Below are 57,671 nucleotides of genomic sequence, written 5' to 3' on the forward strand. Positions count from 1 at the left end.
CGATCCCGCAACGTGGGTGGGTTGCCGCCCAACGTGGGTCGGATTGCCGCCATATCCGGCCGTTGGCGGTTACCGGAACGTGCGGTTGCCGGAACGTGCCTCGGTAGCTGCCGCTGCCGTGGTCGTGGCGCAACCTGGGTTGGCTTGCTGCTGCTGCTGCTACAGGCGGACCCCGCCTCCTAGCGATGCCCCCCATACGGTCGCCCCGCGTTGCCCCGCGAGGCCGAACGGCGCGTCGAGGTTGACGGCAACCTGGGACCGAACGAACACGGCGTCGAACTCCGCGTTCACAAAGAAAAACGCCGCCCATTGCGAGAAGTCTCGCCCAGCGACCGTCTCTGATTGTGCGAACATCTGCACCCGCAGCCCGGGCGTCAGCGGACCCACCCTGACGCCTGCATGTGCGGCGGCCACGACCGCCAGCCGCGACGGATTCGAATTCACGGAAACGAGCATCGCGGGATTCAAATCGGCGCCGACGAACACGGACCCCGGCAGCTCCGTCCTGCTGCGAAGCAACAGCGCGATCGGGATCGCGTTCGGCGCCCACATCCAGTAATCCGCGAAGCCGCGCGCGGCCGTCGCGACGGTGTAATTGTACTCGACCTCCGTGTTCTCCGGGATCGTGCCCGGGAACGTCGTCACCGGCGGAGCAACCCCGAGCCCGCCGTGAATCGAGCGCTTTCCCTCCTCGAGCAGCGTCGCCTGTACCGTCACAAATGGATTTCCGAAGCGAAAGGACGAGCGCCGCGCCTCGCCTTCCACCTGGAACGTAGTCCAGGCCGAGGTCACGTCCGTGGTTGCGATCAGCCAACGGTTCAGGCGAACGCCCGCTGCTACCTGCGGCGCGACATGGACCGTCGCCATCTCCCTGTTCTGCGGCGAAGCTGTAAAAATGCCGTACAGCGCAACGTAACCGCGGTCTGCAGGTCGCATCGGCATGTCGCCCGTCGCCTGGGCCCAGCTCTGGGCCGGAGCGAGGGCTCCACTTACGGCAACCACGGTGACAGCGAGCGCGCGCCCTCTCCGGCTCACCTCGTCCTCCGGAACTTCTGCACGCCGCGGCCCCTCAGGCTCGTGACATAGACGCTGCCGTCCTGCCCCACCGCGATACCGTGCCCCCAGTCGATCTCCCCGGGGCCGTCTCCCGACGTGCCCCACCGGTCCACGATCTCTCCACCCAGGTTGAGCCGCAGCACATGCCCTCGAGGCCGCTCCGGATCCTGGTCGCCGCCGTCAACCACGTAGATATGCCGGTCAGGCCCGAAGGCGATCGCCCACGGCCGCCCCAGCGCGGCGCTCTTCCATTGCGCAAGGTAACGGCCGTCCGCGCTGAAGATCTGAACGCGCGCGTTCTCCCGGTCCGCGACGTAGACCCTCCCCTCGTCGTCCGTGACGATGCCGTGGGGCGTATCGAACTGTCCGCGCCCGAACCCCTTCTCACCCCACTCCGACAGGAACTCGCCGCTCTCGGAGAAGCGCGCGATGCGCGCATGGTTGTAGCCATCCGCCACGTAGACATCCCCGTTCAGGCCGAACGCCACGTTCGTGGGCCGGTCGAGCTGCTCCGGGCTCGTCGCGCACCCGAGCCCCACGAGCGGCACGAGGATCCACGCGCCCGCGCGCATCATGGCGTCTCGCCGAGGCTCATGACCAGCTCCCCCTGCGCGGTCAGCTTGAAGACACGGTTCTGCTCGGAGTCCGTCACCCACACGAAGTTGTCCCGATCGACCTCGATCCCGTGTGGATACATGAACAGCCCCTCCCCCCACGCGTCGAGCAGGTCCCCTGTCTCGGGCTCGAAGACCAGGATGGTCGGCTCCGGGATCAGCGCGTCGTTCCCTGACGTGCGCCCGGCCGCATGGCTGACCAGCACCCGCCCGCGCGCGTCGACCGCGACGTCGAGCGTCGGGCCGAACACCATGCCGTCGGGGGCGCGCGGCCACCCGTCCACCACCTCGTAGGGGCCCATGGGGGCGTCGTCCGCCGTAGGCCGCCGCGACGTGCACGCTCCCGCGAGCGCGACCGCCGCGAGCGCCAGGCCCACCGCCCGGCGACGTGCTGCGCGGTGGGCCTCGGGCCCCGCCGGATCATCGCGAAGCAAGCTCATACCGGAAGAAGATAACAGTGTTATCCTGCGTGGGTCAACAGAGGAGCGCTGGACGTGGCAGGGTTGTGGGCATGGGTGTGAGGGACGCCGATGAGCCGGTCGAGCGCGTGTTCCAGGCGCTCTGGGAGGGCCGGCTGACGCGGGACGACATGACCGCGCGCAAGATCGCGTCGTTTCTGGGCCAGACGACGATGGTGCTGTACCACCACTTCGGCTCGCTCGACGGATTCCTCATCCGCGTCGATGGCGCCGGATGGCGGCGGCTCGCGGAGCTCCTGGAGGCGCGGGCGCGCGCTGGCGCCGACGCGCGGGCGCTCGCTGTCGGCTACGTCGAGTTCGCGCTGCGCCATCCGGACCTGTACTGGCTCATGGCCGAGCGCCGCTTCGACAGGGCTGGCCTGCGGGAGCAGGGGCGCCTGCGGCTCGCGCGCCCTCTGTGGAGCAGCTTCGTGGAGTTGTTGCGCCGTCACGGCAGCTCGCGGCCGGCGGAGGACACGCACGTCCTCTTCGCGGGCCTCCACGGCATCGCGATGCTCACCCTGAGCGGACGCGCCAACCTGGGCGGAGGCGCCAACCTCGGACGCTCCAACCTGGGCGAAGACCCCAACCTGGGTGAGGAGCCCGAGCCCGCGGGCGAAGACCCCAACCTGGGTGAGGAGCCCGCAGGTGGGGCCCCCGTCGAGGACCGCAACCTGGGTGAAGCCCCCGCCGGCGCCAACCTGGGTGAGGCCCCTGCGCGGGAGAGCCCCGCCGCCGCCAACCCGGGTGAGGCCCTCGCCGCCGAGGCGGCTGCCTTCACGGCCGCGCGCCGCCTCGCCGATCTCGTGCTCCCCGCCCGTCCCCGTGAGCCGCTTCCTCCACGGCGCCGCACCTGAGGCGGCGCCTCCTCCGGCCCATCCGCGCCCGACGCACACGGCGCCCGGTCCGCTGCCCGGAAGAACGGGAAATCCCGTCGAGGCGGAGCCTCCACGCCGGGCGCATCTCCCGCCGAAGCGCGCCGTGCGCCGGAATCGCCCGCAAAACGACCGCAGCACATCGCGCCTATCCGCTGGACGGGCCGCATGGATGTGGGGGAAATCGGCACGTCCTGCGAGCTCGCGGCATCTATCTCTGTTCGGAGGTGCTTATGCGCGCGCGACGCAGGGTCGCTTGGTTGCTCAGCGGGGGGCTGCTCACCGCCGGCGCGGGGTGTGCCGGCGACGAACCGGAGGTGCTCGGCGCCGCTCGCCTTGCGGTCGCCGCGGGCGCGGACCGCGCCGTGCACGCGCCCGACGCGCTCGGACCCCAGCACGACGCGGCCATCGCCGCCAACGCCGACGCCAGCATCCTCGTCGCGGCGTACACCGATCCGCGCGGCGCGCTCGCCAGCCCGATCAGCCTGTCCGGCGTCGCGCGCTCCGCCGACGGAGGACGGACCTTCTCCGAGGTGCTCGGCCCGAACGGCGAGGCCGCGCTGCCCTCGGCCGCCGGCGGCCAGGTGCTCGGCGCGCCCCGCGTCGTCCACGATCCGCGACGCGACGTGTTCGTCAGCTCCTCCACCTACGTTCGCCCCGCCGACGGCCTCCAGGGCCTCTGCCTCCACGCCTCCAGCGCCGGCAGCGCCGCCGGGACCTCCTGGTCCGCGCCCGTCGAGGTGGCGCCCGCGTTCGTCGCGGGGGAGAGCGCGGAGCAGGCCTCCATCGACGTCAACACGGCGACCGGGCGGCTCTCCGCAACCTGGGTCCAGCGCGGCGCGGGCGCTCCCCGCATCCTCTACAGCCACTCCGACGACCTCGGCCAGACCTGGTCGGCCGCCGCGGCGCTCGCGCAGGCGCCGGCCGGCGGCGATCTCGACGGCCCGAGCGCGCGCGTCCTCCCTGGGACGACCGACGGCGACGCGACCGTCTACGCCGTCTGGCGCGCCATCGAGCCAGGCACCTCCCTGCGCAACATCGGCTGCCGCCGGTCGACCGACGGCGGCGTCACCTGGGGACCGACCATCCTCCTCGACAATACCGGCTACCCCCCCGAAGACCTGACCCTCGGCGTGGACCACGCCAGGAGCTCCCCGTCGATCGACGTCGACCCCGCCACGCAGCAGGTCTACGTCGTCTACCAGCGGTCCGGCGACCAGGGCACGGGGGACATCGCGCTGCGCGCCTTCACGGGCCAGTGCGCCTCCGGCCCCCCCGTCCTCCTCAACAGCGATCCAGGGCGCGATCGGGCCCAGCTCTTCCCCTTCGTCGCCGTCGATCGGTCGACCGGCACCGCGCACGTCGTCTTCTACGACCAGGATGTCGCGACCTCCGGCGACCTGACCGAGGTTGTGCACACGGCGTCGATCGACCAAGGCGCCACGTGGAGCCCGCCCGCGCCGATCTCGGACCGCCCCTTCCACGCGGGCCACGGCAACGACGCCGCCCGGCCGAACCTGGGAGAGCGCATCGGCGGCGTCGCGCTCGGCGGCGAGCTCTACAGCGTCTTCAGCAGGGCGGGCGCCGCACCCAGGTTCGATGAGGGGCAGCCGGCGTCGGCCTCCCTGATCGCGCCGAACGTCTATCTCGACACCGTCGACGAGTTCGTGCGCGTCCCCCCGCTGCGCGCCGCCGGCACCCGGATCGCGGATCCGGCGTGCGGCGCCCTCGCGAACGAGCGCATCGACCCGGGGGAGCTCGTCGAGGTCGGCATCTACCTGGAGAACTACCTCGCCAACCCGGTCTCCGGCAGGACGACCGTCTCCGGGGTCACGGCCACCCTCACCACCGAGACGCCGTCCGTGACGGTCGTGCGGCCGAGCGCGACCTACCCCGAGATCGAGCCGCTCCGCGTCGCCGCGGGCGACGCGCCCTTCCTCCTCCGCACGGACCGGGACTTCACCCCCGGAGCCCCGATCGACCTGACGCTCACGGTGAGCTCCGATCAGGGCACGATCGCGCTGTCCATCCAGCTCGAGACCGGCGGCCCGGGGACCCCGGACGTCCTCCTGCGCGAGGATTTCGACGCCGCGAGCGCGCCCGCGCTGCCCTCCGGCTGGCAATCGGAGCGCGCCGGCGGGCCGGCCTCCACCTCAACCTGGGTCGTTGCGCAGACGCTGACGGCCAGCAACAACGCGGCCTTCCACGACGAGGAGCCAACCACGGCGCACGTCACCCTCGTGTCGCCCGCGGTGACGATCCCGGAGGGGTCCGGAAATTCCAGTGTCACGCTCGATTTCGACCTCACCTACGAGCTGGAGGACGACCCGCAGAAGCTCGTCCAGGCGTTCGACGGGCTGACCTTGCGCGTCGAGGACCTCACGGCCGGCGCCGCGCTGCGGGCGGTGCTCGCGGAGGCGTTCGCCGGGCAGATCGTGACGGGCGCGCTCCACCACTTTCCCAAGCACCTCCCGGCCCGGGACGACCCCGACTACTTCTCGGACCAGTCGGTCTGGTCCGGCAGCTCCGGCGGGAGCAAGCGGGTGTCGATCCGCTTCCCCGGCGAGGGGATGCGCGGGCGGACCGTCCGGCTCCGCTTCGACTACACGCAGGACGACAGCCAGATCTGCACGGACGTCGGGCGCGCCGGCCCGTGCGGCGTCGCGATCGACAACGTCGTGCTCGCGGCGGTGCCGGTCGCGTCCGGGGCCTGCGGGGCGGATTTGGCCGTCACGCTGGCGGACGCGCCGGATCCGGTGTCGCCCGGCGCGCAGCTCACCACGACGATCACCGTCGCCAACGAGGGGCCCGGCGACGCGACCGACGTTGAGGTCACGTCCGTCCTGCCGGCAGGGGCGCGCTTCGTCAGCGCCTCCGGGGCCGACTGGACGTGCAACCTGGGTGACGACGGCCTCGCGTGCCGGCGCGCGTCGCTCGCCGCCGGGGCGAGCGCGTCGATCGCGGTCACCGTGGTTGCGCCCGCGCTCACGCCGCCCGCGGTCGCCGCCGAGGTCGAGACAACGGCGACGGTCACCGCGCGCGAGCACGATTCCGACCCGGCGGACAACGAGGACAAGGAGGAGACCGTCGTCTCGAACCCGGTCCGGCTGACCGGGTTCATGACCGTCGTGACCGAGCGCGACGCCAGGGACAACGCGATATATTCCGTGCTCATCCACAACGCAGGTGGGCGGCAGCAACCCGACAACGCGGGGTTCGAGTTTGTCGACGTGCTCCCGCCGGAGCTCGCGCTGAACGGCGCGTTCGCGGAGAAGGGCGCGCTCTCGTCCGACCCCACCACCAACACCGTCGGCTGGAACGGGTCGGTCGAGCCGGGGGAGTGGGTGCTCATCACGATCGACGCGAGGATCAGGCCGCTCACCGAGGGGCTCGTCGTGCTGAACCAGGGCACCCTCTCCTTTGACGCTGACTCGGATGGCGTCAACGAGTCGAGCGTATCCACGGACGAGCCGCTGTTCGCCGGCTCCGCCGATCCGACGGTGTTCACCGTGTCGCCTGCGATCTGCGGAGACGGCGTGCTCGGACGAGGCGAGGAGTGCGATGACGGGAACGCGCTGAACGGCGATTGCTGCTCGGCGCTGTGCGCCGCCGAGCCGCCGACGGTGCTCTGCCGCGCCTCGGGCTCGCTCTGCGATCCGGGGGAGTACTGCGATGGCGCAGGGCGCTGCGTGGACGACGTGCGCCTGCCGGACGGCGCGCCCTGCGGTGACTTCGACATCTGTAACGGCATCGAGCGTTGCTTCGAGGGCTCTTGTCTGAGCGACGTCGCGCTCGACTGCGATGATGGGGATCCGACGACCACGGACGAATGTCATTATTTCTTCGGCTGCCTCAACACGCCGACCTCCTCACCGGTTGAAGGTGCCGGGGGCAGCGCTGGCAGCGGCTACGGAGGAGGGCCCGCGGAAGATCCGGTCGGCGGCGGCGCAGGGGATGGCGCCGCGGGAGGGATAGCGGAAGGCGCCGGAGGTGGCCGCGACACGAGCGGCGGCGGCGCCGGGGGTGGCCGCGGCACGAGCGGCGGCGACGCGGGAGGGTCGGCCCCGGGTGCGGGAGGGTCGGCCTCAGGCGCGGGAGGGTCGGCCTCAGGCGCGGGAGGGTCGGCCTCAGGCGCGGGAGGGTCGGCCTCAGGCGCGGGAGGATCGGCCCAGGGCGCCGACGGCAGCGGCGGCGCCGACGGCAGCGGCGGCGCCGACGGCAGCGGCGGCGCCGACGGCAGCGGCGGCGCCGGCGGAGGCGGAGGTGCGGCGGGTGGGGAAGGGGAGGCGGGCCACGCCGAGGGCGGCGCGCCCCCCGGGCCGTGCTGCTGCTTCAGCTTCCGCTGCACCTACGCCGCGACGGGCAGCCCGACCGGCCCCGCGCCGGGCGCTGCCCGCAGCCCCGCGCCGCTCGCCCTCCTCCTCGCGCTCGGCATCGCGCGTCGCGCCAGCCGCCGCCGCCGCTGACGGCGGCGTCCGCGCGCGGCGCGCGCGCCGTCTCCCGAGATCACTTGTAGAGGAAAACCCCCTTCAGGTCCTCGGTCTGCGAGATGGGCGTGCCGCCCTTCGTCGAGGTGGCCCGGAACTGATAGATCATCCCCGGGACCAGCGCCGGACCGTCGTACGCGACGGTGACGTTCTCGCTCCCGGACACCCGGGGCACCTCCAGGTTCTCCCAGATCTTCTCCCCGAGCGCGTCGAACAGGCTCACCTCGTACATGTCTTCGCTGGAGTCGTCCTCGAAGACGAACGTCGGTGTCCCGCTCACCTCGTCCATGCTGCTCGCGCCCGGCGAGACGACAGCGAGCGCGCCCGTCACCTTGAACGACTCCTGGACAGGCTGATCGCCGCCGGCGACAGTGATGCGCACGATCTCGGTCCCGCCGATCGACGTGTCCGGATCCCGCACGAGCGCGTCGTTCTCGAACGCGGCGAGGATCACGTACTCGCCGTCGGGCACCCCGGCGATCGAGAACTCCCCGGTGACGTTGCCTTGCCGGAGCCCCCTCGGGGTCTCGCCGCGCGCGGTCATCTCGTCGAACGTATCGGCCACGACGAGGATGACCGAGGTCGCGTCCCCGTCGGGCGCATTCACGATCTCGACCTTGCCGCTCACGACAGCCGTGGCCTCCCCGGTCGCGTGCAGGTCCACGCCCTTCGTCTCCTTGCCCGCGCTGACGGCCGCGCTCGCCGTGTCGAGCGCGAGCCCGGCGCCATAACCCCTCACCGTGACCTCGCCTGCGGCCACGTTGAAGATCGTGTAGCTGCCGTCGAGATCGGCCGCGCCCGTGGCGCCGCCCGCGACGAGCAGCGTCCCGCCCGGCTGGTCGGCGTGGACGACGCCGGAGACGGAGCCGAGCCCCTCGCTTTCCGCGAGCGGCAACAGCGCGATCTCGGTGGCCGCCGACGCGACGGAGAGCGGCGTGCCCGCCGCGGTCGAGAGATCGATCGGCAGCGCGACCCGCGGCGCCCTCGGGAAGGTCTCGTACGCGAGCGCGTCTGCGCGCAGCGTGACATCGGCCCTGACCGGAACGCCGTTCGCGTCCCGCCGGGCCGGCACGGCGAGCTCGTAGGTCCCGTCTTCCCTGGTGACCGCCACCCGGGAGATCACGGCGTCGTTCGCGTCGCGCGCCAGCACCCGCGCGCCCGCGATCGCCTCGTCGTCGAGCGAGTTGTAGACCCGGCCCTTCAGCGTCACCGGCGCGAAGCACGCGGGCTCGGCCCCCTCCACCTCCTCGCACACCTGAGGCGCGGTGCACCCTGTCTGCTCGGACACCGAGCAGCTCTGCGGCTGACCCTCGTCGTCTCCGCCACACCCCACCCCCACCAAGGCGCAAAGCACCCCAGCAGCCATCGAGCGCATCACCATGGACTGGTCTCCTTTCAAACTCTCTCTCGCCGCAGGTCAGCTCCTCGGCGCGCGGGCGATCGGCGCCGCGGCCCAGGCTCATCCCCGGCTCGTGCGGAGGCAATACACCACAAGCACACAGCGAGCACAGAGGAGCGTGAACACCGATCCTCGTGTCTTCTGCGTTCCTCGTGGCTCGCTCCCCGTCCTCGAATCCAGGGAGAAAACGAATCGATGTAGCGTCAGTTCACGACGGGCTGGCAGCAGCCGGTGATACAGTAGTGGTCCGCCGCACACGGATCCTGGCCGGCGAGCCCGCACGGCTGGACCCCCGGCGCGCACTGGCCTCCGGAGTCGCCGCCGGACCCGCTGCCGCCGGTCCCGGGCGCGCCGCCGGTCCCGGGAGCGCCGCCGCCCGTGCCGCCGCCGTCACCGCCGGCGCCGCTGCCGGTGCCTGTCTCGAAGCAGTCGGCGGGGAGCGTCTCCTTGCCGAGGCACAGCTCGCAGCGGCCGCAGTCGTTGAGGCAGGCGTCGACGGGGGTGCAGGGCTCGCAGCGGCTCGGATCGGAGATGCCGTCGCGCGAGCACGAGCCCTCGCCGGTGCCGTCGGCGTCCGACCCGAGCCAGACATAGAGGCCGCTGCCGGCGGGCAGCTCGCAGCAACCGAAGCAGTCGCAGCCGTTCGGCGTGAGCGGACCGCATGTGTCGTGGCAGATGTCGGACTGCCGCATGTTGAGCTCGCTGCAGCTCTTGCCCTGGGCCCCGGGCGTCGAGGCCGATGGGTTGTAGGCGCACATCGTCCCGTTGCTGGACTCGGGGTGATAACCGGGCGCGACCTCGTTCTGATCGCACTGGTGGTTCCAGTGACAGTCGTCGTTGCCCGATCCGGAGTCCTGGTCGAAGTAGCAGTCGACGGTGCACGCTGGCCCGGCCTGGCCGGGGATCCCGCCGTAGTAGCTGTCCTCTGTGTTGTCGCACGCGCCGAGGCAGTCCGGATCCTGCGAGTCGAGGAGCCCGTCGCCGTCGTTGTCGATGAGATCCCCGCACTGGTACGTCTTGCCCTGACACATGACGATTGTCGTCGGGGTCGGGATCACGCCGCCGCCCGACGTGCCGGTGCCGGCTCCAGCCCCCTCGCCGCCGCTGGCGCTGCCGCCGCCGCTGGCGCTGCCGCCGCCGCTGGCGCTGCCGCCGCCGCTGGCACTGCCGCTGTCCCCGGCGCCCGCGCCGCCGGACGGGGCCGCGCCATCAACGGCGCTGTCGCTGCAGCCGGAGCCGAGGGTGAATCCGAACAGGGAGATCAGGAGCGAGAAAGAGAGCGGCAGAACAGGGCGCATGGTGTCTCCGGATGGGGCGCCGGCGCTCTCGGCCCCAGCGTGGGCTGCGGAGCGGTGTTCCGGCGCGTTCAGCCAGAGCAGTTACATCGCCGCAACGCCACGGCTCACGAAAATGCACGACGGTGAGTCGGCAGAGCCCGCCCGGATCCGGCGTTGGCCGTGGGGCGACAGCCCACCCTGTGTTTCACGGGGCCACCGAGCGGGCTACCTCTCTGTCTTTCCCGCTCTCCTGCCGTCTCTGGTGCCCCCGCGTTTTCGTTCACCTTTGTCGGGACGCCGACCCGGAACGCCGGACGAGGCCCAGCGCCGCCGCGAGGAGCGCCACGAGGCCGACGAGCGCGCCGCTGCCGCCGCCGCGCTGGAACGCGCAGACCAGGCCGGACGAGACCTCCGGCTCCGTCGTCTCGGCGCCGCCCGCGCCGCTCCCGTCGCAGGCGTCGCCGGCCCCGTCGGCGTCGCCGTCGGCCTGATCCGCGTTGGCGACGCGCGGGCAGTTGTCGTCGCCGTCCGGCACGCCGTCGTCGTCGTCGTCCTCATCATCGACGTCGCACGCGTCCCCCCGATCGTCGTCGTCGCCGTCGGCCTGATCGGGGTTCGCGACAGCGGCGCAGTTGTCCTCCGCGTCCAGCACGCCGTCGCCGTCGTCGTCCTCGTCGCAGGCGTCCCCCTGCCCGTCGCCGTCGCCGTCGGCCTGATCGGGGTTGGGCTCCTCGTCGCAGTTGTCCGCCGCGTCGGTCAGCCCATCGCCGTCCGCGTCGTCGCAGGCATTGCCCACCTGGTCGTCATCGGAGTCCGTCTGATCGGGGTTCGGCACGTCCGGGCAGTTGTCCGCCTCGTCCGATATGCCGTCGCCGTCGCGGTCGACGTCGGCGCCGAGATCGCACGCGTCGCCGCGGCCGTCGTCGTCGCCGTCGGCCTGGTCCTGGTTCGACACGTGCTGGCAGTTGTCCTCCGCGTCCGGCACGCCGTCGTCGTCGTCGTCGTCGTCGCACGCGTCGCCGACCTCGTCGCCGTCCGTGTTCTCCTGGAACAGGTTGGGCACGAGCGCGCAGTTGTCTTCCCAGTCGACAAGGCCGTCGTCGTCGCTGTCCGGATCGCAGGCGGTCCCGATGCCGTCCCCGTCCGTGTCCTCCTGGTCCGGGTTCGGATCCGCCGGGCAGTTGTCCTCCGCGTTGAGCAGCCCGTCGCCGTCAGCGTCGATGTCCGGCTCGCAGAAGTCGCCGACGCCATCGCCGTCGCCGTCCTCCTGGTTCGGATTGCGCGTGGTGGGGCAGTTGTCGCAGGCGTCACCGTGCTTGTCGTCGTCCCTGTCCTGCTGGAGCGGGTTCGCCACGTCGGGGCAGTTGTCGACGTCGTTGGCGACCCCGTCGTTATCGTCGTCCGCTCCGGAGGTGTCGTCGTCGCAGGCATCTCCGATGTCGTCGCCATCGGCGTCCGCCTGATCCGGGTTGCTCAGGCTCTCGCAGTTGTCGCTGTCGTTGAGGACGCCGTCGCCGTCGAGGTCGTCGTCACAGGCGTCACCGAGCGCGTCGCCGTCGAGGTTCGCCTGATCCTGATTCTGCACCGAAGGGCAGTTGTCGTTCGGATCGGCGACCCCGTCGAGATCGCTGTCGTCCTCCGCCCACACAGCCGTCGGCACGAGCAGCGCCATCAGGCCTGCCGTGAGCCCCACCCTCCACCGCCGACCGCGCGACCCCACGCCCCATGTCCCCGTACGCTTCATCGCGCCTCCGTCCTTCATGGCGACAGCTTCGTCACGAACACGTCCGTGCCCTCGCCGCCCTCGAGCTGCTTCTCGCCGAACCGCACGTCCCCGGTGAACGCGCCGGTCACGAACACATGCCGCTCCCGGTCGACCGCCACGCCGGTCGCCCGGTCCGCCCCCGGCCCGCCGAAGCGGTGGCTCCACCGGTAGCCGCCCTCGGGATCGAGCTTGGCCACGAACACATCGTCGTCCCCCGCGCTCTCCACCGGCCCGCCCGCGAGCGCGGCCTCCCCGCGGAACCCGCCGACAACGAGCACGTCGCCCGTCCCGTCGACGAGGAGCTGGCCCAGCGACGCGCCCCGCTCGCCGATGACCCGGCTGTAGCGGTGCTCGCCCCGCGGACCGAGCTTGGCCACGAACACAGCCTCTCGCGCCTCGGCCGTCCGGGGGCCCCCGCCGAGATCGATCGTGCCGCCGAACTCGCCGCCCACGATCACGTCGCCCGCCCCGTCCACGGCCACGGCCCGCGCCCGCTGCAGCTCCGCGTCGCCGAAGCGCCGGCTCCAGCGGTGGTCGCCGAGCGCGTCGAGGCTCGCCACGAACACGTCGAGATCCCCGGCGCTCTCCAGCGGCTCGCCGCCGAGGTCGAGCGTCCCGCCGAAGTCGCCGACGACGACAGCGTTGCCGTCCTCGTCCACCGCCACGGCGCGCGCCTGCTGATCGAACCCGTCGCCGAACCGCCGGCTCCAGAGCGGCGCCCCGTCGGCGTCGAAGCTCGCCACGAACACGTCGCTGCCGCCGGCGCTCTCGAGCCGGTCCCCGCCGATCGTCAGCACGCCCGAGAAGCGGCCCGCCACGACGATGCGCCCCGTCGCTGTCGCCGCCACCCCCGTCGCCGCCTGGAAGCCCCGGCCGCCGAGCGGCTGCAGCCACAGCTCCCGCCCCTCGGCGTCGAGCCGCGCCACGTAGCCGTCCCGCCCGCCGGCGCTCGTCCGCGGCGCGCCGCCGAACTCCAGCGTCCCGGAGAACTCCCCCGCGACAAGCAGGCCCTCGTTCCCGTCCGTCGCGAGCGCGTTCACGATCTGCGGGTCGAACGCCCCGAAGCGCTTCAGATCGAGCCCCGCCCCGTCGTCGGCCGCGAGCCGCGCCCAGAAGACGTTCTCCACGCCGATCGGGGTCACGCTCCGGTCGTCGAGCGCCACGCCCTCCGCCGCGGTGAGCCTGCCGAGGAGCGCCGCGGCGCTGTCGTCGGCCACGGCCACGCTCGCCCCCGCCAGCTCCCCGTCGCCCCCGAGCGCGCGCGCCCACTGCACCTCGCCGCCCGACGGCGGCGCGCCGCCCCCCGCGCCGCCGGCGCCCTCAGGACCCGGCAAGCTGAGCTCCGGCGCGCAGCCGAGCGCCGCCCAGCCGAGCCCTACACCGGCCGCAGCCAGGCGATATTTTTTTGTCCACATCAGAAAACTCCCTGCCAGACCACGCCGCGCGCGGTGGGGGTGACGAGCGGGACGAGCGACGCAGCCCGCTCGGTGCCCGCGGCGCCCGCCCCGGGCCGCAGGAGGATGCCGCCCACCGCCGCGCCCACGCCGGCGAGCCCCACGGCGCCGAGGGTCAGCGACAGGCCGAGGCTCCGGTTCCAGCGCGCCCGGAGCGCCTCCATGCTCTCGAAGTCGTGGACGCGCCTGTCGCACACGGCGCCGGGGCAGTCCTTGTCCACCCGGTCGCGCGCGGCCGCGTGGTCGATCGCGAACGCCACGCTGCCCCCGAGCGCCGCGAGCCCCACGCCGCCCGCCGCCCACGCCCACAGCGGCACCGGCGCGCGGGGCTCCGCCGGCGCGCCCGCGGGCGGGGGCTGGCCGCCGCCGGGCGCCGGCTCCCGCGCGCCCCCCGGCACGAGGGCGATGCGGACCTCCACCGGCGCGCGCTCCGCCGCCTTCAGCGTCACCTCCTGCCGCTCGGTCCGGAAGCCGGGCGCCGTCACAACCACCTCGTGGCGACCCGGGTTGAGCTTGCGCGGGTAGGGGAGCGCCGCGCGCGGGATCGGCTGGCCGTCGACCCGCGCCTCGATCCGGTCGAGCGACGCGCCCTCGACGCGCAGCACGAGCGACGGGATGCGCGCCTCGAGCTGCTCGACGAGCGCCGCGGCCGCCGCCCGCGCCTGCGTGAACGCGGGGGGCTCCTCCTTGCCGAGGGGCAGGTGGACGACCTCGTACGCCGTCTCCCGGGCCTCGATCAGCCGGCCGAGCGCCTCGTCGGCGCGCGCCAGGTCGAGCCCCGTCGTGGGGACGCGCATGAGCGCGTGGGCCGCCTGGAAGTCCTGGCGGGCGCCGGCGACGTCCCCGGCGTCGCGCTTCTTGCGCCCCTCGATGAGGAGCGTCCGCGCTGTCTGACGATCGGCCGCCGTGGGCTCGGCCCGCGCCGGGAGCGCCCCGGCCACCGAGAGGACAGCCAGGGCTATGCCTGCGGCGCGTGAGGCGCGAGGGCGCAGCAAACTCATGTCATCACCAAGCTGCCGGGACCGCCCCGGACCACCCGGTCATGCTCGCACGCCGCTCGCGCGGGGGTCAATCAGGTGGCCGGGCGATTCTGGGGCACCGACACGGCCGATACAGGGACGGCGACGACCTCCGGCGCCCTCGGCGGCGTCACGGAGTCTCCGGCGCCCGCCGGCACCTCGATCGGCGCGGCCGGCGCGAGATCGGCGGTCGCGGGGCCGCGGAGGACCCGGCCCGTCGCGTCGAAGCGCGCGCCGTGACAGCGGCAGTCCCAGCTCCGCTCCGCGGGATTCCACGACACGACGCCGCCGAGGTGAGAGCACATGGCCGACATCGCGTGGAGCTGCCCCTGCGGATCGCGGTAAACGGCGAGCTTCTTCAGGCCCCTGCGCACGACAGCGCCGGAGCCCGGGGCGATGTGCGCCGCGTCGTCGACATCGCCCTTGCCGAGCCACGAGGCGTACTGGCACGCTACGTTGAGGTTCTCCTTCACGTACTCGGAGACAGCGGCCCGGCTCAGGTTCACGCGCGTGGGATCGAAGACCGACGCCAGCGGGTTGTCGCGGCCCTGCACGAGATCCGAGATCACGAGCCCGGCGATCGTGCCGTGGGTCATCCCGTTGCCGCAGTCGCCCGTCGAGATCAGGATGCGCGAGCCGCTCTTGACCCGCCCGATGTAGGCGAGCCCGTCGACAGTCTCCATCACCTCGCCCGACCAGCGGTGCAGCACCTCGCCGGCCTGCGTGAAGCGCTCCCTCGCCCACGCCTCGAGGCGTGCGTGGCGCTGGTCCGCGTCGCTGGCCTGGCCCGTCTTGTGGTCCTCGCCGCCCACGATGAGCACCTCGTCGGGGCCGTCCGCGCCGTCGATGTTGGCCAGGCGCACGTAATGGAACGGATCGGCCGTGTCCCAGTAGAGGCCCGGCGGGACGGCGCCCCGGGGTATGCGCAGGCCGATGACGTACGTCCGGTAGCCGGCCTGCTTCATGTGCACGCTGATGCGGGGGATGAACGGCGAGTTCGTGGCGAGCACGGCCTCGCGCGCGACGATCTGGTGCCCGCGGGCCGTCTTGACGACGACCTTATGCGGCGCCGCGTCCTCGTCGACGTCGGTCACGTGCGCCAGCGTGTAGAGCTTGCCGCCGTCGCGCTCGATCGCCCGCGCGAGCCCCGCGAGGTACCGGCGGATATGGAACTGCGCCTGATCGGGGAAGCAGACGGCGGGCCCGGTGTCGAAATCGAGCAGCGGCGCCCGGTCGACGTAATGGACCGAGCCGAGCCCGGCGCGGTGCGCTGCCTCGATCTCGTCGCGGAGCGTGCGCGGGGGCGACCCCGGGGCCGCGTAGAGATAGCCGTGCACGCGCCGGAAATCGCAGTCGATCTCCTCCTCCTTGACGATCCGCTCGATGGTCTCGATCGCGGCCGTGTGGCCCCGCGCCGCGCGGCGCAGGTGGCCCCCGCTGTGGAGCTTCGCGAGCGACGCCCAGCGCCGGTCGAGCGCGTGGGTGATGTGCGCGGTGGTGAGCCCCGACTCGCCCCCGCCGACCGCCCCGTTGTCCAGGACGACGACGCGCTTGCCCGCCTTCGCGAGCAGGTACGCCGTCGTCAGCCCGGCGATCCCGGCGCCCACAACGCACACGTCCGCCGTGTGATCGGCCGCGAGGGGGGCCATCGGAGAGATGACAGCGTGGGTCCAGACGGTGTTCTTGTCGTAAGCTCGCTCCGTCATAACGTCTCCACGGGTGGACGCCGGGGGCCGCGCCCCGGCGCCGGTTCATCGGTGATCGATCGTATCCGTCGTGCTGCTGGTGCCGGTCGTCGCGATCGTGTCAATCGCCTCCGGAGAGGCGTCGTGAAGGAGAGACGACCCCGCGCGTCACGAGTCGCGCCCCGACAGGGTGACGAGCACCCCGTAATGGTCGGAGAAGCCGCTCTTCACCTTCTTCTTGCCGGCCTCGATCGTGAGGCTCGAGCGCATGATCTGGGTCCCCGACACATGGCCCTCGAAGCCGCGCAGGAGGACGTGATCGATGAGGAGCCCGCGGGTGCCCTTGCCGCCGTCGAGGGGATTGTCGAAGCAATACGTGCACTTCGCGTCCTTCTGGGACGCGTAGGGGTTCACGAACCCGCGCGCGAGCAGCCGGTCGTAATGGGCGGGCAGGCGCGCCGAGATCGAGGGCGCGATGGCGGGGCCGGTGTTGAGATCGCCGAGGAGGAGCGTCGCGCCGCGGCCGCCCGTCTTCTGGTCCACGTAGGCGAGGAGCGCGTCGATCTGCGCCGACTGGTCCTTCTGCCATGACGTGTTGCGGGGGTGCGGGACGCCCTCCAGGCTCGCCGTGAGGTGGGTGCAGAAGACGTGCAGCTCGCCGAGCGACGGGGGCGAGAGCCGGGTATAGAGCACGGCGCGGCGGTCGATCGCGGACGGGAGCACGAGCGAGTCGCGCTCGAGGATCTCGGCGTTCGTCAGGACGGCCGTGCCCGAGGCCCCGGAGTAGGCCTCCGGGGCCGCCGCGCCGCCGGCGCGCGCGGGGGGACGCGCGCCGGCGGCGCTCTTCGGTCGCGTGCGAAGGCACGCTTGCGCAAGCTCGTCAGGCCCCTTCCGCGGGTTCGCGGCGAGGCAGTTGAAGCAATCCGGCGACAGGCTGGTGAGCCTCGCCGAGCAGCTCCGGAGGAGGCACGGGAGCAACGCGTGCTGGGTCAGGCCGGCGCAGCGCTGCGCCGCGCACGCCACGAGCGGATCGGTCTCCTGCTCCGAGCACCCTCCCTCCTCGTGGCCAGGGGGCAGCCGGAACGTGCTGGGCAGGGTGCTGGACGTCGCGGCGACGAGCTTCTGCCAGTGCTCCTCGAGCCAGAACTCCTGCACGCAGAGCAGATCCACGGGCTGCTCGGCGAGCGCGCGGATCAGCGGCTCCGCGCGCTCGTCCACGTACTTCAGCACGCCCATCGCGAGCCCGCCGTTGTAGGTGGCCACGCGAAATGGCGTCGCTGGCGCCGGCCCGGCGCCGTCGCGCGCCGCGCCCTCCGGCGCCGCGGGCTGCGGCGGGGCGCCGCCCTCCGGCGCGCCGGCGCTCTCCCGCGCGCGACCCTTGTCGCCGCTGCAGGCGACGAGCGCGAGCGCGCAGAGGAGCGTTGCGCTCCGAAGCAAGGCCTTCCGCATCAGGCTGCTCGACTATGCAGATCACGTACCGCAGCCATTCGAAGCGAGGCGCGGCGCGACCGGCGAGAAGTCGCCGTGCAGCAGAGACAATCGGCGTGAGGCATTCCGCCACGATGGGGCAGACCTGCACTGCGCGAGGGGCGCGAGTCCAGCGGCGCGCGCGGGGGGGTAAGGGCGATCGCCGCTGTCGCGCCGCGCGCTCGGGGCGGACGTGGAAGGCAGGTAGCAGGATGTCGCTCAAATTTGGCCAGGCACCAGCTTGATTCGATGCGCGCACACGCGTACTCCAGCTCTACGGCACGGCGGATGAGGAGGTTCGAAAGCCCACAGCGGCGGGCAGCGAACCCTGACTCCACCGGACCCCCGGCGGCGGGGGCTCTTCGTCGATGCATGGAGGGAAGAATGAAAGAGCACTTCGTGACGAAAGTGGCCCAGCTTGCTCTCCTGACGAGCATGGGGCTGCCCCTGGGCTGCGACGGCTGCGACTCGGACCCTGGGGGCGGCACCACGGCGTCCTCGAGCAGCGCCGGAGGCGCCGGCGGGGAGGGCGGCGAAGGGGGAGCCGGCGGGCAAGGCGGAGCCGGAGGCGCCGGCGGGCAAGGCGGACTCGGAGGCAGCGGCGAAGGAGGCTCCGGCGGTCAAGGCGGATTCGGAGGTACCGGCGGCAGCGGCGAAGGCGGCGCCGGCGGGCAGGGCGGATTCGGAGGCGCCGGCGGTCAAGGCGGATTCGGAGGTACCGGCGGCAGCGGCGAAGGCGGCGCCGGTGGGCAAGGCGGATTCGCGGGCACCGGCGGGCAAGCTGGCGTCGGGGGCGCCGGGGGCAGCGGCGAAGGCGGCGCTGGCGGCACGGGCGGCAGCGGCGGCGGCGAGCCGCCTGCGTTCCTCGGAGAGGCCCTCTGGGGGATCGGCGCCGGCGACAAGAAGAACGACCGCGTCGAGGCGATCGCGTCGGATCAGGACGAGAACGTCATTCTCGTCGGCGGCTTCGAGACGGCGGTCAACTTCGGTGGAGAGGGCGACGGGCTGGTGAGCGAGGGCCGCCACGACGTCTTCGTCGTGAAGCTCGACGCGGCGGGCGGCCACCTCTGGAGCAGGCGTTTCGGCGATGGGGCCGAGCAGTACCCGTTCGCGGTGGCCACCGACTCGAGCGGCAACATCGTTGTTGCCGGCGAGTTCCAGGGGACCCTCAACTTCGGCGACGACCCGAGCGCCGCGCTCGTGAGCGCCGGCGGGCGGGATCTCTTCGTCGCCAAGCTCGACGCCGACGGCAATCACCTCTTCAGCAAGCGCTTCGGCGACGCGCTCGACCAGTACGCCACGGCCGTCGCCGTCGCCGGTGACGACGAGATCGTGGTCCTCGGCGTCGCGAACGGCAGCATCGACTTCAGCGAGGATGCCGGGGCCGCGCTCACGGGCACCGGCGACTCCAACGTCGTCGTCGCCAAGCTCGACGCCGACGGCGGTCACCTCTGGAGCAAGCGCTTCGGATCGATCGACAGCTGGCAGCGCTTCCGCAGCATCGCTGTCAGCGACTCGGCCCTCTACGCGACAGGCGCCTTCGGCGGCATCCTCGAGATCGACGGCACCGTCGTGGAGAGCTCCCTTGACGGCGAGACCTCCGGCGCGGGCGGCGCCGGCGGCGGCGGGGGCGGTGAGCCGATTCATGGCATCGACGGCCTCGTCCTCCGGCTCGATCTCGCCTCGGGCGGCCTCGTCTGGGCCAGCCCGCTGGGCGGCGCCGGCGAGCAGTTCGCGAAGCTCGTGAGCCTCGGGATCGACGGCAACCCCGTCGTGATCGGCAACTACGGGGCGGCGTTCCGGGTCGGGGACACGGACGTCGAGCTCTCCGCGCCGGGGGACTACGACCTCTACCTCGCCCGGCTCGACGCCGAGACGGGCGCGCCGCTCGCCGCGCGCGGGCTGCCGTCCACGGGCGACGAGTTCGTGTGGGGCCTCTCCCAGGATCCCTGGGGCAACCACGTGCTGAGCGGCTACTTCACCGGGTCGCTGGCGCTCGGCGGGGAGCCGATCGGTGTCGGGGCGCCTGCCTCGGGCGACGCGTTCGTCGCCAAGCTCACCCCCGACTTCTCCGAGCCGCTCTGGGCCGACGTCTACCGGGATCAGTACTACTCGTTCATCACGGCCCAGGCCGTCACGGCCAGCGGCAACACCGTCGCTGCCGGCCTCTTCTTCGGCGAGCGCATCGAGCTCGGCAGCGGCCTGCCCGCCATCGAGCACAGCGCGCCCGCGCGGGATCTGAGCAACGGCGACCTCTTCGTCGTCACCGTGTCCCCGTAGCGCCCCGGCGAGCGCGGCGCGCGGTCGCGCCCGGGACGGCCGCCCGGACGATCCAGCCTTCAGGAACGCCGAGGCGCCAGGAGACCGCAGGGGTCGATCCCCCTGAGTCCCTGGCGCCTCAAGTGAGGGGCGCTGACATCAGCGCCGCATCGGCGGCTCAGTGGCTCTGCTGGCCAGCGGCGTGCTGCTCGTCGCTGCTGCCGCGCTCGCCTTGCTCGTCCTCGCGCTCCGGCTGGCTCTGCGCGCTGTTCGAGCCGTCGCCCCGGGCCTCGCCGCCCTTGCGGCCGATCTGGGCCATGTGGCTGCGGTTCTGGCTCACGGCCGCGCCGCCCTTGCGGCCGATGGCGGCCATGTGCTCGCGGTTCTGGCTCACGGCCGCGCCGCCCTTGCGGCCGGCCGCGCGGGCCTCCTCGGAGCTGAACTCGTGGGCCGTGCCCTTCTGGTGCGCGGCCTTGCCGCCCATGCTCGCGATGGCGCGCTGCTGCTTCTCGTCCATCGCCGCGAACCCACGACTGCTGCTCTGATTCTGTTGCTGTGCCATGACGTGTCTCCTTAGGTGTCTGGGCGCATCGTTCAGCGCGCTCCCAGGGCAACCCAGGCGCAGCACCCCGCGATTTCCGCTGAACGATGTCGGCGCATCGGGTAACTGCAACGTGGATGCCATGGAGAAAAAGCCATGGACAGCGGCCTCTTCTCCGCGGATCCGGGGCGGTTGCCCCGGATTGCGCCGGGAGCTCGCCGTCGTCCGGGACGCGCAAACGGCGCGTCGATCCGCAAGAACTCCCGGCGCCCGCGGGCGCGCCCCGGCGCTGGAGAGGGCGCGGCGGCACCGCAGGAGTACGCTGCTCAGCCTGTCCGATACAGATTTTCCAGGCCTGGATCCGCCGCGCGGCAGACTGCCCCACCACGGATGAGCGTGCGCACCATCGCGCCCCGTCGTCCGCGCGGGAGCCGCCGTGATCCGCGGAGAGCGGACGCGATCCGGCTCAGGACAACAGCGCTCATTCGTCTGACCTCCAACGAACTCGATGTCGGTGACGTGCCGGCGGGCCGCTCGGCGCGCGACCTCGTGTCAAGCCCCTTGACGGGCTGGACCATGTACGTTGGGCCACGCCCCCGGCCCGCGCTCTCCAGGGCGCCGCGACGGCGGCCAGCGGGGCGCCCTCGTCGGTGGGGCGCCCTCGTCAGCGGGACGCCCTCGTCGGTGGGGCGCCCTCGTCAGCAGGACGCCCTCGTCAGCGGGATGCCTCGGAGCCGCTCGCGGGACCCCGGCGTCGCCCCCGTCGAGCGAATACCCCAGCTCCCGTATCAGCACTCTTGACAACACGCCGTTCGTGCTCTCCACCCGTTGACCGCAGACTGGCGCGGTGGGTACGGCAGGCACGCAGGGAGGCGCTCCAGCGAGCGCGCAGATTCTGCGCAGCCGGGCGCGGCGACGCCGCCTCGGAACGCGGGAGCGCAGGGGGACGCGTAGCGCCTGCGCCGCTGCGTCGCCGGGTTCGCAGGCGCGCGGGGCGAAGCAGAGGGGCCCCGCTGCGCGACCCCGCTCGGCATGGCCGGGGTAGGCCGTCTCGAGGGCGCCGATCCCCATCGCGGGCGCCTCCCGCGGCTGTCCCATTGCGCGCAGAAGCCCGTCAAAAACTCGACGTGCGCGTGGCCTCCGAGTTGCTGTGATGTCAAGGGAACGCCACACGTGGTACAGAGCGGCGGGGCTCGAGCTGCCAACGCGCGCACCACGCCATCCCTGGAACATTCGCCCATGCACGAGAGGCTTACAACGGACTGTGGTAAGGTGGCCGGCCCCCGCGGCCTGGTCGACATGGAGCGCGCCGGCGCGCTCTGGAGGGACGCGGTGCGCGGCATGGTCGCCCTGTTCTCCCTCCACGACCTGATCCTCATCGGCTATCTCGTCGCGACGACGATCTGCCTGCTCTTCGCGCCGCCGAGCGAGGTGCGAGCCCAGTGCGTGCACCGCAATCTGGCCGGCATCGCCGGCATGGTGTCCCTCTGCGTGTTCGCGCGGCGCGCGACCTTCGTGGCCCCCCTCCTCCGGAGCATCGTTTACCGGCTCTCGCTCGTCGGCGCCTTCCTGCTCAACTACCTCTCGCTCCGGACCATCCTGCCGACGGTGCGGAGCGACAACCTCGACGCGGAGCTCCTCCATCTCGACCTGCTGATCTTCCGCATGGAGCCGGCGCTCTGGATGGAGCGCTTCAACACGCGCCCCGTCGTGGAGTGGTTCTCGTTCTTCTATTTCAGCTACTTCTTCATCTGTTTCCTCTCGATGCTACTGGCGGTCTGGGTGGCCCGCCCCGGCCGCGGAACGAGCGAGTTCGCGGTCGGCACCTCGCTCGTCTACTGCGTTGGACAGCTCGTCTACATGGCGGTCCCCGCCTATGGTCCCGTCAAGGCGCTGCAGCACCTCTATCAGGGGCCGCTCGACGGCGGCTTCTTCTGGGGCGCCGTGAGCAGCGTCGTGCAGGCCGGCGGCGCGATGAAGGACGTCTTTCCCTCGCTGCACACGGCGGGGCCGCTCTGGTTCGCCCTGTACGCGTTCCTCCGCGCCCGCACCGACAGGCGCCTGTTCTGGCTGGCCGTCGTGGCGGCGTTCTTCTCGTTCAATATCATCATCTCCACCATGCTCCTCCGCTGGCACTACGCGGTGGACGTGGTCGCCGGCGTCGCGCTGGCCACAGGCGTGGCGTGGCTCACGCCGCGGCTCGTCCGCTGGGAGGAGAGCGTCCGCGAGCGCATGGACCAGCCGCAGCCGTGGAGCTTCAAGTAGCGCTCCCCCGGCGCTGACGCTGCCAGGGCCTCAGGCGAGCGGGGCCTCCCACGCCTTCAACGGCGCGGCCAGCGGCCGGCCGTCGGCGCGCCCGTCCGCGCCATCGGCCGCCGGCTGCTGTCGGGGCGCCTCATGAAGACGGACCGGCGGCGCCTCGATCGGCGCCGGCTCCTCGGCATCCTCGGCGGCGCGCTCCGGCAGGAAGCCGTCCGACTGCTTGCTCCAGAGCCGCTTGTACGCGCCGCCCCGGGCGAGGAGCTCGGCGTGGGTGCCGTCCTCGATGATCCGGCCGTTGTCGAACACGAGGATGCGGTCGAGGTGGACGACCGTCGAGAGGCGGTGGGCCACGACGAGCACCGTCTTGCCCTTCATGACCCCATCCAGCGTGTCCTGGATGGCCTTCTCGGTGATCGAGTCGAGGCTCGACGTCGCCTCGTCGAGGAGGAGGATCGGCGCGTTCTTCAGGATCACCCGCGCGATGGCGATGCGCTGGCGCTGCCCGCCGGAGAGCTTGACGCCGCGCTCGCCGACCATCGAGCGATACCCCTCCTTCATCTGCGCGATGAACTCGTGCGCGTGCGCCTTGCGCGCTGCCTCGACGACCTCCTCGTCGGTCGCGTCGAGGCGGCCATAGCGGATGTTCTCGAGGAGCGTCCGGTGGAACAGGCTCGGATCCTGCGGGATCAGGCTGATCTGCGCGTGGAGCGCGTCCTGCGTCATGTCGCGGATGTCCACGCCGTCGATCGCGATCTGGCCGGCGTCGATCTCGTAGAGGCGGAGCAGGAGGCTGACGAAGGTGGATTTGCCGGAGCCGGAGAAGCCGACCAGCCCGACGCGCTGGCCGCGCGGGATCGTGACGTCGAGCCGCTCGAAGATGGGCTGATCGGGCGTGTAGCCGAACGACACGCGCCGGAGCTCGATGTGGCCGCGCTCGATCTGCGGCGCGACGGCGCCGGGGCGGTCGACGAGCTCGTGGGAGCGGACGATGGTGTTCACCCCGTTCGCGACGTTGCCGACGAACTCGAAGAACTCGAGGAAGCGGCGGCTGAGGTTGCGCGCCTCGTTGATGATGAGGAGCGACAGGCTTGTCGCCATGACGAACTCGGCGACGTCGATGTCGCCGCGCTGCCAGAGCCGGAGCGCCTGGTAGAGCGTGCCCACCTTGAGCAGCGCGGCCGACGCGAACTGGAACCACCGCACGCGCTCGGAGTACCAGTTCGACCGGCGCACGGCCCGGAGCTCCCGGGCGAGCTGCTCGTCCAGGTACTCGCGCTCGAAGCCGAACCGGGCGAAGAGCCGCGCGCTCGTGAGGTTCGTGACCGAGTCGACGACCTTGCCCGTCGTCTCGCTCCGCGCCGCCGCGGCGCGCACCGCGTGCGGCTGGCAGCGGGTCGCGAGCCAGTACGAGATGCCGACGAACAGGACCGCCCAGACCGAGACGAACGCCGCGAGCTCCGGGTGCGCGCGGTAGAGCAGGCCGATCGAGACCGAGAAGACGATGGCGATCGGCCAGAAGTCGAACAGGACGGCCCACAGCGTCTGCGAGACGCCCATCGACGTCTCGCTGATCCGGTGCGCGAGCGCGCCGGCGAAGTTGTTGCTGAGGTACCTGTGGGAGTGGTGCTGGAGGTACGCGTAGAGATTGCGGGTCACGTTCTGGCGCTGCCACGGCCCGACAAGGATCTGGCAGAGCCCGGCGATGCGGCTGAACAGGAACTCGCCCACGATGAGCGCGACGAACAGCGTCAGGGCGCCGCGGAGCTCGCCCGTCAGCGCGGTCCGGCCGGCGCTCGACTCGTGCGTCACCCCCTTGATGACCTGCCCGACGGCGTACGGGATCATGATCCCGAACGACGCGTGGGCCGACTCGAAGACGAACATCGCCAGATACCACGCGCGGTAACGAGCGACGAAGTGGACGATGAACCGGAGCGGCGTGTCCGGGAGCGACGGCGCGCCCGGGGCGCGTTGGATCGAGGTCTTGATTTCCACCGTATTTCCTGGGCGCCGAGCGCGCCCTCATGAGCCGACGGGTCGTTGCCCTCCAGCGGCCTTCGCCCCGCGCAGGGGAGGGCGCCGGCGCGGGAGCGTCACGCGATGTTCATTGCCCGGCCGTCACGGCGCGGAACCGGAACGTGGGGTCGCGGTCCGTGCCGCCCGGCCTCGCGGCGCGCCACCCGAGGTGGTGCGCGTAGCTCCCCAGGCGGCCGTCCCGATCGAGCCGATCCTCCGTGACGGGCTCGTGGCGCTCGGCCAGCGGGCTCACGTAGAGCGCGTCGGTCGGGCAGTAGAGCTCGCACATGAAGCAGGTCTGGCAGTCGTCCTGGCGCGCGATGAAGGGCGCCTCGCCGGGCCTCGCCTCGAAGACGTTCGTGGGGCAGACCTTGACGCAGAGGCTGCAGTCGATGCAGCGGGCGTCGCTCAAGAGCTCGATCATGCGAGATCTCCTCCAGGGTGCGGCGGGTGAGGGAGCCGGCGAGGCTCGACCCATATGGACGAGAGCCCGCCGGTGATGAGGCAATGCGCCTGGCCGGGATCGGTGTCCGGCAGGTCGGTGCGCTGGTGCAGCCCGCGCGACTCGGCGCGCGCGAGCGCGCTGCGGTAGCAGAACCGCGCGGTGGCGAGCAGCGCGGCCGCCTCGCGCGCCCGGACCTGCGCGACGCCGGGGGCGTGGAGGTGCGCGCTTGCATCCGCTCGCGGTGGGCGAGCCCGCCGCTCCGCGCGAACCTCGCCTCGATCGCGCGCTCGCGCGCGGCGCCCTCGGGCGCCACGTACCAGGCGCCGGTGTTCGCGGGGGCCGTGGCGCCCGAGGTGCCGCCATACCCCTTGTCGACCAGAACGACGCTGCGCGCCCCGCTCGCGACAGCCCCGAGCGCGGCCCACGCGCCGGCGGGGCCGCCGCCGATCACGAGCACGTCGGCGAGGTCGTCGGTCCGCGAGGCGAGGGGAGGAGACGGCGTTGCAGGGGTGCTCATCGGGGATCCGCCGCGGCGGGCCCAAGCACCAATCGGGCCAGGGGGGTTGTCAGGGGGGACGCGCGGCGGGTGGCTCCGCTGCTGCCTCAGCAGCAGCCGGGTGGTGATCGGCTGCTGCGGCGCGCGCAGGACAGGCTCGGCGCCGCGCGAGGCCGCGCCGCTCCGATCGTCCGTGCCGGTCGTGGTAGGCTGCCGACGCGACGCTGCAGCGGGTCGCGCCGTTCCGCGCCGGTCAGCGGCGGGGAGCCGCGGGCGTACGGCGGGTGGGCGAAGGAATCGCCGTCATCGGCGCCCTACATCGCGCAGAAGGGCTGCCACTGGCAGTCCGGATCGCCGCAATCGGCGAGGCCGTCCCCATCGTCATCGTAGCCGTTGCTGCAGGCCACGTCGGAGTCCTCTGGCGACCATGTGCAGGAGGGCAGCCACGCGCATTCGGAATCGCTGCAATCCGCGTACCCGTCGCCGTCGTCATCGTAGCCGTTGCTGCACGCCGCGTCGGTGTCCTCGCGCACCGGTACGCAGTAGGGCTGCCACTGACATTCGGGATCGCTGCAATCCGCGTAGCCGTCGCCGTCGTCGTCGTAGCCGTTGCTGCAGGCCACGTCGGTGTCCTCGCGCCACGGTGCGCAGAACGGCTGCCACGAGCACCCGGGGTCGCTGCAATCGGCGAGGCCGTCGCCGTCGTCGTCGTAGCCGTTGCTGCAGGCCAGGTCGGTGTCCTCTGGCCACCATGTGCAGTAGGGCTGCCACTGGCATTCGGGGTCGCTGCAATCGGCGAGCCCGTCGCCGTCGTCGTCGTAGCCGTTGCTGCAGGCCGCTTCGGTGTCCTCGCGCCACGGCGCGCAGTAGGGCTGCCACGAACAATCGGGGTCGCTGCAATCCGCGTAGCCGTCGCCGTCGTCGTCGTAGCCGTTGCTGCAGGCCACGTCGGTGTCCTCGCGCGGCGGCGCGCAGAAGGGCTGCCACTGGCAATCGGGGTCGCTGCAATCCGCGTAGCCGTCGCCGTCGTCGTCGTAGCCGTTGCTGCAGGCCACGTCGGTGTCCTCGCGCAGCGGCGTCGTGTCGTCGACCCCGATGATGATCTCGAGCGTCCCCTGGCCGACGGAGACGACATCGCCGTCCGCCTGGAACTGGAACGCGACCATCGACGTCGCGGCTTCGTAGATGAAGACCGGCGTCGGGTTCGCCGACGTCAGGGCCGCCGGAACGGCCTGGTAACCCGAGCTGGTCCACCGCTCGAGGAACCAGCCGGGCTCCAGGTACACGTCATAGCGACCGACAGGCAGCACCGCGGTGAGCACCGTCGTGTCGCCGTCACCATGGACGAGCCGGTGCGTCGGACCGTAGAGATCGAACCACGCGCCGGACAGGCGGTACGTCGCGCCCGTGGCGCTGGTCCCGACGAGTGCGAGGCTGATCGAACCGACATCGGACGCCTGCTCGGCGCCGTCCGGCGCCTCCGCTCCACAGCCGATCGGGATCGTGAGAGCCGCCAGCATCGAGCACACGAAGAAATGTCGCAAGTGTCTCATGATGACTTCGTATCAGAGACGCTCGCGCATGAAAAGCACGTGCTGCGGACGCGCGATGGCCGCGCGCGGCCATGGCCGTGCCGGTATCGCGCATTCGCCTGTCCTCGCCGGCCGGCAACGACGGGCGTGTGTCGGCGCGTGTCGTGAACGCGTGCGCTTTCGTGCGCTTTCGTTACCTCACGCGCCGGAGCGGATCCCGCTCGTCCAGCATTGGACGTGCTGCACGTCAAACCCATGAGCCTGTAAAATTACAGTCATGTCGCATGTGGGCGCTGTGCTCGCGGCGGGTGAAGGGTTCCGGCCGGCCCAGCGAGGGGATCGGGCGATGTGCTGACGGGGGATCGACGGTCTGCCCGATCGATGCCGGGGCGCTCATTCAATGCGCGAGCAACAACGGGCTGTTCCGGACGGCATTACCCGCGACGGCAGACCTCCCGATCAAGACCTTGGATTGGAAGAACGAGGGCTTCGGCACCAGCGGAGGCGTCCGGGCCTCCGTGCATGGCATGGGAGGGGCCGAGATGGGGGGCGCGGCTCCGCCGTGACGATCGGTCACCTGGGAGCTCCCCGGCGGCGCGGCGAGGCCGCGCCTCGGCTGGTCAGGGGAGCTCGCCGCCCTCGACCCAGCTTTTGAGCGTCTCGTGCTCGGCCGCGGTCAGGCACTTGGCGTTGCCGGCGTCCCGCGCCGGGTCGCCTGTGCACCCGGCCATGCCGCCCGGCATGGATCCGTCGAGCACGCGCTTGAGAGAGCACGCGCCCTTGGAGAGACCCTCTCCCTTGCACGCCCTGAAATCTGCGTCGAGCTGCGAGGACGCGTAATCGATCTTGTAACCGCCGGCAGGCATCGCACCTGAGGTGTGGCAGGGCGCGCAGCGCGCCGTGAGGATGGGCTGCACGTCGGCCCACGCCGCGGCGTCCGCGGGCGCGCCGCCCTCGCCGCCGCTGCCGCCGCCGCCGCCGCCGTCACCGCCGACCGTGCCGCCCGCGCCGCCTTCGCCGCTGTCCGCGCCGCCGTCACCACCGCCCATGCCGCCCGCGCCGCCGTCACTGCCGCCCGCGCCGCCGTCATCGCCGCCCGTGCCCGTGCCGCTGGTGCTGGTGCTGGTGCTGGTGCTGGTGCTGGTGCTCGTCGAGCTCGAGTTCGAGTCGTCGCCGCCGCACGCCGCGAGACCGAGGAGCAGCGCGGCGGTGGTCGTGAGTATATGGAGCTGAGTGTTTCGCATCGAGAACATGCGCCACGCATATGCGACCCTGGCACCGCTGGCAATTCCCGTGGCATTGGTCGCGAGAAATTACGCCCATCCTCCTGAACGATTACAGCGCCACTTGTCCCCTCCAGGTCACCCACGCGGCCGCCCAGGGCTCTCGCCGCACGTCGGCCAGCGGCTCCTCTCTGGTCTGCGCGCGAGGTGTGCGGTACTCTCGTTGCCGAGGGCGCCGGCGCGGCTGGATGACCGACGAACCCAGGGTCAAGGGAGTGGCGTTTCGCTCCGTGTACGTGAGCTTCGGCAAGCTCCGCGGAGAGCCCCTCCAGAGGCTCAGCCTGGACGAGATGAGCGAGCCGCTGCGCCACGGCATCCGCTATGGCAGCATCGTCTCCACCGGGTGGTATCCGATCGCGTGGTACAAGGACCTGCTCCAGGCCATCCGGCGCACGAGCGGTGAAGGCAAAGACCTCATCCACCAGATCGGCCGCCAGTGCACCCGCGACGACATGAGCGGCATCTACAAGGTCATCGCGGCCCTCATCTCCCCTTCCACCCTCTTCTCCCTCGCCCAGCGCGTCTTCGCCAACTACTACTCTGTCGGCCGCGTCCAGGTCATCGAATCGCGCCGCGGCTTCACCCGCGCCCGCTGGAGCGGCTGCCACGGCTTCGACGAGAACATGTGGACCGAGGTCATCGGATCCTGCGGACAGCTCCTCGAGATCGGCGGCGCTCGCCACGTCCGCCAGCGCGTCATCGCCGGCGGCGGGGACTCCGACGATCGCCTCGAGCTGACCGCGCACTGGATCTGAGGGCCCGCCAGGATCGGCGGCCGCGCGCCCGGACGCCGCGCGTGCGGGCGCCGCCGCTCCTCAGGGCGCGGGCCAGGCGACGTTGCTGTCGAGGACGACGACGCGGAGGGAGCCGTAGGCGACCTCGTACCAGCGCCGACCGCCGAGGTGCGGGAAGCGCGCGAAGAGGTGGCGCGCGCCGCCGCCGCCGCACCAGTACTCGTGGTTGCCGAGCGCGGCGAACACGGCGTCGGGGCGAGCGGCGGCGAGCGCCCGCACCAGCGCGGCGCGCTCGGGATCGTTCGACTCGCGCCAGAACTCCAGGGTCGAGGTGCGCTGCAGGTCGGCGATGACGGCGATGCGGCCGCTCGTGGGCCGCAGCGGCACATCGAGGCTCCCCGCGAACCGGCGAGGGGCGGGCAGGGGCGCGCACGCGGCGAGCAGCGCGCTCAAGACGGCGAGGAGCGCGGCCGAGCAGCCGAGGCGCAGGCGGCGAAGAGGGGGGACGACAGGCATCATGGCTGGACGAGTCTCCCGCGGGCGAGGGGAGGCGGGATCTTGGCATGAAGCTCGTCAACACTCCCGCGGATCGCCTCGTCCACGCAAGAGCCAGGCGCCCGGCGACGGACGACCCCAGGCGCGCGCCCGCGCGCCGTCGACCTCGCCCCGGCCTCCAGCGAGCCCGGTTGACTTGATTCGGTGGGTCATCGACCATGTCGTCGATGGAGTCCTTCGTTGCCTTCATTCCGCTGTCGAACTGGCTACGGGGATTCGATCGCTACGCGATGCGCTATCCGAAGGCGTTGATCCACGAATCGGCCTTCCCCGACGCTTTCTACATGCTGAAGGATGGCGAGCCCTTCGCGCCCGGGCTCGAGGCGCGCGGCCTCCGCACGCGGGCCATCTGCGCGCTCCAGCGGGGCGGCGTCGATGACGCCGCCAAGGTGCGCGCATACCTCGAGCGGAGCGCCGAAGAGGGGTTTCAGGAGGTGTGCTTCAAGGAGCTCTACATCTCGAGCCTCTCGGAGAACCCGTGGGCGCCGAGCGCGGCCAACCAGTAGTGCGAGGCGAACCAGGTGCCCCTCTCGCTCGTTGTCCACACGCTCGCGGAGCTCGGCTTCGAGAAATGCGCGGAGCTCCCCTGGGGGAGCCCGATCTTCGAAGGAACAATCGGAGTTCGCGCGCTCCGCTTGGCCGCCGAACATGCCTCGCGTCCGCGGGAGATCGGCGCGATCCTGGGCCAGCGCGCGCGATGGCTGGAGGCGCTGACGAGCGCGAGGCCCGAGCTGAAGGCTTCCCGGTGCATCGGCTACCTCGCGATCTCGGCGAGGTCGTTCGAGGAATTGCTCGAGCTCGGGATCCTCGGCGTGCCTGCGCCGGTCTTCGGTGGGCCCGAGGGCCTCAGCGTCCTTTCAAGCCTCGAGAGCCGAGAAGCTCGCTGAGCCACGGCGCTCGAGCCGCGGATAGGCCACGCCGTTCGGCCCGATCGCGGCGCGCGGCCCTCGCCAGGAATCGTCATCATCGCGGGCGTCACTCGCGCCGCGGTGCTGTATCGTGAGTCCCTCGGCGCGCGATGCGACAGACGGGGAGCCGCCGTTTCGAGGCACCTTGGCCGCTTCTGCCGAGGCGCTCGCGAGGATGGTCGGGAGGGCTCGACTTGCGAGCATAACACACGTGGGCTCTTCAGCGATGTTGACACGTAGCCCGTTTCCTATAGGATGCCGAGCTCGGCAATGAGGACAGCGATGAACTTGCGAATGATAAAGTTTCCGGTCGCATCGTCATGGTTCGCGCTCACGGTGATCGCCTGCGCGCCCAGCAACCAGGGCACCCAGGTCGGATCTCCCGGTCAGGCAAGCGCCACGGATCAACCCGGCAGCGTCGCTCCGGGCGGCAGCTCGAATCAGAGCGGCGCGGTGCAGACGGCCCCGGCGGCGGAGCCTGCGCCCCTCGGTCCGCCGCTCCGGCCTGCTGCCAAAGGAGCGTACTTCACGGGGGAGTATCGCAACCTGTTTGCCGAGCTGGGACACAAGCCCGACGAGATCGACGCCAAGATCGCGAAGGCCTATGCGCAGCTGTTCCACGGCGATCCCAAGGAGGAAGCCGTCCTGTTCGCGGCGGGCAAGAACGCGAACGGCCCCAAGGCATACATCATGGACATCGGCAATGGTGACGTCCGCTCCGAGGGGATGTCCTATGGCATGATGATCGCCGTGCAGGTCGACCGGAAAGATGACTTCGATGCTCTGTGGAACTGGGCGAAGTCTCACATGGTTCATGCGGAGCCGCGTCACCCCGGCTTCGGGTATTTCTCCTGGCAGATGCGCCCGGATGGCACGGCCATCGATGAGAACCCCGCTCCCGACGCGGAGGAGTATTTCGCCACGGCGTTGCTGTTCGCCTCCCATCGCTGGGGAAACGGCAAAGGCATTTACGACTACCGGAAGGAGGCAATGGGCCTGCTCGACGCGATGAAGAACCGCAAGTCGATCGCCGGGGCGGTCAACGCGGACAAGCGCAAGACCACGCTTGTCTCGCTCTTCAACGCCGAGAACAAGATGGTGCGGTTCACGCCTGACACGGACAACTTCTCGAAGAACGGCGACCATACAGATCCATCGTATCACCTGCCTGCGTTTTACGAGCTCTGGGCCCTCTGGGGCCCCGAGGCGGATCGCGCGTTCTGGGCCGAGGCGGCCAAGGTGAGCCGCGATTTCTTCGTCAAGACGACCCACCCGAAGACAGGGCTCGCTCCGGATTACGCCAACTTCGATGGTACCCCCAAGGCGGCTTCGTGGGACGCAGGCACCGCCAACTTCCGCTACGACGCGTTCCGCACCGCGATGAACTGGTCGGTGGACGCGGCGTGGTGGGCGAAGGACCCGCGGGAGACCGAGCTGAGCGATCGGCTCCTCGCGTTCTTCGAGGCGCAGGGCCCCAAGTACAAGGCGAACTTCACCCTCGAAGGCAAGCCGATCGTCGAGCACGACTCGCTCGGGCTCGTGTCGATGAACGGCGTCGCGGCGCTGGCTGCCACCCACCCGCGGGCCTGGCGCTTCGTCGAGGACGTGTATCAACGCGAGGCGCCTACCGGTAAGTGGCGATATTATGACGGCATGCTGTACACGATGTCCCTGCTGCACTTGAGCGGCAAATTCCGCGTCATCGCGCCGCCTGCGCAGCCCGCGGCGACTGCTGCTGCCGGCAAGCGCTAGCCCGGAGGGGGGTTGCGAGGGCGCGCAGGGCGGCCGCGAGGCGCTGCGCGACGATCGCGCCCCTCTCGCTCCGGTTCCCTGAGCCTCCCGTACCGCCTCATCACCTCGCGCAGCCGGCCGAGCGGGATGGCGTGGGCGACGTTGTCGCCCTGCCCGAACGTCGTCGTCGCCGTCGTCAACGCGTTGAGGATGGCCAGAGAGCGCGGCGCCGTGCCCGCCCGTCCAGCAGGCCGCCGGCCAGCCGAGGCTCGCCCCTCGCCCCCGCCTGCCCGCGCGCCGCTGCCCCGCCCTCCACAAAGCCCCGCGCCCTCGCGGCGGGCCGATCGGACCTTGCGCGATCAACGATCTTCACTAAGCGCTCGGGATGAGCTGTCTCCCGCGTCGAGCGGGGCCGCAAGGCGTGATGAGCGGACGGATGAAACAGCGGTCGAGCCAGGAAGGATCAGAAGGGCGCGACTTCGTCCAGGGTCTGGAAGATCTCACCGGCGTTGGACCGGTGGACGACTCCGAGGATCACCTCCTCCGGGACACGGAGCTCCTGAAGCAGGAGATCGCGCGCGCGAGCCCTGGCCGCGAGTCGGGGCTGCTGCGGCTCCTCGCGGCGCGGGTCGCGATGAACAGCGCCTTTCAGTTCTGGGGCCTGCTCGACGCTCACGGGACGAACTGGGAGTCGAACTATCCGTCGGTCCACGGCGCGGGCGTGTCGCGGAGAGACGTGCACGGAGTGCCATTCTGGGATTGCCCCTGGTGGCGGGGCTCGCCGGAGGCCCAGGAGCGGCTGAAGGACGCCGTGCGGCGCGCGGCGCGCGGCGAGTTCGTCCGGTATGACGCGGAGATCATCGGGGGCAAAGAGGGCAAGGAGCGAATCACGATCGACTTCAACATCAACCCCGTCAAGGACCGGCAGGGCGACGTGGTCTTCATGATCGCCGAGGGGCGGGACGTCACCGAGCAGCGGCGGCTCGAGCGGGAGGTCGCGCGGCACAGGGACGAGCTCGCGACGCTCGACCGGCTCAAGACGGAGTTCGTGGCCAACGTGAGCCACGAGTTCCGCACCCCGCTCACCCTCATCCTCGGGCACGTCGAGGACGCGCTGTCCCGCCCGGCGAGGGCGCTCGCCGGCGAGGGCCTCGCGGCGGCGCAGCGGAGCGCCCTGCGGCTCCTCCGGCTCGTGAACACGCTGCTCGACTTCTCCCGCATCGAGGCGGGGCGCCTCGACACATGGTTCGAGCTGACCGATCTCGCCCAGCTCACCGAGGAGCTCGCGGGCTCGTTCCGCGCGCTGGTGGAGGCCGCGGGCCTGGCGCTCGTCGTGGACTGCCCGCCGCTGCCGGGGCCCGTCTATGTGGACATCGCGCAGTGGGAGAAGATCGTCTCCAACCTGCTATCGAACGCGTTCAAGTTCACGCTCGAGGGGCAGATCGCGCTCTCGCTGCGCCCGCACCGGGACGGCGTCGAGCTGTCCGTGCGCGACACGGGCGCCGGGATCCCGGCGGACGAGCTGCCGCGCATCTTCGAGCGGTTCCATCGCGTGCACGGCCTGCGTTGCCGGAGCATCGAGGGCACGGGGATCGGGCTCTCGCTGGTGCAGGAGCTCGTCAAGGTGCACGGGGGCTCGCTGCGGGCCTCGAGCGAGCCGGGGCAGGGGAGCACGTTCACCGTGTCGATCCCGTGGGGCCGCGCGCACCTGCCGCCGGAGCGCGTCGCCGCGACGGGGAGCTGCGCGACAGCGACAGCGACGTCGAGCGTGCGCCTGCACGTGATCGAGCCGTCCCGGTGGCCGGCGCGCGCGCGCGGCGACGGGGCCCACGACGGGGGCCTGCCCGCGCGGGCCGCGGACCCGGCGGCGGGGGCGCGGACCGGGGGCGAGCCAGAGGCGTGCCCGCGGGAGGGCGAGCTCCGGATCCTCGTCGCCGACGACAACGCGGACATGCGCGAGTACCTCGCCCACCTCCTCGCGCGGCGGTGGAGCGTGGAGGCGGTGGCCGACGGGCGCTCGGCGCTCGCGTCGGCGCTCGCGCGCCCGCCGGACCTCGTGGTGAGCGACGTGATGATGCCCGGGCTCGACGGCGTCTCGCTCCTCCGCGAGCTCCGGGCGGACCCGAGGACGAGCATGATCCCCGTGGTGCTCGTGTCCGCGCGCGCGGGGGAGGAGGCGGTCGTCGAGGCCATCGAGGCGCGCGCGGACGATTACCTGGTGAAGCCGTTCTCCGCGCGCGAGCTCCTGGCCCGCGTCCGGACGCAGCTCGAGATGGCGCGGATGCGGCGGGCGGCGACCGAGGCCGCGGAGCGGGAGCGCGCGCAGGAGCTGCCTCGCCTGCTGGACGCGGCGAGCGTGATGCTCGCCGATTCCCTGGATTATCCCACGACGCTCGCGCGGGTGGCGCAGCTCGCGGTGTCCGTCCTCGCCGACTTCTGCCTCGTCGACCTGAAGCAGGACGAGGAGGAGGGCGGCGGCTTGCGGCGGGTGGGCGTGGGCTGCGCGGACCCCGCGCAGGCGGCCCTGGCCGAGGAGGCGAAGCGCTTCGCGCCCGCGCTCGACGGCTCGCGCGATAACGCGCAGTCCAGGGTGCTCCTGGAGCGGAGGTCGGTGCTCATCGATCCGTTCACCGAGGCGCACATGCGCGCGATTGCGCAGGACGAGGATCACCTCCGGGTGATCCGGGAGATCGGCGGTCGCTCGTTCATGTGCGTCCCGCTCGCGACGCGGGAGCGGGCGTTCGGGACGCTGACGTTCATCGCCTCGCGGTCCGGGCGCCGGTACGGCCCGGCGGAGCTCGCGGCCGCGGAGGAGCTGGCGCGCCGCTGCGCGCTCGCCGTCGACAACGCGCGCCTCTACAACGACGCCCAGCGCGCGATCGCCCTCCGGGACGAGTTCCTGTCGATCGCCTCTCACGAGCTGAAGACGCCGCTCACCCCGCTCTCGCTGCAGATCCAGCTCCTGATGCGCCGCGCGCCGGAGCTCTGCTGCGACCGGGATCGCCTCTCGTGGCTGACGAGCCGCCTCGGGCTCGTCCGCCGGCAGAGCGAGCGCCTGCGCCGGCTCGTCGACAATCTCCTCGACGTCTCCCGCATCGCCGCGGGTCGCCTCGCCCTCGATCTGGAGCCTGTCCGGCTGTCGGACATCGTCCGTCAGGTGGTGTCCCGCTGCCACGAGGGCAGCGAGCTCGTCGAGTCGGGCTCCCGGATCGCGGTGAGCGCGGACGACGACGCCGCCGGGCAGTGGGATCGGGTCCGGCTCGAGCAGGTCGTCGACAACCTCGTCTCGAACGCGCTCAAGTACGGCCAGGGAAAGCCCATCGACATCGCGGTGACCTCGACGTCCTCGACGACCACGCTGACGATCGCGGACCACGGCATCGGGATCGCGCCCGAGCACATCGACCGGGTCTTCGGCCGCTTCGAGCGCGCGGTATCCGCGCGGAACTATGGTGGTCTCGGCATGGGGCTGTACATTTCCAGGCAGGTGGTCGAGGCGCTGGACGGCTCGATCGAGGTGAGCTCAGTCCTCGGCGAGGGCTCGACCTTCAAGGTTCACCTTCCGCTCGCCGGCCCAGGCGCCTCGAGCCGGCGCGGCCTGCCGGCCTGAGGCGCCCGGGTACGGTGCGCTCTGCGGGCTCCCGCCCCGCCCCTGCCGTATCGGAATGGAGCGACCCCGCATGACGATGAGCCCCCCTTGCAAGCGCATCTTGATCGTCGATGACGACGCCGCGATTCGCCGGACGTTGAGCGAGCTCCTGGAGGAGGAAGGCTACTCGGTCGCGTCCGTCGCGAACGGGCTCGAGGCCCTCGATTACCTGCGCGGCGATCCCTCGTCGATCGCGCTGGTCCTGCTCGACCTGATGATGCCGGTGATGGATGGCTTCCAGTTCCGCGCCGAGCAGAAGCGCGATCCGGCGCTCGCCTCCATGCCCATCGTGGTGATGACCGCCCGCGGCGGGACGGATCGCGCCGGCATCGACGCCGACGCGATCATCAGCAAGCCGTTCGACCTCCTCAAGCTGATGGACACCATCGAGCGGACTTGCCGGAGGGAGTGAGTCGTCCTCGGCGCGCCGATGTCTGACCTGATGAGGTGAAGACGGTAGGCCCGTGAAAAGGGTGTTCTTCTTCACCGTTACTCTCCTCTGTTGCCGCCAGCCAGGGGACAGTCCGCGCCCTGCGGATCGGAGCGCTGGAGAATCCAGTCGTTCTTCCAACCTCAGGACCGGGGCGAGCGGACGTGATCTCCCCTGGGCGATCTCGCGCGCGTGAGGAAGCTCCAGCAAACGCGAGGGCGGCTGGAGGGGATGGGTCGATGTCTGACCGTGATGTCGTGCCGGGCTGCCCGGCAACACCTACGTCTCTTCTCTCGCCCTGGAGATGTTCGCGAGCACCGCGAGCAGCTCCGCCTGCTCGATGGGCTTGGGCACATGCGTGTTGAACCCGGCCCGCAACGCCCGCGTGCGGTCCTCCGTGCGCGCGTACGCCGTGAGCGCGACAGCCGGCGTCCGCCCGCCGCTCTTCGCCGGGAGCGCGCGGATCTTGCGGATGAGCGCGTAGCCGTCCTCCCCGGGCATCGCGATGTCGGAGATGAGCACGTCAGGCTGCAGCGCCTTCAGCGCGAGCAGCGCCTCGGCCGTCGACGACACGGCCGTCACGCGCGCGCCGCACTGCTCGAGCATCGTGACGAGGAGCTCGCGCGTGTCGTCCTCGTCGTCCACCACGAGCACGTTGAGGTCCCTGAGCTCCGGCGGACGGTCGCTCTCGCCCGACAGCCCGCTCAGCCCCGGCCTCCCGCGGTCACCCGCGCGATCGTGCGGCGCCGCGAGCGGCAGCCGCACGATGAACGTCGCGCCCCGGCCCTCCCCGTCGCTCAGCGCCTGCGCCGTGCCGCCGTGCATCTCCACCAGGCTCTTCACGATCGTCAGCCCGAGGCCGAGCCCCCCGTGCTTGCGGGTCGTGCCGCTCTCGGCCTGCCGGAACTGCTCGAACACGTAGGGCAAGAACGAGGGATCGATGCCCTGACCTGTGTCGGACACCACGATCCCCGCCGACCCTTCGGCGCGCTCGAGCCGGACGCTCACGACCCCGCCCCGCGACGTGAACTTCACCGCGTTGCTGAGGAGGTTCCAGACGACCTGCTGCAGCCGCCCCGCGTCGCCCGCCACCGGGCCCACGCCGGGGTCGAGGACCGGCTCCAGGCGCACCCCCTTCGCGTCGGCGGCCGGCCGCACCACCTCGAGCGCGGCGTCGATCACGACAGCGAGCTCGACCGGCTGCACGTCGAGCCGGAGCTTGCCCGCCATGATGCGCGAGATGTCGAGCAGATCGTCGACGAGCTGCGCCTGCGCCAGCGCGTTGCGCTCCACCGTCTCCAGCGCCCTCTCGCGCCGGTCTTCGGCGAGGTTGCCCGTGCGCAGCATCCGGACCCAGCCGAGGACGGCCGTGAGCGGCGTGCGGAGCTCGTGGCTCATCGTCGCCAGGAACTCGTCCTTCAGGTGACTCGCGGCCTCGGCCTCGCGGCGCGCCGCCTGCGTCGCGGCGAGCAGGGCTCTCCGCTCCTCTTCGGCCCGCTTCTGCGCTGTGATGTCGAAGAACGACGAGACGACGCCGACGATCGACCCGTCCAGGCCGCGGAGCGGCTGCGCGTTCACCGAGAGCCACAGCACAGCGCCGCCCGGGCGCTCGATGCCGAGCACGACGCCCGACTGGGGCTCGCCGGTCCGGAGCGCGATCTGCGACGGATACATCTCGAGGAGGATCGGCGTGCCGTCCTCGCCTACGGCGCTGCTCGAGCCGCCCAGCGTCTTCGACCCGACGATCTGCTCCGCGGGCCGCCCGAGGATCCGCTCGGCGCTCGCGTTCGCTGTGCGGATGATCCCGCCCTCGTCCTGGAGCGTGATGCCCTCCTCGAGCGCGCTGATGATCCCGCGGTAGCGCTCCTCGCTGGCCCGGAGGGCCCGCTCCGCCTCGAGCGCGTCGGTCTCGTCGCGCGCGATCAGGACGGCGCCCGCCGGCGATCCGTCGGGGCGCCGCAGCGGCGACGCGGTGCCGGCGAGCGCGCGGATCGAGCCGTCCGGGCGCGCCACCAGCCAGCGCGCGTTCTCGACCTTCTCGCCCCGGAGCGCGCGGCGCAGCGGGCGCTCCTCGAGGGGCAGCGGCCGCCCGTCCAGCGACAGCAGCTCGTACGCGTTGATCGACTCCGCGCCGACGACGGCGTCGCGCTCGGTCACGCCGTGCTGCCGCTGGGCCTCCTGGTTGCAGATGCGGATCACCCCGCGTTCGTCCATCGCCATGATGCCGTCGCCGCTCTGCTCGATGAGCGCGCGCAGCAGATCGCGCTCCACCGCCGCGACCTGCTCGGCCCGCTCGGCCCGCTCGCGGAGCCGCTTCGAGCGGACGAGCGCCCCGACGCGCGCCGAGAGGGCGGCCGCGGGGCACGGCTTCACCACGTAGTCGTCGGCGCCCGCGGCGAGGCCCTCCACGAGGTCCTGCTCCTGCCCGGCCACGGTCAGGATGAGGATCGGGAGCCCGATCGTGGCCGCGCACGACCGGAGGAGCGTGCAGATCTCGGTGCCGGACATCCCCGGCATCACCTGGTCGAGCACGAGGACGTCCGGGAGATCGCTCGCCCACATGCGCTCGAGCATCACCGCGCCGTCCGTGAAGACCTGGACCTCGTACCGCGCGGCGAGGGCGCGCGCCGCCATCTCCGCCTCCAGCGGCGAGTCGTCGACGATCCAGACGATCGCGCGCGCCGCGTGCTCGCTCGGCGGAGGCTCCTGGGCCCCCTGCGCGGCGCCTGGCCCCGCCGCGGCCGTGGTGCGCCGCGCGGCGCTCGCGTCTCGCAGCGCGTCGGCGATCAGGAAGTCCATCGTTGTTGGCCGGTTCATGGTTCTCCAGGAGCAGCAGGGGCCGTGAGACTCCGCTCCCCGGAGGGGCCGCTCTCCAGGATCGACCGCGGCGCGTAGCGGCGTTGGGCCTTCGCGAGTCGTTACCGCCCAGTCTCATCTGATCGACATGTCGGGGCGACGCAAGCCCCTACGCCCGCCGAAGGCGCCCCTCATCCGCATCCGCGCGCGTGCGCCGGTGGTCAGCGTTTACAGCGCAGCGCGTGACCCCGCGCCCCCGCACAGCGCACAGCGCCGGCGCCGCTGATCGAGCCCCGAACCCGATTTTCGGGACGCGTCCGACGGGAGATCCCTGATTCTTTGAAGGACGCTCTGGTGTTCAATTGACACCTAGCGTACACGCCGGTTATTCCCTCGATCGAGCAGCGCTGTGGCAGAGATCCTCGTCGTCGATGACAGCAGAGTGATGCGTGAGATGGTGGTGGCCTGCTTGCGGGCCGATCAGTTCACGTTCGCGCACGCAGCGAGCGGGCTCGAGGCGATAGAGACGCTCTCGCTGAGGCCGTTCGATCTCGTGGTCCTCGATCTGAATATGCCCGACATCGGGGGAATCGAGGTGATCGAGTTCATCCGGGGCCAGGACAAGCTGCGGAGCCTGCCGATTCTGGTGGTGACCACCCGGGGTGATGAGGAGTCCCGCGCCCGGGCGCTCGGCGCGGGGGCCTCCGAGTTCATGACGAAGCCGTTCACGCCCGACGCCATCCTGGCGAGCGTGCGGTCGCTGCTGGAGAACCGCGCCGCGAACGCAGGATGAGCGACGCGCTCGACGTCAACGAGTTCGTGGCCGGCTACCTCGTCGAGGTGGAAGAGCACCTGTCCGCGTCGACCGCGAACCTCCTCGCCGCCGAGGCCGCCGTCCGGACCGGCGAGTCGAACCCGAAGGTGATCCGGGAGCTGTTCCGCTCTCTCCACACGATCAAGGGCCTCTCCGCCATGGTCGGCGTGGAGCCGATCGTGGACATCGCCCACGGCATGGAGACCGTGCTCCGGGCGGCGGATCGGGCCGCGGGGCGGCTCTCCGCCCCGTCCATCGAGGTGCTCGTCCGCGGGCTCCGGGCCATCGAGGAGCGGACCCGGGCGCTCGCGAACAAGCAGCCGGTGCCGCCGGCCGCGCCCGCGCTCCTCGACGCGCTCTCCTCGCTTGATGTCGCCGCCGCGCCGCGTCCGCCCCCGCCGACGATCAGCGTCGAGCCCGAGATCCTGGCGAAGCTCGGGTCGAGCGAGCGGATGCAGCTCGCGCAGGGCGTGGCGGGCGGGCGGCGCGCGCTGCGGGTCGACTTCGTCCCGTCGCCGGCGCGCACAGCCGAGGGGATCAACATCACGAGCGTCCGCGAGCGCGTCGGCAAGATCGCCGAGATCGTCAAGGTCATCCCGCTCTCGGTGCCGGCGAGCGACGGGGCGCCGGGCGGCATCGCGTTCGCGCTGCTCGTGCTCACGAGCGCCCCGGACGAGGAGCTCGCGCGGGCGGCGGCCGCCGACGGCGTCCGCTCGCTCACTGTGTCGACCCCGGTCCCGCTGGCCGTCGCCGACCCGTTCGAGCAGGAGCACGACGAGCCGGCGGAGCGGGAGCCCCAGCTCCGCGGCGTCGTGCGCGTCGAGGTGGCGCGCCTCGACGACGCCCTCGACAAGCTGTCGGCGCTCGTCGTCACGCGGTTCCGGCTCGCCCGCGCGGCCGCGGGCCTGCGCGCCCGCGGGGTGGACGTCCGCGATCTCGCGGAGATCCTCCGCGAGCACGACCGACAGCTCCGGGACCTGCGCGGCGCCATCATGCGCGCGCGCATGATCTCGGTGACCGAGCTCCTCGAGCGCGTGCCGCTTGTCGTGCGCGGCCTCGGCCGCACCACGGGCAAGGAGGTCCGGATCGAGATCGACGCCGGCAAGGCGGAGCTCGACAAGGCCGTGGCGGAGCGCATCTTCCCGGCGATCGTGCACCTGCTCCGCAACGCCGTCGATCACGCGATCGAGCCGCCGGCCGAGCGGCGGCGGCTCGGCAAGCCCGAGGAGGGCGTGATCCGGGTCTCCTGCTTCGAGCGCTCGAACAACCAGCTCGAGCTCTGCGTCGCCGATGACGGTCGCGGCATCGACCGCGCGCTGGTGGCGCGGCGCGCCGGCCGCCCCGCGCCCGAGACCGACGCGGCGCTGCTCGATCTCATCACGCTGCCCGGGCTGTCGACGCTCGACCAGGCGACGAAGACAAGCGGCCGCGGGCTCGGGATGGATATCGTCCGGCGCATCGCCGTGGAGCAGCTCGGCGGCGAGCTCTCCGTGAGCACGGCGCGCAGCGCCGGCACCACCTTCACGCTGAGGATCCCGCTTACGCTCACCATCGTCGACGCCTTCTCGTTCCTGTGCGGTGACCAGGCGTTCGTGACGCCGGTCGCGGCCGTCGAGGAGGTCATGGAGATCGACCCTGCCCGTCTCTTCCGCGGCCCAGCCCCGGGCCGCGCCCAGGGCGCTACGGAGCTGCCAGCCCCGGGCCGCGCCCGGGGCGGTACCGAGCTGCCAGCCCCGGGCCGCGCCCGGGGCGGTACCGAGTTGATCGAGCGCCGCGGCGAGGTCGTGCCGCTCATCGACCTCGGCGCCCTCTTCGAGCTCGGGCCCCTCGGCGCGAGCAGGGCGCTCGTCGTGCGGCGCAGCGGCGCGCCGTTCGCGTTCGGCGTGACCCGCGTCCTCGGCCAGCAGGAGGTCGTCGTGCGGCCGCTCGAGGACCCGCTCGTCAAGGTGCCGGGCGTGAGCGGCTCGACGGATCTCGGCGACGGCCGCCCCACGCTCGTCCTCGACCTCGTGACGCTCAGCGGTCGCCTCTCCTCGGGCCACGGCGGCCAGGCGGCCCTCGCGCGGGTGGCCTCATGAGCGGCCTGCACGTGGTCCTCAAGGTGGCGGACACCGAGTACGCCATCTCCGCGGCGGACGTGCTTCACATGGAGTCGTTCACCGGGGCGACGCGCGTGCCGGGGACGCGCCCCTACGTCGGCGGGCTCATCCAGATCCGCGGCCGCGTCGTGCCCGTCGTCGATCTGCGCGCGCGCTTCGGGCTGCCGACGATCGAGCCCACGCTGGACTCGCGCGTCATCGTGGTCCAGAGCGGAGGCCGCACCGTGGGCCTGCTGGTCGACAGCGCCCGCGAGGTCGTCAACATCGCCGCCGACGAGCTCCGCCCGCCTCCCGAGGTGATGACGGAGGAGAGCTCCGGCTTCGTGAGGGCGGTCGCGAAGCTCGGCAAGCGGCTCGTCATGCTCGTCGACGTCGGCAAGGTCATCGGTGAGGAGCAAGATCATGGCAGGTGAGGCAATCGCGGACATCGACGGGGCGCTCGCGCAGGCGGAGCAGTCCGAGCGCGCGCTGCGCCAGGCGGTGACGACCGCGGCCGGCGTCGAGCAGGCGGCCGCGCGGATCGCCGCCCTCGGCGCCGAGCACGCCGCCGCCGGCAAGGAGCGGGGGGCCTCGGTCGGGGCGCTCGCGGGCGAGATCGAGGAGGCGGGGGCGGCGGCGCAGGCGCTCGCCCGGTCGGGGCAGCGGATCAGCGACGCCGTCGGCGAGGTCGCGCAGGGCATCGAGGCGACGGCGAGCGGGCTCGGCGCGCTGTCGCCCGCGCTCTCCGCCGTGAAGGGCGACGCCGACGCGCTCGCCGAGTCCACGGAGGCCACCGCGGCGGCGCTCGAGGAGATCGCCCGCTCGGTGAAGGCGGTGAGCACCAGCGCGGAGGAGCTCGCGTCCTCGAGCGAGGAGCTCCTCACCTCGGTCTCGGTCACGAGCGGGGCCGCCGACGAGGCGGCGAGCCGCGGCGCGAGCAGCGCCGCGTCGCTCGAGGAGATCGCGGCCACGATCGAGGAGATGTCGAAGGGCATCAGCCGCCTCTCGACCGACGCCAGGGACGTGGGCGGGCAGATCACGACCATCGCCGGCGCCGCCACGGGCGTGACGGGCTCCCTCAACCGCGTCGCGAAGGACACAACCGAGATGGCGAGCGCGGTCGAGGAGACCGCCGCGACCGCCGAGCAGATGGCGCGGTCGATCCGCGGGGTGGCGGAGAGCGCGCGGGCCCTCGACTCGAGCGCCTCGGCGACCACGAGCACGATCACGGAGATCGCGAGCTCGGTCGAGGAGGTCGCGGCCACGGCCGAGAAGAACGCGGCGACCATCGAGGCGAACGCTGTCGCCGCCGAGGAGCTCGCGCGGACCGCGCAGCAGGTCGCGCAGAGCGCCGAGCAGATCAACGGCCTCGCCGCCGGCAACGCCTCGGCCTCGTCGCAGGTCGAGGCCTCCACGCGGCGGATCGTCGCCATCGTCGAGACCGCGCGCACGACAGCGGAGCAGGGCGTCGCGACCGCCCGCGAGGGCGCGTCGACGGTGGGCCGGTCCATCGCCGGCCTCGGCAGCATCCGGCAGGCGATGGTCGACTCCGCGTCGGTCATGAAGGAGATGGGCAAGCGCGCCGAGGAGATCGGCGACATCGTCCAGACCATCAACCTGATCGCCGATCGCACGAACCTCCTGTCGCTCAACGCGAGCATCGAGGCCGCGCGCGCTGGGGAGCACGGCCGCGGCTTCGCCGTCGTCGCCGAGGAGATCCGGAACCTGGCGGACCGGGCCGCCGTCTCGAGCGCCGAGATCGCCAAGATCGTCCGCGCGCTCCAGACGAGCGCCCGGGAGGCTGTCGCCGCGTCGACCGACGGCGTGAAGGTCGCGGACGAGGGCACCCGGCTCGCGAGCGACGCCGAGCGGGCGCTCGCGACGATCCTGCAGGGCGTCGAGGAGCTCGGCCGCTCGATCCGCGACATCGATCGGGCGAACGCCGAGCAGGTGCAGGCGGTCGGCTCGCTGACCCAGACCGCGGCGCGCATGAGCGACGAGGGCAAGGCGATCGCGCGCTCCGCGGCCGAGCAGACAAGGGCGGTCCAGGCGCTCGCGCAGGGCAGCACCGAGATGCGCCGCATGGCCCGGCAGACCAAGGAGGCGACGGCCGAGCAGGCGCACGCGCTGCGCGACGCCGTGAGGGTCAACGCGCAGCTCACCCAGAGCGCCGAGCGGGTGTCGCGGGCGATGGAGGAGCAGGCGACGGGGGCGGCCCAGCTCGCGAAGGTCGCGGCGCAGATGCGCGCGCTGACCAGCCAGACAAGCAGCGCCATGGCCGAGCAGATGCGCGCCCTGACGAGCATCACGGCGCTCACGCAGGACGCCGCCAGCGCGGCGCAGCGGATGGTCGCGGGCCTCGCGGAGCAGGCGGGCGGCGCTGCCGAGGTGGCGCGCACGATGGATGACGTCCGCAAGATGTCGGCCCAGTCCGCGCGGGGGATCGGCGAGCAGGCGCGGGCCGCGAAGCAGCTCGAGGCCTCGGCCCGCCAGGTGGCGCGGCTCGCGGCGTCGGTGACCGCCGCGGCGGCGGACCAGAGCAAGGCGACGTCGGCGCTCGTGAAGGAAGGGGAGGCGGTGCGCCGCATCGCCAAGCAGACCGCGCGGGCCGTGACCGACCAGGTGGAGTCCGTCGCCGCGCTCGGCTCGGGCGCGGGCCGCCACGCGTCGGCGCTGCGGGACATCGCCAGGGCGGCCTCGGAGCAGGCGGCCCGGAGCGAGCAGCACGCCGCCTCGATCGCCCGGCTGCGCGACCCGATGCGCGAGCTGCTCGCCGCCGTGGCCAGGCACGCGAGGGACTCCGGCGCGGTCGCCACCGACGCCGGCTACGTGCTGGAGCAGGTCGGCAAGATCCGGCACGCGAACAGCGCGCACGTCGACGCGATCGCGGGCGTCTCCGCCGCGATCGCGCACCTCAGGGCGAACGGGAAGCAGCCCCACGCGCCGCCGGAGACCGCATGAACCTGCGGCGGCCCCCGCTCGCCATCTCGGAGCCGGAGCGGCAGCGCGTCGAGCAGGTCGATCGCCTCGCCGCGTCCGGGGGCGCCGGGGTGCCCGCGCTCATCGAGATGCTGGCCGATCCGAGCTGGACGGTGCGGCGGGCCGTCATCGCGTCGCTCGCCGCGCTCGGCGACGCGGCGGTCCAGCCGCTCTGCGGATGCCTGAGCGCGCGGCGCGAGAGCGAGGCGCGCATCGCCGCCGCCGTCGACGCGCTCGTCGCGTCGCTCGGCGACGTCGACGGGCCCGTGCTCGAGCTGACCCGGGATCCCCGCCCGGCCATCGTCGCCGACGCGGCGCAGATCCTCGGCCGCCGCGCCAGCGCCAGGGCCGTCTCCCGGCTCGCGGAGCTCACGTCGCACGCGGACGACAACGTCGCGGTCGCCGCGATCGAGGCGCTCGGCCGCGTCGGCGGCAGGGCCGCTGTCGACTCGCTCGTGGACGCCGTCACCAGCGGAAATTTCTTTCGTGTCTTCCCGGCGATCGACGTGCTGGGCCGGAGCGGCGATCCGCGCGCGATCGAGCCGCTGTCGGTCCTGCTCGACGATCCGCGGTACGTCCTCGAGGCGGCGCGGGCGCTCGGCCGCACCGGCAGCCGGAGCGCGGTGTCGCCGCTGATGCGCCTCCTCGCGCGCCCGAGCGACGCTGTCGCGCGCGTCGCCGCGGTGGCGCTCGCCGAGCTGCGCGAGCGGTACCGCGAGCGCTACGGGACGGTCGAGCCGATCGACGAGGCGCTCCGGGGCGAGGTCCCGGCGCCGGGCGCGGCGCGGCGGCTCTCGCACAGCCTCGCGGGGGCGGACACGGGCGAGCAGGCGATGATCTGCGGCGTGCTCGGCGCGATCGGGGGCGAGGACGTCCTGCTCGATCTGACCCGCCTGCTCGACGCCGAGGCCCCCGTGGCGAGCGCCGCGGCCGACGCGCTCTGCCGGCTCTCCCGCAGCGCGGACTCCCGGGTGCTCGCCGCGCTGCGCGACGGCGACAGCGCGCGCAGGCTCCTGCTCCTGCCGCTCGTGCGCGGCGGCGCGGCCGCGGACGACGTCGCGCGCTGCCTCGCCGATCCGGACCCGGAGGTCCGCGCGGCGGCGTGCGACGCGCTCGGGCGCATCGCGGAGCCGCGCGCGGCGGCCGCGCTGTTCCCGGTCCTCGACGACCCGAACCCCCGCGTGGCCCACGCCGCGATGGCGGCGATCCAGTGCCTCGGCGGCGCGGAGGTCGAGGCGCTCGCGCTCTCGGCGGCGCGCGACGGATCGCCCGCCGCGCGGCGCGCGGCGCTCCGGATCCTCGCCTACTTCGCGCCCGCGTCGGCGCTGCCGCTCTTCGTCGAGGGCCTCCGCGATCCCGACATGCGGCTGCGCGAGCGGGCGATCCACGGCCTCGCCTGCTTCGCGGAGCCGACGGCGATCGAGGCGCTCGTCGGCGTGGCGGCCGACCCCTCCGCGCGGGTGCGCGCCGTGGCGATGCGGGCGATCGGGCAGTCGTCGCGGCGCGACGCGCTCGTGATCGAGGCGCTCCTCCGCGGGCTCCGCGACGAGGACGCCTGGGTCCGCTACTACGCCTGCCAGTCGCTGGGGAAGCTCGGCTGGGAGGCGGCGGCCGGGGCGATCGCCGCGCGGCTCCGGGACGAGAGCGGCCAGGTGCGCGTGGCGGCGGTCGAGGCGCTGTCGGGCATCAAGGGCGACCTGGCGCTCGCCGCGCTCGAGGAGGCCGCCCGCGAGAGCGACACGGACATGCGGCGCTCGGCGCTGATCGGGCTCGGCATCGCCGGGCGGGAGGAGTCGCTGCCGACGCTGCTCGGCGCGCTCGCGTCGCCGGACGTGGCGACGCGGCTGGTCGGCGTCTCGTCCGTCTCCGGCTTCTCGTCCCGCGAGGTCCTGCCCGCGCTCGTGCGCGCCGCGGCCGACGTCGACGAGAGCGTGCGCGCGACGGCGACAAGCTTCATCGCGGGGCGGCCCGGGATCGAGGCGACGAGGAGCCTCATCGCGCTGCTCGTGACGACGCGGGCATCGGCCCCGCTGCTCGCCGCGCTGTCCACGCCCGTGCCCGGCCGCGTCGAGGGGATCCTCGAGGCGCTGGCGACGGCGGACGACGAGCTCTCGCCCCTCCTGACCGCGGCGCTCGCGCGGATGCGGCTGCCCGAGGCGCACGCCGCGCTCCTCGCGGCGCTCAAGCTGCCGCGCGCCCCGGCGCGCAAGGCGGCGGCCACGACGCTCGCCGCCGTGGCCACGCGGGAGGCGTTCGCGGCGGTCGAGCTGGCCTCGCGGACCGATCCGGATCCCGAGGTGCGGCGCGTGTCCGCCTCCGTCCTCTCGCAGTGGGCATGACGCCGTGGTCATGACGAGCCGCCTCCCCATCTCCCCGCAGGTCTTCGCGATCTTCAGCGCGCTCATCGCCGAGAAGATCGGGATCCACTACGACGCCGGCGATCGCGAGCTGCTCGGCGACAAGCTCTCGGTGCGCGCCATCGAGGCCGGGTTCGACTCGCTGCTCGATTACTACTACTTCCTCCGCTACGACCCGGGGGGCGCGGCCGAGGTCGACGCGCTGATCGACGCGCTCGTCGTGAACGAGACGTACTTCTTCCGCGAGCTCCCGCAGCTCGAGGTCGCGATCGCGGAGTTCGTCGCGCCGCGGGTGGCGGCGGGGGGGCGGCCGCGGATCTGGTCGGCGGCCTGCGCGACCGGCGAGGAGCCGCTCACGATCGCGATGCTCCTGGCGGAGCGGGGCCTGCTCGACAAGGTCGAGCTCGTCGCGAGCGACGTCAGCGCGCGGGTACTCGCGCGGGCCCGGGCCGGCGCGTTCGGGCCGCGCTCGATCCGGAGCAACGCCCCGCCGCCCGCGTTCGCCGGCCGCTGGCTCCAGGCGGCGCCCGATCGCGTCACCGTGAGCGCCGAGGTCCAGAGGGCGATCGACTGGCGGCGGATCAACCTGCTCGACGCGGCCGAGGTCGCGTCGCTCGGGAGCTTCGACGTCATCGCCTGCCGCAACGTGCTCATCTACTTCCACGACAACACGGCGCGGTGGGTGGTCAGCAACCTCTCGCGGGCGCTCGGCGCGGGCGGGGCCCTCCTGGTCGGGGTCTCCGAGTCGCTGCTGCGCCTCGGGACCGCGCTCTCGTGCGAGGAGCGGGGCGGCGTGTTCATTTACCGGAAGACGGAGCGATGAAGACCCCCCCTGTCCGCGTGCTCGTTGTCGACGACTCTGCGTTCGTGCGCAAGGTCCTGCGGCAGGTCCTTGGCGCGAGCCCCTCGATCGAGGTCGTCGACACGGCCATGGACGGCCTGGACGCGCTGGAGAAGATCGCGCGCTACAAGCCGGACGTCATCACCCTGGATCTGGTGATGCCGAACCTCGACGGCATCGGCGTGCTCGGGTCGCTGCCGCGCGTGGGCGCGCCGCGGGTGGTCGTGGTCAGCAACGCCGAGGCGGACAGCGAGCTCGGCGTCAGGGCGCTCCAGCAGGGCGCGATCGAGATCGTCGAGAAGCCGACGTCGCTCGCGACCGATCGCCTGTTCGAGCTATCGGACGAGCTCGTCCGCAAGGTGCTCGCCGCGGCCGTGGCGAGGCGACCTTCGGCGGAGCCTCGCCTGCAGGCCGCGCCCCCGCCGCCCGCCCTGATCCCGGTGCCGGCGCGCACCCGGCTCATCGTCGTCGGCGCGTCGACAGGCGGCCCCCAGGCGCTGACGCGGCTCCTCACGGCGCTGCCCGCCGAGCTCCCGGTCCCCGTCGTCGTCGCGCTGCACATCCCCGCCGGGTACACCGAGTCGCTGGCGCGCCGCCTGGACGAGGCGAGCGCGATCTCTGTCGTCGAGGCGTCGAACAACCTCGAGCTCCGGCCCGGGCGCGCTGTCATCGCGCGCGGGGGGCAGCACCTCGAGGTCCGGCGGCACCTGGAGCGCGCCAGCGTGCATTTCGCGCAGGCGTCCAGCACCTCGCTTTATTGTCCGTCGGTCGATCTGCTCTTCTCGAGCGCGGCGGCCGCGATCGGCTCGGGCGTCCTCGCCGTCGTGCTGACGGGCATGGGCGACGACGGCCTGGTGGGCTCCCGCGAGATCCACAAGGTGGGCGGGAGGATCCTCGCAGAGGCCGAGTCGTCCTGCGTCGTCTATGGCATGCCCCGCCGCGTCCACGAGGCCGGGCTCGCCGTGGCCGACGCGCCCATCGACGAGATGCCGGCGCTGATCTTGCGCCACCTCTGATCGGCGCGGCGCGCCGGCAGGCTGCTCCCGCGCCCCCGCACGCGCGGCGCCCGGCGCGGGGATGCCCTCGACAGGGGCGCCCCGCGCCGCAGCGCGAGGCCCCGAAGCGCCGTCACAGGGGCCAGTAAACGACCTTGCCCTCGATCTCCTGGAACGTGGCCGCGAGCCCGTCCTGGGAGACGATGAAGGCGATCCGCTCCGGATACCCCGCCACGAACGCCGCGGCCGCGCGGTGGCGGGTGCCCCGCGCGTCGAGCGACCAGCTCGCGTCCATCCGCTGGTCGGGCGTCGCGGCGAAGATCTCGGAGATGATCCCCTTCGGCGGGGGCAGCTTCGCGCCGAACGCGAGCACGTCGAGCGTGTGGCTCATCACCACCGCTCCGTCGACTGTCGTCAGCCGGACGATCAGGTCGAGCAGGCGGTGGACGCGGTCGGCGCCCGGCAACGGCCGGTCCGGGGCGCGCGCCGCCGGCGCCTTCCCGGGCGCCTGCCGCGGCTCGTCCGGCGGATAGCTCCGGTGGGCGTCGGCGATCTCCAGGATGGCGGTCCCGAGGCACAGGGCGGGATCCAGCCGCTTGACCTCGGTGTCGAACGGATTCCCCTCCTCGCCGAAGAGCTGCTGCAGGCCCTCTCCCGGCCCCAGGATGGCGAGGAGCCCTCCGCGCCCCAGCTCGACCATCGCCTCGACCATGCGCAGGAGGTTGTTGCGCACGTGGCGGACGATCGGCGTCGTTTGATCGCGGAAGACTGTCCTCTCGATCGAGTCGAGCTGCGGGCGGTGCTTGGGCATCCACGTCCGCAAAGCGCCGCGCTCGTAGCGGACGACCTCCCATTCGCCGCGGTACACGGCCACGACCCCGGGCTTCGGGACCACGACGCGCACGAGCTGGTCGATGTCGAACGACTGCCGGCTGTGCGGCGTCGCGATGCCGGCGACGACGAGCGACCCGTCGTGCGGCACCACGGAGAGGAAGGAGCGCGGCCACGCGCACGCCGAGGCCAGGTTGGCCACGTGCTCCACGTCGAACGGCACCGTGGACCCGAACCGCACGAGATCCCAGGCGGGCCCCTCGGACTCGAAATCGGCCAGGCTCCCGGTGAAGACGAGCCCGACCGGGTTCAGGCGCCCCTCCTCGGTCGCCATGGACGCGAAGAACATCGTCTCGATGAGCTGCGTGAGGACGGCCTCGGACAGGACAGGCGCGCCGGCGGCGGCCCTGGGCCTCAAGACGATCGGATGCCCCGCGAGCTGGGATTGCCCCTCCAGCTCCAGAAATGCGGCGGTGACATCCGAGGGGTACTTGGGGCGCATGAGCTCGATATACCATCCTGATCGATCCGGGTCAGCGCGGCCGGCCGCCGCGCCGACCCGGGGAGCCGCGAGGCGCGCGGCGTCATGCGGCCCGGCGCGAGCCGCTCTTCTTCTTCGGGGTGTCCGTCCTGCGCACCTTCGGGCGGGCGTCGCTCGACCCCTTGTCGTCGTTCGCGGCCTTCCCGCCCTTCTCGCCGAGGCTCTTCTTGAGCAGCGCGATGAGGTCGACCGTGCCTGGTTCGCGGGGGCGGTCCTCGTCCTCGGAGGCCTCCGCGGGGGTCGTTGTCTGGCCGGATTTCACCTTCTTCTCGATGAGCTTCATCACGTCGTCGCGGTACTCATCCTTGTATTTCTCCGGCTTCCACGCGGTGGACATCTCGGCCACGAGCCGCTCTGCCATCTCGAGCTCCCGCTTGCCGAGGCCCTTCCCCTCGGCGTCCATCTCGGGCAGATCGAGCTCCTCGTCGGTGCGGAGCTCGTGCGCGAACCGGAGCAGGTTCAGCACGAGCGCGCGGCCGTGCGGCCTCACCGCGGCGAGGTGCTCGCGCGTCCGGATCACGACCTTCGCGATCCCGACCTTCCCCGTCTTCCGCAGCGCCTCGCGCAGGAGCACGTACGCCGTCACGGGGGATTTCTTCTTGCTGTTCTGTGACGCCGGGGCGAGGTAATACGGCTTGTCGTAGTACATCGGGTCGATGTCGGCCTCGTCCACGAAATCGAGGATGTCCACGGTCTGCGTCGCCTCGACGTTCGCGCGGCGCAGGTCCTCGTCGGACATCACGACATACTCGCCCTTCTCGTACGGATAGCCACGGACGATATCGTCCCAGCTCACCGGCTCGCCCGTCTCCCGGTTCACGCGCTCGTAGCGGATCGGGGTCATGTTCCGCTTGTCGAGCTGCGTGAAGTGGAGCTCGTTGGGCTCCTCTGCAGGGTAGAGGGCCACCGGGATCTGCACGAGCCCGAAGCTGATACTCCCTTTCCAGATGCTGCGCGGCATGCGCTCTCCTTCCACCCTGGTCCCGCCAGAGGTCCGTTCGAGGTGTGTGACCGGAGAGCAATGCAAGCCGGCGGCCGACGGTCCTATCCGGCCGTTTCAGCCGTGCGTCCTGGAGCGACGTCGCGTTTCGCCACAGCGGGCTGGGCGGCGTGACGATTGCTGCCCCGCTCGTCCGGGTTCGTTGTATACGAACAGGCGACATGCCGCGGCGGACCCACGACCTGCACGGAGCTGCGCCGGACGACAGCCGGACGGCGCTGCTCCTCATCGACGTCATCAACGACCTGGAATTCCCGGAAGGCGACCGGCTGCTCGCCCACGCGCTGCCGATGGCGCACCGCATCCGGGCGCTCAAGCAGCGGTGTCGGGACGCCGGCATCCCCGCGGTCTACGTGAACGACAACTTCGGTCGATGGCAGTCCAACTTCCACCGGCAGATCGAGCACTGCCTCGCGGAGGGCGTCCGCGGCCGGGAGATCGCGGCGCTGCTGCGGCCTGCAGAGGACGATTATTTCGTGTTGAAGCCCAAGCACTCGGGCTTCTACGGCACCACGCTCGAGATCCTGCTCGAGTCCCTCGGCGTGCAGACGCTCCTCCTCACCGGCATGGCGGGGAACATCTGCGTCCTGTTCACGGCGAACGACGCCTACATGCGGGATTACCGGCTGATCGTCCCCTCGGACTGCGTGGCTTCGGAGGGCGAGGAGGACAACGCGTATGCGCTGCGCCAGATGCAGCGCTTCCTCAAGGCCGATATCCGGTCGTCCGACGAGATCGACCTCGAGCGGCTGCCCGCCTGACGCCACCGGGGGGGCCGGGCGCCGGGCGAGCAGTCGCTCTTTGGTCACGTGGTGCGGGGCACGCTCAGGCGAGCGCCTTGTCCTTCGACGAGATGCCCTCTTCGGTGAGGACCGCGATGTCGGTCGCTCCGCCGCGCTCGAGGACCTGCTTGGCCAGCGAGCGCTCGTTGCTGTTCTCGACGTGGACCGAGATCAGGATGTTGCCGCCCTTGATCTTGCCCTCGTACTGCTTGGCCTCCACCTCGGGGATGCCGAGGCCGATGAGCGCGCCGGTCACGCCGCCGACCGCTGCGCCGGCCGCCGCGCCGCTCAGCGCGGCCATGATCGGGCCGGCCGCGATGAACGGCCCGAGCCCGGGGATGGCGAGCGCGCCGATGCCGGCGAGCAGGCCGATGGTCCCGCCGATCGCGCCGCCCGCGCTCGCGCCGGCCGTCGCGCCCTCGGGCGCCTTCGTGTTCTTCTCGTGCGCGAAGTCCCGAGTCCCATGCTTGTCGGGGAAGAGCGCCGAGATGTCGCTGCTCATGAAGCCGGCGCGCTGTAGCTCACCGACGATGATGTCTGCCTGAGCGAGCGTGCTCACGAGGCCCAGGACCGCTTTCTTCGTTGCCATGGTGTCATCCCTTTCGGACTGGTTCCGTTTGGACTGGTTCAGTCCACGTCCACTTCGAGCTGGTTGTCGACCCGCTGCACGCCGGGGATCCCTTGTGCGATCGCGGCGATGTCAGCCTTCTCCTTGTCGCTCTTCACCGGGCCGCGCAGCGTGACGACTTGCCCGTTGGTGATGATCTTGACGTTCTTGGCGTTCATCGACAGCGTATCGTTCGCCACAACCGCCTGCCGGATCTTCTGCGTGATCGTGCGATCGGCCTCGTTCTCGCCCTGATCCCCGGGGGTCAGCGCGGCGGGATCGCGGTCGCGATCGTTCTTGTCCGTGTTGTCGGCCGCCGCCGGCGTGGGGTTGTTCGCCCGCTGGGCGACCTCACCCGGCACCGTCGCTTTATTGTCGTCCGAGCGAGGCGTGCCTTCCGCTCTATCGCAGGCCGCGGCCGCGACCGAGAGAGACATCATGAGGAAGAGTTTCGCTGTGTTCATGCCCCGACGCCTTCGCAAGGCGCGGGCCATCGAGCGAAGAGAGCGCCTGTCGACCCGCTCCTGTGGCCGGGGCGGATCGGGATCGCGGCGAGAGATGCCTTTTACCGCGCTGCATCGTGGAGGACTCATCCGCGTGCTCGTGCCGCGACGCAGGGCGGTGACCGGGCTCAGGCTCTATTTCATGGCGGAGCGCCCCATGTGAGGCGAAGTGCCCCGTGCAGCCGCCGGCAGAACAGGGAGAATCGGTCATCCAGGACGAAACTGCACCGATCCGGTGTGTGCCTGTGGCGGGGCCGTGAAGAGCGCGCGTCGCGGGCGCTCGCTCTGGCCTGATCGTTCGCGGTCCGAGCCCGTCGCGGGCGTACGACCTTGGCAGCTCGTCCGTTCTCGCGGCGCGCGCTGTGGAGGTCAGTCCTCGCGGGGGCTCGTCGGGCGCTCGATCCCGAGCCGCCGCAGCTTCCGGTAGAACGTCGCCCTGGACATCCCCGCCTCGCGCGCGGCCTGCAGGGCGTTCCAGCCTGTGCGCTCGAGCGCGGCGAGCAGCGCGGCGCGCTCGTCGCGCAGGGATCTCGGCGCCCCGCGGCCGCCGTCCCGCGGCGGGGGCAGGTCGACGTCGTCGGGGCCGATCTTGCGGCCGTCGCACAGGACGACCGCCTTGGTGATCACGTTCTCCAGCTCGCGCACGTTGCCGGGCCAGCCGTGCTGGCCGAGCCGCCGCAGCGCCTCGCGCGAGAGCTGCGGGGCCGGGCGGCCGAGCTGCTCGGCGGCGCGGCGCACGAAGTGGAGCGCGAGCTCGGGCAGGTCCTCGAGCCGGTCGCGCAGCGGCGGCAGGCGGATCTGGACCACGGCGACGCGGTAGTAGAGGTCCTCGCGGAAGCGCCCGCGCGCTGTCTCGGCGAGCAGGTCGCGGTTCGTGGCGCAGACGAGGCGGAAGTCGACGCGCACGGCCTCGGCGCTTCCCACGGGGCGCACCTCGCGCTCCTGGAGCACGCGGAGCAGCTTCGCCTGCACCTCGAGCGGCATCTCGCCGAGCTCGTCGAGGAACAGCGTCCCGCCGCGCGCCGCGACGACGAGGCCGCTGCGGTCCCGGTCGGCCCCGGTGAACGCGCCGCGCACGTGGCCGAAGAGCTCGGACTCGAGCAGCGCGGCGGGGAGCGCGGCGCAGTTGATCCCCATGAACGGGCCGCTCTTCCGGGGGCCGGCGAAGTGGATGGCGCGCGCGACGAGCTCCTTGCCGGTGCCGCTCTCGCCGGTCACGAGCACGCTGACCGGCGTGTCGACCACGCGGTCGAGCGTGGCGAACACCGCGCGGAGGGCGGGGCCGCGCCCCACGATGGCGCCGTAGTCGTAGCGGTGCTCGAGGGCCTGCTGGCGGACGAGCACCTCTTCCTGGAGGCGGTCGATCTCGGCGGCCTGGCCGCGCAGGAGCTCCTCGACGCGGCGCCGCTCGGCCTCGAGCTCCGTTGTGCGGCGGCGCAGGTCCTCGACGAGGCGCGCGTTGCGCAGGGCGAGGGCGACCTGGTCGGCGAAGGCGAGGAGCAGGTCGACGTCCTCGGTGGCGAAGCGCGCGCGCCGGAAGCGGTTGTCGAGGTAGAGGGCGCCGAGCACGCCGTCCGGCGAGCGGATGGGCACGGCGATGACGGACCGGAGCCGCATGGCGTGGACCGACGCATGTTCTCGGAATCGTTCGTCTTCCTGGGCGTCCACGGTGACCACGGGCTCCTGCGTGGCGATGGCGCGCTCGGCGATGCTGTAGCTGAACTTGAGGTGGCTCCTGCCGACCTTCTCCCGGTCGACGTTGCGGGCGACGGCCACGCGGAGCTCGCCGCCCGGCTGCTCGAGGAGCAGGAACCCGCGCTCGGCGGCGGTGAGGTCGATCGCGGCGTCCATGGCCATGGCGAGGATGTCGGCTGTCTCGACGGAGGAGTTGAGCTTGCGGAACACCTCGAGGAGCCGCTCGAGCTTGGCCGCGCGCCCCGGCGCGGGCGGCGCCTCGGCGGCGCCGGGCGGCGCGGCTGCCTCGGCCGGCGGCGCGGGCCGGGCGGCGCGGCGGCGGGGGTGCATCCAGAAGGCGTGCTGGAGGGCCTCCGGGAGCGAGCGCGCCATGGCGGTCCAGGCGGCGGCGGCGCGGCCGCGCTGCGTGGCGGCGGCCTCGGGCTCGCCGGCGAGCTCCGCGGCGTCGGCGAGGGCGAGGCGGACGTCGGCGACGAGGTCGGGCTGCGCGGCGCGCTCGGCGAGGCCGAGGGCGCGCTCGAGGAGCTCCCGGGCGGCGGCGGGATTGGGCTGACCGGGGTTGAGCTGACCGGGGTTGAGCTGACCGAGGTTGGGGTTGAGCTGACCGGGGTTGAGCTGACCGGGGTTGAGCTGACCGAGGTTGAGCTGACCGGGGTTGAGCTGACCGAGGTTGGGTTGACCGAGGTTGGGGTTGGCCTGACCGAGGTTGGGGTTGGCCTGACCGAGGTTGGGGTTGGCCTGACCGAGGTTGGGGTTGGCCTGACCGAGGTTGCGGTCGCCGCCGTCCCCCTCCAGCAGCGCGAGCCGCCCCTCGAGCAGCGCGGCGCGCGCCCCCAGGTCGGGCGCTCCCCGCACGGCCCCGTGCCCGAGCGCCCGGCCGAGCGCCGCGCGGGCCTCGTCCAGCGCCCCGCGCGCCAGGTGCGCCCGGCACAGCTCGAGCTCCTCCTCGACGACCTCGCGCTGCGCCCCCTGCGCCTCGAAGCCGCCCCGCGACCGCTCGAAGCAGCGCGCCGCCTCCTCGGCGTCGCCGGCCGCGAGCGCGCAGTCCCCGAGGACCGACGCCGCCGCCGCCGCGAAGAACGGCGCCCCCCGCCGCGCCGCCTCCGCCTCTACGCGCGACGCCACCCGCGCGGCGCGCTCGAACGCCCCCACGTCCGCCCACAGCTTCGCCAGGTCGAAGTCGAGGACCAGCACCAGGTCCGCCTGCCCCAGGGCCGACGCGAGCCGCGCCCCCCGCTCGTAGGCCGCCAGCGCCTCCCCCAGCTCGCCCGACTGGTGGCACGCCGTCCCCACGTTGAGGCTGCACCGCGCCACGAGGTCCCCCAGCCCGTGCTCCTCCGCCGTGGCGAGCGCCTGCCGGTAGCCCACGAGCGCCGCCTCCAGCTCCCCCGCGCGGAACGCGTCGATCGCCTGGTACGACAGCGCCCGCACAAGCGCCCGCGGCGCGCGCCTGTCGCGGTGCAGCCCGGCCGCCAGCCCCAGGTGCAGCCCCGCCAGCCGCCGCTCGCCGAGGTAGCTCGCCGCCACGCCCACGTCCTCGTGCAGGCTCGCGAGCACCTCCGGGTCGTCGCACCAGCCGAGCGCCGGCTCCGCGCGCGCCCGCGCCTCCGCGTGCGATCCGAGCCGCAGCAGCGCCCGGCCCGCGAGATCCGCGAGCCCCGCGCGCTCGCGCGGCGTGAGCGCGCCCGCCTCCCCGCCGGCCCGCTCGGCCTCCTCCAGCCGCGCCAGCGCCGCCGTCGGGTCCCCCAGCTCGAGAAGGCACGCCCCGAGCCGCGCCAGCGCCTGCCCCCGCCGCGCCCCCAGCCCCGCCGCCCCGTCCCCCTCCAGGAGCTGCTCCAGCACCTCGCGCGCCCGCCCCGCGCGCCCGCCGCACTGGAGCGTCGACGCGATCTCGAGCCGCGTCACCGCCGCCGTCGCCGCCTCGAGCAGCGCCTCCGCGGCCGCCGCCCACGCCCGCGGGTCCGCCTCGCGCTCGGCCCGCCGCGCCAGGAACAGCCGCTCGGCGGCCGCCGCGTCGCCCGACAGCGCCAGGTGCAGCACCTGCTGCTCCACCCGCGCCGGGTACGCCCCCGCCACCCGCGCGTGCGCCGCCCGGACCGCCTCGCCCCCGAGCGCCTCCAGCAGCGCGGCGATCGGCCCCGCGCGCGTCAGCGTCCACCCCCCCGCCGCCCGCGCCGCGACGCCCCGGGCCGCCAGCTCGGCCAGGTGCGCGACAGGCAGCCCGAGCGCCGGCAGCTCCTCGTCCGCGACAGCGCCGCCCTGCACGGCCAGCGTCGCCACCGCGTCGCGCAGCGACCCCCGCAGCCCCCGCAGCCGCAGCGCGTAGCGCGCGCTCGCCCCCGGCGTCGTCGCGTCGAGCCCCGCGATGTCCCCGCTCTCCCCGAGCCGCCCCGCCGTCACAACGAGGTCCGCTGGCCACCCCGCGCTCGCGCGCCGCACCACCTCGGCCGCGTCC

41 protein-coding genes and 1 pseudogene (1 of these 42 cut by a window edge) are annotated in these 57,671 nt (G+C 72.5%); 18 read left to right on the top strand and 24 right to left on the bottom strand.

The features are described from left to right. Nucleotides 1-159: 159 nt before the first annotated feature. The 3 genes from WMF42_RS12725 to WMF42_RS12735 all read right to left on the bottom strand — a co-directional run bounded on the left by WMF42_RS12725 (nt 160) and on the right by WMF42_RS12735 (nt 2,110). Nucleotides 160-942 carry a hypothetical protein gene (locus WMF42_RS12725; protein WP_437692095.1) on the bottom strand — a complete coding sequence of 261 codons (783 nt, stop codon included), beginning with the start codon at nt 940-942 and terminating at the stop codon, nt 160-162. Between the two features lie 89 nt (nt 943-1,031). After that, complete coding sequence (locus WMF42_RS12730) at nt 1,032-1,631, bottom strand: SMP-30/gluconolactonase/LRE family protein (RefSeq protein ID WP_061607336.1); 600 nt, start codon at nt 1,629-1,631, stop codon at nt 1,032-1,034. Further along, complete coding sequence (locus WMF42_RS12735; protein ID WP_437692097.1) at nt 1,628-2,110, bottom strand: hypothetical protein; 483 nt, start codon at nt 2,108-2,110, stop codon at nt 1,628-1,630. The genes WMF42_RS12730 and WMF42_RS12735 overlap by 4 nt, the downstream gene beginning before the upstream one ends. A gap of 71 nt (nt 2,111-2,181) precedes the next feature. Between WMF42_RS12735 and WMF42_RS12740 the strand changes: the two genes are divergently transcribed. After that, nucleotides 2,182-2,985, top strand: coding sequence for a TetR/AcrR family transcriptional regulator (locus WMF42_RS12740; RefSeq protein ID WP_437692099.1), 804 nt, complete (start codon nt 2,182-2,184; stop codon nt 2,983-2,985). 278 nt (nt 2,986-3,263) lie between these two features. Then, a complete protein-coding gene (locus WMF42_RS12745) occupies nt 3,264-7,469 on the top strand; it encodes a hypothetical protein (RefSeq protein WP_437692101.1) in 4,206 nt (1,401 codons plus the stop codon). Nucleotides 7,470-7,509: 40 nt separating this feature from the next. Here the strand turns inward: WMF42_RS12745 and WMF42_RS12750 are convergent, their stop codons facing one another. The 7 genes from WMF42_RS12750 to WMF42_RS12780 form a co-directional block, all read right to left on the bottom strand. After that, on the bottom strand, nt 7,510-8,778 hold the full coding sequence (locus tag WMF42_RS12750; RefSeq protein WP_437692103.1) for a hypothetical protein: 1,269 nt from the start codon (nt 8,776-8,778) through the stop codon (nt 7,510-7,512). 314 nt (nt 8,779-9,092) lie between these two features. Beyond that, entirely contained in the window at nt 9,093-10,187 is a 1,095-nt protein-coding gene (locus tag WMF42_RS12755) for a hypothetical protein (protein WP_437692105.1), read from the bottom strand. A gap of 259 nt (nt 10,188-10,446) precedes the next feature. Continuing rightward, nucleotides 10,447-11,910 (bottom strand): thrombospondin type 3 repeat-containing protein, encoded by a 1,464-nt coding sequence (locus WMF42_RS12760; RefSeq protein WP_437692106.1) that lies wholly within the window; start codon nt 11,908-11,910, stop codon nt 10,447-10,449. A 14-nt stretch (nt 11,911-11,924) separates the two neighbouring features. After that, the gene (locus WMF42_RS12765; protein ID WP_437692108.1) at nt 11,925-13,346 is read right to left on the bottom strand and encodes a hypothetical protein; all 1,422 of its coding nucleotides are present in this window, start codon (nt 13,344-13,346) and stop codon (nt 11,925-11,927) included. Continuing rightward, complete coding sequence (locus WMF42_RS12770) at nt 13,346-14,326, bottom strand: hypothetical protein (RefSeq protein ID WP_437692110.1); 981 nt, start codon at nt 14,324-14,326, stop codon at nt 13,346-13,348. The genes WMF42_RS12765 and WMF42_RS12770 overlap by 1 nt, the downstream gene beginning before the upstream one ends. Nucleotides 14,327-14,457: 131 nt before the next feature. Beyond that, nucleotides 14,458-16,110: an FAD-dependent oxidoreductase gene (locus WMF42_RS12775; protein WP_437692112.1), complete on the bottom strand. Its 1,653-nt coding sequence runs from the start codon at nt 16,108-16,110 to the stop codon at nt 14,458-14,460. Between the two features lie 147 nt (nt 16,111-16,257). Further along, nucleotides 16,258-17,526, bottom strand: a complete 1,269-nt coding sequence (locus WMF42_RS12780; RefSeq protein ID WP_437692114.1) for an endonuclease/exonuclease/phosphatase family protein — start codon at nt 17,524-17,526, stop codon at nt 16,258-16,260. Between the two features lie 414 nt (nt 17,527-17,940). On the opposite strand from WMF42_RS12780, the gene WMF42_RS12785 reads away from it, so the two are divergent. Continuing rightward, entirely contained in the window at nt 17,941-19,836 is a 1,896-nt protein-coding gene (locus WMF42_RS12785) for a PE-PGRS family protein (RefSeq protein WP_437692116.1), read from the top strand. Nucleotides 19,837-19,993: 157 nt separating this feature from the next. Here WMF42_RS12785 and WMF42_RS12790 read toward each other — a convergent pair whose 3' ends face one another. Continuing rightward, a complete protein-coding gene (locus WMF42_RS12790; protein ID WP_081426186.1) occupies nt 19,994-20,377 on the bottom strand; it encodes a KGG domain-containing protein in 384 nt (127 codons plus the stop codon). A gap of 1,218 nt (nt 20,378-21,595) precedes the next feature. Between WMF42_RS12790 and WMF42_RS12795 the strand changes: the two genes are divergently transcribed. Further along, on the top strand, nt 21,596-22,621 hold the full coding sequence (locus tag WMF42_RS12795) for a phosphatase PAP2 family protein (RefSeq protein WP_437692118.1): 1,026 nt from the start codon (nt 21,596-21,598) through the stop codon (nt 22,619-22,621). Between the two features lie 30 nt (nt 22,622-22,651). On the opposite strand, the gene WMF42_RS12800 is transcribed toward WMF42_RS12795, so the two are convergent. The 6 genes and pseudogenes from WMF42_RS12800 to WMF42_RS12825 form a co-directional block, all read right to left on the bottom strand. Further along, on the bottom strand, nt 22,652-24,502 hold the full coding sequence (locus WMF42_RS12800) for an ABC transporter ATP-binding protein (protein WP_420894963.1): 1,851 nt from the start codon (nt 24,500-24,502) through the stop codon (nt 22,652-22,654). Between the two features lie 220 nt (nt 24,503-24,722). Then, nucleotides 24,723-25,058: a 4Fe-4S binding protein gene (locus tag WMF42_RS12805; protein WP_437692120.1), complete on the bottom strand. Its 336-nt coding sequence runs from the start codon at nt 25,056-25,058 to the stop codon at nt 24,723-24,725. Beyond that, entirely contained in the window at nt 25,055-25,399 is a 345-nt protein-coding gene (locus tag WMF42_RS12810) for a hypothetical protein (RefSeq protein WP_420894964.1), read from the bottom strand. Before WMF42_RS12810 ends, WMF42_RS12805 begins: the two co-directional genes overlap by 4 nt. Beyond that, nucleotides 25,327-25,596 (bottom strand): annotated as a pseudogene (locus tag WMF42_RS12815) (FAD-dependent oxidoreductase); the annotation flags it as partial. The pseudogene WMF42_RS12815 and the gene WMF42_RS12810, both read right to left, overlap by 73 nt. Nucleotides 25,597-25,889: 293 nt before the next feature. Beyond that, entirely contained in the window at nt 25,890-27,128 is a 1,239-nt protein-coding gene (locus WMF42_RS12820) for a hypothetical protein (RefSeq protein WP_437692122.1), read from the bottom strand. Nucleotides 27,129-27,727: 599 nt separating this feature from the next. After that, entirely contained in the window at nt 27,728-28,351 is a 624-nt protein-coding gene (locus tag WMF42_RS12825) for a PE-PGRS family protein (RefSeq protein ID WP_437692124.1), read from the bottom strand. 254 nt (nt 28,352-28,605) lie between these two features. On the opposite strand from WMF42_RS12825, the gene WMF42_RS12830 reads away from it, so the two are divergent. After that, nucleotides 28,606-29,145, top strand: coding sequence for a hypothetical protein (locus WMF42_RS12830; protein WP_437692126.1), 540 nt, complete (start codon nt 28,606-28,608; stop codon nt 29,143-29,145). Between the two features lie 60 nt (nt 29,146-29,205). Here WMF42_RS12830 and WMF42_RS12835 read toward each other — a convergent pair whose 3' ends face one another. Next, a complete protein-coding gene (locus tag WMF42_RS12835; protein ID WP_061609004.1) occupies nt 29,206-29,643 on the bottom strand; it encodes a hypothetical protein in 438 nt (145 codons plus the stop codon). 203 nt (nt 29,644-29,846) lie between these two features. Here WMF42_RS12835 and WMF42_RS12840 point away from each other — a divergent pair, with 203 nt between their 5' ends. The 5 genes from WMF42_RS12840 to WMF42_RS12860 all read left to right on the top strand — a co-directional run bounded on the left by WMF42_RS12840 (nt 29,847) and on the right by WMF42_RS12860 (nt 36,379). After that, nucleotides 29,847-30,185 carry a hypothetical protein gene (locus tag WMF42_RS12840; RefSeq protein ID WP_155798490.1) on the top strand — a complete coding sequence of 113 codons (339 nt, stop codon included), beginning with the start codon at nt 29,847-29,849 and terminating at the stop codon, nt 30,183-30,185. A gap of 15 nt (nt 30,186-30,200) precedes the next feature. After that, on the top strand, nt 30,201-30,566 hold the full coding sequence (locus WMF42_RS12845; RefSeq protein WP_437692128.1) for a hypothetical protein: 366 nt from the start codon (nt 30,201-30,203) through the stop codon (nt 30,564-30,566). A gap of 303 nt (nt 30,567-30,869) precedes the next feature. Beyond that, entirely contained in the window at nt 30,870-32,339 is a 1,470-nt protein-coding gene (locus WMF42_RS12850) for a glycosyl hydrolase family 8 (protein WP_437692130.1), read from the top strand. 415 nt (nt 32,340-32,754) lie between these two features. Further along, a complete protein-coding gene (locus tag WMF42_RS12855; protein ID WP_437692132.1) occupies nt 32,755-35,928 on the top strand; it encodes an ATP-binding response regulator in 3,174 nt (1,057 codons plus the stop codon). 70 nt (nt 35,929-35,998) lie between these two features. After that, the gene (locus WMF42_RS12860) at nt 35,999-36,379 is read left to right on the top strand and encodes a response regulator (protein ID WP_437692134.1); all 381 of its coding nucleotides are present in this window, start codon (nt 35,999-36,001) and stop codon (nt 36,377-36,379) included. Nucleotides 36,380-36,676: 297 nt separating this feature from the next. Here WMF42_RS12860 and WMF42_RS12865 read toward each other — a convergent pair whose 3' ends face one another. Beyond that, the gene (locus tag WMF42_RS12865) at nt 36,677-39,214 is read right to left on the bottom strand and encodes a hybrid sensor histidine kinase/response regulator (RefSeq protein WP_233561661.1); all 2,538 of its coding nucleotides are present in this window, start codon (nt 39,212-39,214) and stop codon (nt 36,677-36,679) included. Nucleotides 39,215-39,602: 388 nt separating this feature from the next. Here WMF42_RS12865 and WMF42_RS12870 point away from each other — a divergent pair, with 388 nt between their 5' ends. The 7 genes from WMF42_RS12870 to cheB are packed head-to-tail and all read left to right on the top strand — an operon-like array spanning nt 39,603 to nt 49,278. Beyond that, nucleotides 39,603-39,986, top strand: a complete 384-nt coding sequence (locus WMF42_RS12870) for a response regulator (RefSeq protein ID WP_061609011.1) — start codon at nt 39,603-39,605, stop codon at nt 39,984-39,986. Then, nucleotides 39,983-42,085, top strand: coding sequence for a chemotaxis protein CheA (locus WMF42_RS12875; protein ID WP_437692137.1), 2,103 nt, complete (start codon nt 39,983-39,985; stop codon nt 42,083-42,085). The genes WMF42_RS12870 and WMF42_RS12875 overlap by 4 nt, the downstream gene beginning before the upstream one ends. Then, nucleotides 42,082-42,519 carry a chemotaxis protein CheW gene (locus tag WMF42_RS12880; RefSeq protein ID WP_061609013.1) on the top strand — a complete coding sequence of 146 codons (438 nt, stop codon included), beginning with the start codon at nt 42,082-42,084 and terminating at the stop codon, nt 42,517-42,519. The genes WMF42_RS12875 and WMF42_RS12880 overlap by 4 nt, the downstream gene beginning before the upstream one ends. Continuing rightward, nucleotides 42,509-45,046, top strand: a complete 2,538-nt coding sequence (locus WMF42_RS12885; protein ID WP_061609014.1) for a methyl-accepting chemotaxis protein — start codon at nt 42,509-42,511, stop codon at nt 45,044-45,046. Before WMF42_RS12880 ends, WMF42_RS12885 begins: the two co-directional genes overlap by 11 nt. Beyond that, nucleotides 45,043-47,403: a HEAT repeat domain-containing protein gene (locus WMF42_RS12890; RefSeq protein WP_437692139.1), complete on the top strand. Its 2,361-nt coding sequence runs from the start codon at nt 45,043-45,045 to the stop codon at nt 47,401-47,403. Before WMF42_RS12885 ends, WMF42_RS12890 begins: the two co-directional genes overlap by 4 nt. Nucleotides 47,404-47,413: 10 nt before the next feature. Further along, nucleotides 47,414-48,244: a CheR family methyltransferase gene (locus WMF42_RS12895; protein WP_061609016.1), complete on the top strand. Its 831-nt coding sequence runs from the start codon at nt 47,414-47,416 to the stop codon at nt 48,242-48,244. Then, nucleotides 48,241-49,278 carry a chemotaxis-specific protein-glutamate methyltransferase CheB gene (gene cheB / locus WMF42_RS12900; protein ID WP_437692142.1) on the top strand — a complete coding sequence of 346 codons (1,038 nt, stop codon included), beginning with the start codon at nt 48,241-48,243 and terminating at the stop codon, nt 49,276-49,278. The genes WMF42_RS12895 and cheB overlap by 4 nt, the downstream gene beginning before the upstream one ends. Before the next feature lie 112 nt (nt 49,279-49,390). Here the strand turns inward: cheB and WMF42_RS12905 are convergent, their stop codons facing one another. Together WMF42_RS12905 and WMF42_RS12910 are read right to left on the bottom strand one after the other, a co-directional pair. Next, nucleotides 49,391-50,590, bottom strand: coding sequence for a putative sensor domain DACNV-containing protein (locus WMF42_RS12905; RefSeq protein ID WP_061609018.1), 1,200 nt, complete (start codon nt 50,588-50,590; stop codon nt 49,391-49,393). A gap of 82 nt (nt 50,591-50,672) precedes the next feature. Continuing rightward, nucleotides 50,673-51,590 (bottom strand): Ku protein, encoded by a 918-nt coding sequence (locus tag WMF42_RS12910; RefSeq protein ID WP_437692144.1) that lies wholly within the window; start codon nt 51,588-51,590, stop codon nt 50,673-50,675. A 200-nt stretch (nt 51,591-51,790) separates the two neighbouring features. On the opposite strand from WMF42_RS12910, the gene WMF42_RS12915 reads away from it, so the two are divergent. Then, on the top strand, nt 51,791-52,390 hold the full coding sequence (locus tag WMF42_RS12915) for a cysteine hydrolase family protein (RefSeq protein ID WP_437692146.1): 600 nt from the start codon (nt 51,791-51,793) through the stop codon (nt 52,388-52,390). Between the two features lie 64 nt (nt 52,391-52,454). Here the strand turns inward: WMF42_RS12915 and WMF42_RS12920 are convergent, their stop codons facing one another. From WMF42_RS12920 to WMF42_RS12930, 3 genes are all read right to left on the bottom strand, one after another. Next, nucleotides 52,455-53,000 carry a hypothetical protein gene (locus WMF42_RS12920; protein ID WP_061609021.1) on the bottom strand — a complete coding sequence of 182 codons (546 nt, stop codon included), beginning with the start codon at nt 52,998-53,000 and terminating at the stop codon, nt 52,455-52,457. A gap of 38 nt (nt 53,001-53,038) precedes the next feature. Further along, the gene (locus tag WMF42_RS12925; RefSeq protein ID WP_233561662.1) at nt 53,039-53,512 is read right to left on the bottom strand and encodes a BON domain-containing protein; all 474 of its coding nucleotides are present in this window, start codon (nt 53,510-53,512) and stop codon (nt 53,039-53,041) included. A 378-nt stretch (nt 53,513-53,890) separates the two neighbouring features. Next, nucleotides 53,891-57,671, bottom strand: the 3' portion of a protein-coding gene (locus WMF42_RS12930) for a sigma 54-interacting transcriptional regulator (protein ID WP_437692149.1). 1,328 nt of this gene lie beyond the right edge of the window; the window shows 3,781 of its 5,109 coding nt (coding positions 1,329-5,109); its start codon lies off the right edge, out of view — the gene reads right to left on this strand; it ends in the stop codon at nt 53,891-53,893.

This window comes from Sorangium sp. So ce176, from assembly GCF_051519835.1.
In the GTDB taxonomy this organism is placed as follows: Bacteria; Myxococcota_A; Polyangia; order Polyangiales; family Polyangiaceae; genus Sorangium; species Sorangium cellulosum_G.

Excerpts from the sequence above, each read along its gene's own strand:
- WMF42_RS12725 (WP_437692095.1), bottom strand. The coding sequence starts at position 942 with ATGCCGATGCGACCTGCAGACCGCGGTTACGTTGCGCTGTACGGCATT.
- WMF42_RS12730 (WP_061607336.1), bottom strand. The coding sequence starts at position 1,631 with ATGATGCGCGCGGGCGCGTGGATCCTCGTGCCGCTCGTGGGGCTCGGG.
- WMF42_RS12735 (WP_437692097.1), bottom strand. The coding sequence starts at position 2,110 with ATGAGCTTGCTTCGCGATGATCCGGCGGGGCCCGAGGCCCACCGCGCA.
- WMF42_RS12740 (WP_437692099.1), top strand. The coding sequence starts at position 2,182 with ATGGGTGTGAGGGACGCCGATGAGCCGGTCGAGCGCGTGTTCCAGGCG.
- WMF42_RS12755 (WP_437692105.1), bottom strand. The coding sequence starts at position 10,187 with ATGCGCCCTGTTCTGCCGCTCTCTTTCTCGCTCCTGATCTCCCTGTTC.
- WMF42_RS12760 (WP_437692106.1), bottom strand. The coding sequence starts at position 11,910 with ATGAAGCGTACGGGGACATGGGGCGTGGGGTCGCGCGGTCGGCGGTGG.
- WMF42_RS12765 (WP_437692108.1), bottom strand. The coding sequence starts at position 13,346 with ATGTGGACAAAAAAATATCGCCTGGCTGCGGCCGGTGTAGGGCTCGGC.
- WMF42_RS12775 (WP_437692112.1), bottom strand. The coding sequence starts at position 16,110 with ATGACGGAGCGAGCTTACGACAAGAACACCGTCTGGACCCACGCTGTC.
- WMF42_RS12785 (WP_437692116.1), top strand. The coding sequence starts at position 17,941 with ATGAAAGAGCACTTCGTGACGAAAGTGGCCCAGCTTGCTCTCCTGACG.
- WMF42_RS12790 (WP_081426186.1), bottom strand. The coding sequence starts at position 20,377 with ATGGCACAGCAACAGAATCAGAGCAGCAGTCGTGGGTTCGCGGCGATG.
- WMF42_RS12795 (WP_437692118.1), top strand. The coding sequence starts at position 21,596 with ATGCACGAGAGGCTTACAACGGACTGTGGTAAGGTGGCCGGCCCCCGC.
- WMF42_RS12800 (WP_420894963.1), bottom strand. The coding sequence starts at position 24,502 with ATGTTCGTCTTCGAGTCGGCCCACGCGTCGTTCGGGATCATGATCCCG.
- WMF42_RS12805 (WP_437692120.1), bottom strand. The coding sequence starts at position 25,058 with ATGATCGAGCTCTTGAGCGACGCCCGCTGCATCGACTGCAGCCTCTGC.
- WMF42_RS12820 (WP_437692122.1), bottom strand. The coding sequence starts at position 27,128 with ATGAGACACTTGCGACATTTCTTCGTGTGCTCGATGCTGGCGGCTCTC.
- WMF42_RS12825 (WP_437692124.1), bottom strand. The coding sequence starts at position 28,351 with ATGCGAAACACTCAGCTCCATATACTCACGACCACCGCCGCGCTGCTC.
- WMF42_RS12835 (WP_061609004.1), bottom strand. The coding sequence starts at position 29,643 with ATGATGCCTGTCGTCCCCCCTCTTCGCCGCCTGCGCCTCGGCTGCTCG.
- WMF42_RS12840 (WP_155798490.1), top strand. The coding sequence starts at position 29,847 with ATGGAGTCCTTCGTTGCCTTCATTCCGCTGTCGAACTGGCTACGGGGA.
- WMF42_RS12850 (WP_437692130.1), top strand. The coding sequence starts at position 30,870 with ATGAACTTGCGAATGATAAAGTTTCCGGTCGCATCGTCATGGTTCGCG.
- WMF42_RS12855 (WP_437692132.1), top strand. The coding sequence starts at position 32,755 with ATGAAACAGCGGTCGAGCCAGGAAGGATCAGAAGGGCGCGACTTCGTC.
- WMF42_RS12860 (WP_437692134.1), top strand. The coding sequence starts at position 35,999 with ATGACGATGAGCCCCCCTTGCAAGCGCATCTTGATCGTCGATGACGAC.
- WMF42_RS12865 (WP_233561661.1), bottom strand. The coding sequence starts at position 39,214 with ATGAACCGGCCAACAACGATGGACTTCCTGATCGCCGACGCGCTGCGA.
- WMF42_RS12875 (WP_437692137.1), top strand. The coding sequence starts at position 39,983 with ATGAGCGACGCGCTCGACGTCAACGAGTTCGTGGCCGGCTACCTCGTC.
- WMF42_RS12880 (WP_061609013.1), top strand. The coding sequence starts at position 42,082 with ATGAGCGGCCTGCACGTGGTCCTCAAGGTGGCGGACACCGAGTACGCC.
- WMF42_RS12885 (WP_061609014.1), top strand. The coding sequence starts at position 42,509 with ATGGCAGGTGAGGCAATCGCGGACATCGACGGGGCGCTCGCGCAGGCG.
- WMF42_RS12890 (WP_437692139.1), top strand. The coding sequence starts at position 45,043 with ATGAACCTGCGGCGGCCCCCGCTCGCCATCTCGGAGCCGGAGCGGCAG.
- WMF42_RS12895 (WP_061609016.1), top strand. The coding sequence starts at position 47,414 with ATGACGAGCCGCCTCCCCATCTCCCCGCAGGTCTTCGCGATCTTCAGC.
- cheB (WP_437692142.1), top strand. The coding sequence starts at position 48,241 with ATGAAGACCCCCCCTGTCCGCGTGCTCGTTGTCGACGACTCTGCGTTC.
- WMF42_RS12905 (WP_061609018.1), bottom strand. The coding sequence starts at position 50,590 with ATGCGCCCCAAGTACCCCTCGGATGTCACCGCCGCATTTCTGGAGCTG.
- WMF42_RS12910 (WP_437692144.1), bottom strand. The coding sequence starts at position 51,590 with ATGCCGCGCAGCATCTGGAAAGGGAGTATCAGCTTCGGGCTCGTGCAG.
- WMF42_RS12915 (WP_437692146.1), top strand. The coding sequence starts at position 51,791 with ATGCCGCGGCGGACCCACGACCTGCACGGAGCTGCGCCGGACGACAGC.
- WMF42_RS12920 (WP_061609021.1), bottom strand. The coding sequence starts at position 53,000 with ATGGCAACGAAGAAAGCGGTCCTGGGCCTCGTGAGCACGCTCGCTCAG.
- WMF42_RS12925 (WP_233561662.1), bottom strand. The coding sequence starts at position 53,512 with ATGGCCCGCGCCTTGCGAAGGCGTCGGGGCATGAACACAGCGAAACTC.